The sequence below is a fragment of the Ancylobacter dichloromethanicus genome (assembly GCF_018390645.1).
GTDB classification, from domain to species: domain Bacteria; phylum Pseudomonadota; class Alphaproteobacteria; order Rhizobiales; family Xanthobacteraceae; genus Ancylobacter; species Ancylobacter dichloromethanicus.
This window is the reverse complement of record NZ_JAHBGC010000050.1, coordinates 1-57671: the sequence shown is the minus strand read 5'-3', so window position 1 is coordinate 57671 and position 57671 is coordinate 1. Positions and strand designations below refer to the sequence as shown.

Sequence of the window (57671 nt, the reverse complement as noted above, 5' to 3'; positions counted from 1 at the left end):
CGCGAGATGGGTGAGAAGGTGATCGATGAGCTTGCGGTATGCGCCGATCGTTTCGCGATGGCGCAGGTCGCTTCTGATCCGTTCGGAATAGACGATCTCGTCGCGCCGGAGCAGCACCTCCATCATGTTGGTTGGAAGCGGACTTGTGCCCGAGAACAGGTCGACGATGAAAACGCGCTTCCCGTCCGGACCGCAGCGATCGATGACAAGATCGATCGGCGAGTTGCTGACGATGCCGCCGTCCCAATAGGCCTTGCCGTCGACGACCGTCCAGGGGAACCCCGGCGGCAGGCTGCCGCTCGCCAGCACATGCTCGGGAGTGAGATCGTCGACATAGCTGTCAAAGACTTCAAGCTCCGCCGTGGTGACATTGACAGCGCTGAGAAGCAGTCGCACCGGGCTAGTCTTGAGAGCCGCGAAATCCACGTATCTCGCAAGAAGCTCCCTCACCGGCGCGGTGTCGTAATAGCTCGTCCAGTTTATCGGGAATTCGGTGAGTGAATGGAACGGCTGCATCCAGCGGGGTCGGAAAAAGCGCGGCACCCCGAATGTCAGGATCTGCAATGCCGCGGCCATTCCCTCACCGCAGGCGAACGGCAAGTCCGCGGTCGCGACGGCCAGTTCGGCCCAGAATGCTTCAAGCGCCGGCGCCGCGTGGCGAGGGTGGCTGGCGATGATCGCGCCGTTGAACGCACCGATCGAAACGCCGGCGACGACGTCCGGGAAAATCTGCTCCTCCTCGAGCGCCTTGACGACGCCGCACTCGAAGGCGCCGCGCGCACCCCCGCCCTGAAGAACCAGCGCCGTCTGCGCGGGAACTCGGTCGAGGGGAAAGGCGGGGTCATTCAGCCGGTCCTTGATCGCGCCCAGGTTCATCCGATAGCGGATCCAGCTTTCGGCGAGCCGGGTTTCGTCGACAGGCCTGTCTATCGAGAACAGCGCACGCGGCACGTCGCCCCTGAGATAGAACAGCGCGAAGGATCGGTCCTCGATCGCGCCGCGACCGATCCGTTCTTCCGCCTCCGCCGGCCAGCCGAGCATGTTGAAAGCAATCTCGCCGATCTGGCAGAAGAAATAGGAGACCTCGTCATAGGGCAGCCGGCGCCCCATCATGTTCCTGGCGGCGAGACGGCCCTGCTTCACCGCATTGTCCCAATGTTCGATGTGGCGGCGCCGCGCGAAGACGGGATCATAGAACGTGGTGACATCGCCGGCCGCGAAGACATCCGGCACGTTCGTCCTGAGCAGCGCGTCCACCACGACGCGTCCATCCTCGAGGGCGATGTTGCTGCCGCGCAGAAACTCCGTGGCCGGCACGACGCCGATGCTGACGATGGCGAGCTCGCAGGATATCCGATGCCCCGATGTCGTTTCGAGTTCCCGAAGATGGTCCTGGCCGCGGAACGCCGCTGCTGTGTCGTTCAGCAGCACCGAGACTCCACGACTTTCGACATAGCGTTGGAAGTGAGCGGAGAGGTCGGCGGATTCGAGATGGGGAAGAAGCCGTGCGCCGAATTCGATGATGGTGACGTCGAGGCCGCGCTCGACGAGCGACATGGCGATTTCCATCCCCAGAAAGCTGCCGCCGAGCACCACGGCACGCCTGGCCTGGACGGCCGCCCGACGAACCGTCTCGGCGTCGCCTTTCTGCCGCAGGGTATGGATTCCGGCGAGGTCCGCGCCGGGAACGGGAAGAGGCTTCGGTGTCGCGCCGGTGGCGATCAGGAGCCGACCATAGTGAATCCGTTCGCCCGTTGCGGTCGTTATCGTGTGGCTTTCCGGATCGACGGATGCCACCCGGACACTGAGTTCCAGATCGATCGCCTTCTGGCGATAGAAGCTTTCGGGGTGAACGAAGATCTGCCGCTCGCTGCCGGCATCGAGCAGCATCTGCTTGGACAGAGGCGGCCGGTGATAGGGCGGCAGATCTTCCTGCGACAGGATCAGAATCGAACCGGCCGCTCCTTCCGCTCGCAGCGTCTCGGCCGCGACGGCGCTGGCGACGCCGCCTCCGACCAGCAGGAAATCGATATGTCGCGGCGGGGAGTGCGCGTTGCTGCCGGACGGAGCCGCGTCCGTCGCCACCCCTTGGCCGGGCTCGAACCCGGGCATTATGACGTGGGTCCTGTACGCAATATAGGGCTGGGCCGCGCCTGAGCGAGATAAGCGCCGGGAGCGGCCCTCCCGGGCCGGAAGGCATATTTCTCCCCGGGCGGCGGGACCGGAATCCCGCGCAGGATACGTGCGGCCGAAGGGCTCAATTTCCATTCTCCCGAATGAAGCGGCTGATATGCGGAAGAACCTCCTGCCGCCAGCGGGAGCCGAAGAACAGCCCGACATGACCAGTGTGCGGGCAGAGCAAATGGCCACGCCGTTCGGCGGGTATCCCCTCACAGAGATCATGGGCTATCCGCGTTTGGCCTGGACCTGAAATATCGTCAGCCTCGCCTTCGATGGTCAGCAGCGCGGTCCCGGTGATGCGTTCAGGGGTGATTGTCGTGCCCTGCCACGCCAGGTGGCCTTCTGCCAAGGCAGACTGCTGGAACACCAGGGCGACCGTGTCGAGGAAGAATTCCGCCGGCACATCGTAGGTCTGGCAGAAAAGCCTGAGGAAAGGGTGGCCCACGGCATCGCTGCCGTCGTCCTGAAAGATCTTGGCGAGAAGTTCGCCACCGCTCGCGCAATGACGGAACAGATAGGTCGAAAGCATCATCAACTCGGTGCTACCCGGATAGACACGCCGGCCGTGCCCTCGCCGGGAGGCGGGAACGGTGGAGATGGCACAATTCTCGAACCACGCCGGAGGCAGGCTGCGTGTCAGGAGATCGACCCGGGTCGGGTTGATGCGCGTGTCGAGCTTGCCGCCCAGGAGCGTCAGCGTCGCGGGCCGCCCCAGATCCTCCGAGAGGATCGCCGCCGCCGCCAGCGCGGGCAAGGCGGACTGGCAAAGTCCGATCACATGGGTTCCAGCCCCGAGATACCGGATCGTCTCGACGACATAGGTGATGTTGTCTTCGAGGCGGAACGGACCGTCTCCGGCGGGAACGTCAGCGGCGTCTTTCCAGGCGAGACAATAGACGTCGTGCCAGGGCAGTAGTCCAAGGATCATGTCGTAGAGAATTTCTGCCCTCATGCCGGAGAGAGGCGCCACGAGGAGAATCGGGGGCCTTTGTCCGGTCAGATCGGCCTCGAAATGCAGAAGGCGGCCAAATGATTTTTCGACTACGCTTAGTTCTCGAACGCTCACCAACCTCCCGTCGATCACTATATGTTCGATACCAATCCTTGGACCGAGCGGTAAGTCGTTTTGTGTTGTGAGACCACTGATGTGCGCTCGAGGGCGACCCGAGCGTGGGGCTTGTTCCTCTTCCGCAGAGTGCTTTTTATGCGGCACTGGAAGCTGCCCCGTAAAGATCAATCTCACATCCTTTCACAGTTGCCTGAATACGTGATGCACCAGCTTCACGTCCCCCGAGGCTGCGGCGAACAAGTCGACGTCGTTGCGTGCGGCGATCAGCACCAGAGAGGCTGTGCCTCCGGGGCTGCAGCGCATTGAAGGCGTGATTGGTGAGGAAATCCCAGGTCATCACACCCTCATCGCTGCAAAACGTAGGTGCCCGGCGCGTCCTCGATCGGCGGATAGCCTTTGTCCGGAGCGCCCATGCCGGGGTGCGGTATGGGTTCCGATGAGGAACGGGCACCGAGCCACTGCGTCCACTCGATCCACCAGGAGCCGTCCTTCTGTTTCGCCGCGAGGAGCCATTCCTCCGGACCGAGATCGAGGTCGGCAACGTGCTTCGTGGCCACACGGAAGCGGCGCCGGGGATGGCCGGGCTCGCTGACGATGCCGGCATTGTGGCCGCCGCTCGTCAGGACGAAGGTGACGTCGGTGTCCGTGAGCTGGTGGACCTTGTAGACGGACCGCCACGGCGCGACATGGTCGCGCTCGGTACCGACGACGAACATGGGGACGCGAATATTCTGCGGCGCCACAGGGCGGCCGTCGACCATGAAGCGGCCGGCCGCCAGCTCGTTGTCGAGATAGAGGCGGCGCAGATATTCGGAGTGCATCCGGTAGGGCATGCGGGTGGAATCCGCGTTCCATGCCATGAGGTCGATCATGGGCGGGCGCTCGCCCATGAGATATTCGCGGACATGACGCGACCAGACGAGATCGTTGGTGCGAAGAAGCTGGAAGGCGCCGGCCATCTGGTCGGAGGAGAGATAGCCCCGGTTCCACATCACGCTATCGAGGAAATGCATCTCGCTGTGGTCGATGAAGAGGGCGAGTTCGCCGGGCTCGGTGAAATCGATCTGGGCGGCGAACAGGGTGACGGAAGCGAGCCGGTCGTCGCCGGCCCGTCCCATGGCCGCGGCGGCGATCGCCAGCAGCGTGCCGCCGAGGCAGTAACCGGTGGCGTGGATCTTCCGATCGGGAACGATCTCGCCGACTGCGTCGAGGGCGGCCATCACGCCCATGCGCCGGTAGTCGTCCATGGTGAGGTCGCGATCGGCGGCGTCCGGATTGCGCCAGGAGACGCAGAAGACCGTGTGTCCCTGCTCGACCAGATAGCGAACGAGCGAATTCTCCGGGGACAGATCGAGAATGTAGTACTTCATGATCCAGGCCGGGATGATCAGGACCGGCTCCGCCCGAGCCTTGTCGGTCGTCGGGGCGTATTGGATCAGCTCGATCAGGTGATTGCGGTAGACCACTTTGCCGGGCGTGACGGCAACATCCTTGCCGGGAATGAAGCCGTCGGTTCCGACCGGCGGCTGATTGGTGGCGGTACGCGTGGCATCCTCGACGAAGTTGCGCCAGCCCTGGATGAAGTTCGCACCGCCGGTCTCGACGGCCTTGGTTACGACCTCGGGATTGGTGAGCGGATTGTTCGAGGGTGAGAACATGTCGAGCAGCTGGCGGGCGAGGAAGGAGATGACGTGCTCGTGGTGCGGTGTGACGCCGGGCACCTCATGGGTCACGTTGTGCCACCATTGCTGATTGAGCAGGAACGCCTGGGCGAAGGCGGCGTAGGGCTGTTTCTTCCAGCCCTCCGCCGCAAACCGATAGTCCCCGGGCAGCGGCTCGATGCACGGCGGCGTATCGGAATGGGTGCTGGCCGCGGCGAGGTAGCCCAGAAGGCGGCTTGTCTTGCGCTCCGCCTTGTTGACGAGCTCAGCGCGCTTGCCCGGGGCCGCCGCCAGATGAATTGACCAGTCAAAAAAGGCGAGCGCGAGGGAGGCCGGGGAAAAGCCAGCCGTGGCCTGGGCGACGAACACGTCACTCATGCGGTCGATGGCACGAAACCCTTCGGTGCCGACGCTCTCTTCGCCTGCCGCGACAACCGCCGTCGAAGGCTTGGCGGCGGAGGCTGCTGCCGTCATCGGTCGTCTCCTTCAGCCGCGCGCGCGGCCACATCATAGGGACGGTCGCCGATCAGAACGTTGAGGAGTTGGACGGTGAGCTGCTGGACCTCTCCGTCCTCGGTATCAAGCAGCGGCTCGATCGTGAGGACCTCCCTGACGGCACCGATTCCCAGGAGCACGGCGGCGATCAACGCGGCGCGCCGCGCGGAGGACGGATAGGTCATCTTTGAAATCGGCTCGATGAAATCGGCCAGAGCGCTGTCGTGCAGGATCCTGGAGGCTTCACGGCTGCTCAGCGAGCGCATGACGATATCGAACGCCCCCACCTCGTCGTCGTCGCGTGGTGCCTTGTGCGAGAGGAGCTCGGTCGAGAGCGTGGCGGCAAGGAGGCCCGGCGAGATCCCAAGGAAACGTTCCGGGCGTGTCGTTGCCCGGATAGCCTCGGCGAAGAGCAGTTCCTTCGAGCCGAAGGACCTGTGCACGTGCGCGACGTCGACACCGACATCGGCGGCGATCGCCCTGAGCGATGTGTCCTCATAGGACTGCCGCGCGAACCGCAGGATCGCCGCCTCGAGGATTTGCTCGCGCTTGGCTGCTGCGGCGCGGGCGGTGGATCGGGCCATAGGGAACTCCAGATTTCGTTTGCGTTTATGAAATGCCTACCGGTATCATAATTTTGGTCAACGCGCGTTGCGCTAAATCAATGACGACCGGCGCCTTGATAATAGAATAATGGTGTCAACCACTTTTCTTGAAAGGATTACCTTGTCATGGCGACCGAAACGACAGTGCCGAAAAGCCAAACGGCCGCATCCAATCCCCTATTCGCGTCTCTGGGCAATACAGACTGGGCAAAACTCTGGAGCGACGCGCCAGCAAGGATTTACGCCGACGGATGGGGGAAGGTTCTGGGCCTTGCCGCAGACAGGCTGCAGGATCAGGCAACTTACCTGAGACAGGTCTCCCAGTGCACTGATCCCGCTGAAGCGTTGAAGCTGAATGCCGCGTTTGCGCAACAGTCGGTGTCGCATCTGCTGGAGGACGGAACGAAGATATTCGACGGCATCCGCACCAGCATCGCAGCGGGTGTGCCGGGCAAATAATATCTGAGCCGCCTCGTCCGCTGCCCTGGCGGCGGACGAACCCGATTTTCCAGTAAGACCTTCGTTGCGGATAGCTCTCGTGCGCGCGGCAACCCATGTGCGCGATGAATACTTGCGGGCTCAATCCGGGGAGAATTCGAGACATGAAGGAAAGCCGGAGGCGCTGGTTGGTCGTTCTTCTTGCTGTCGTCGTGCTGGGCGCCGGCTATTACGCTTGGAGGACCTTCGCCAATCCTAGCCTTCCGGCCGGCATCGCCAGCGGCAACGGCCGGATCGAGGCGACCGAGATCGATATCTCGGCCAAGACGGCCGGACGCATCAAGGAAATCCTCGCCAACGAAGGGGATTTCGTCACGGCCGGCCAGATCCTCGCCCGCATGGACACCGAGCAGCTGGAGGCGCAACGCCGTCAGGCGGAAGCGCAATTGCGCAGGGCGACCATCAGCATCGACACTGCCAGGAGCCTCGTCGTCCAGCGCGAAGCGGAAAAGGAGGCGGCTGTTGCAGTGATCGAGCAACGTGACGCGCAGCTCGACGCGGCCCAGCGGAAGTTCGCCCGCTCGGCGCAGCTCGTGAAGACCAATGCTGTCTCGCAGCAAACCTATGACGACGATTTCGCCAACGAAAAAGCGGCAACGGCGAACGTCAACGCGGCCCGCGCGCAGCGCGCCGCCGCCGAGGCGGCGATCAGCGCGGCGAAGGCCCAGGTGGTGGATGCGGAAGCGGCGGTTGATGCGGCGCATGCGGCCATCGAGAGCATCACCGCCGATATCAACGACAGCGTGCTGATCTCACCGCGTGATGGGCGGATCCAATATCGTGTGGCGCAGATCGGCGAGGTGCTGTCCGCCGGCGGCCGGGTTCTCAACCTCGTCGATCTCGGCGACGTCTACATGACGTTCTTCCTGCCGACCGCGCAAGCCGGGCGCGTGGCGATCGGTACGGATGTGCGCCTCGTACTCGACGCGGCCCCACAATATGTGATTCCCGCCAGGGTGACCTATGTCGCCGATGTCGCCCAGTTCACGCCCAAGACCGTCGAGACGGAAGAGGAGCGTCAGAAGCTAACGTTTCGCGTCAAGGCGCAGATCCCGCCCGAGCTCCTGCGCAAATACATTCAGCAGGTGAAAACCGGCCTGCCGGGCATGGCCTATGTACGGCTCGATCCTGAGACCGAATGGCCCGCGGACCTGAACAGGGCGCCGGTCGAATGAAGCCGGGGCCGGAGACCATCGCGGCGCCTGCCGTGTCAGGAAAGCCGGTCGTCCGGCTCGCGGCCGTCGGGCTGTCCTACGGCAAGACCCGTGCCCTCGACGCCGTCAGCCTCGACATGCCGTCGGGCTGCATGGTCGGGCTGATCGGCCCGGACGGGGTTGGAAAATCGAGCCTCCTGTCCCTGGTCGCCGGCGCTCGCGCGATCCAGGACGGCCGGATCGAGGTGCTTGAGGGCGACATGGCCGATCGCGTCCATCGCCGGCAGGTCTGCCCGCGCATCGCCTATATGCCGCAAGGGCTCGGCAAGAACCTCTACCCGACCCTTTCGGTGTTCGAGAATGTCGATTTCTTCGGCCGCCTGTTCGGACAGGACCGGGCCGAGCGGGAGCGCCGGATCGGCGCGTTGCTGGAGAGCACCGGCCTCGCCCCCTTCGCCGATCGCCCGGCGGGCAAGCTGTCGGGGGGCATGAAGCAGAAGCTCGGCCTGTGCTGCGCCCTGATCCATGATCCCGACCTGCTCATCCTCGACGAGCCGACCACCGGCGTCGATCCCCTGTCGCGCCGCCAGTTCTGGGAGCTGATCGAGTCCATCCGCGCCGGCCGGCCGGGCATGAGCGTCATCGTCGCCACCGCCTATATGGAGGAAGCCGCGCGTTTCGACTGGCTGATCGCCATGGATGCCGGCCGGGTACTCGCCACCGGGACGCCTGCGGATTTGCTCGCGAAGACCGGTGCTTCCAATCTCGATGCCGCCTTCATCGCTTTGCTGCCGGAAGAGGACCGCGCCGGGCACCGGGAGGTGGTCATCCCGCCCCGCGCTTCCGGGGCTGACGGGGAGATCGCGATCGAGGCCGAGCACCTTTCGATGCGGTTCGGCGATTTCACCGCCGTGGACGATGTGAGCTTCCGCATCGGGCGCGGCGAGATCTTCGGCTTCCTCGGTTCCAACGGCTGCGGCAAGACCACCACCATGAAGATGCTCACCGGGCTCCTCGCCGCGAGCGAGGGCACGGCGCGGCTGTTCGGGCAGGAGGTCGATCCCGACGACATGGAGGTGCGCCGCCGCGTCGGCTATATGAGCCAGGCCTTCTCGCTCTATACCGAGCTGACGGTGCGGCAGAACCTCGACCTGCATGCCCGCCTGTTCGCCATGCCGGCCGCGGCCATTCCGAGCCGGATCGAGGAGATGGCGCAACGCTTCGATCTCGCCGAGGTGATGGACGCGCTTCCCGACGCGCTGCCGCTCGGCATCCGCCAGCGCCTGTCGCTGGCCGTGGCGATGATCCACGCGCCGGATATGCTGATCCTCGACGAGCCGACCTCCGGCGTCGATCCGGTGGCGCGCGACGGCTTCTGGCAGATCCTCTCCGACCTGTCCCGCAAGGACCAGGTCACGATCTTCGTCTCCACCCATTTCATGAACGAGGCGGAGCTGTGCGACCGCATCTCGCTCATGCATGCCGGCAAGGTGCTCGTCAGCGACACCCCGGCCGCGATCATCGCCAAGCGCGCGGCGGCGACGCTCGAAGAGTCCTTCATCGGCTATCTCGAGGACGCCATCGGCGCGGGACGCGAGATGCCTGTGCCCACCCCGGTGCAGAGCATGGCGGTGGATGGGACGGCACCACCGCCCCCCGCTGTTCCATCCACCGATCGTTTCTTCAACCTGCGGCGCATGCTCGCCTACACACGGCGCGAGGCGCTCGAACTGCAGCGCGACCCAATCCGCGCCACGCTCGCGATTCTCGGCACGGTCATGCTGATGTTCGTCGTCGGCTACGGCATCAACATAGACATCGAAGACCTTTCCTTCGCTGTGCTCGATCGTGACGACACGGCAATCAGCCGCGACTACGCGCTGCAGATCGCCGGCTCGCGTTACTTCACCGAGAAGGCGCCGATCACGGATTATGCCGACCTGGACCGGCGTATGATCAACGGAGAGCTGAGTCTCGCCATCGAGATTCCCCCCGGCTTCGGCCGTGAGGTGGCGCGCGGCCGGAACGTGGAGATCGGCGCCTGGATCGATGGCGCCATGCCGACCCGCGCCGAAACCGTGCGCGGCTATGTGCAGGGCATGCACCAGAGCTGGCTAACGCAGAAGGCGCGGGAGCTGTACGGCGACGCGGCGACCGTCGGCGATTTCCAGCTCGCCATCCGCTACCGCTACAATCCCGGCGTCGAGAGCCTCGTGGCGATGGCGCCGGCGGTCATTCCGCTGCTGCTCCTGATGATCCCGGCGATGCTCGCCGTGCTCAGCGTCGTGCGCGAGAAGGAGCTCGGATCGATCATCAATTTCTACGTCACGCCTGTGACGCGCCTCGAATTCCTCATTGGCAAGCAGCTTCCCTACGTCGCGCTCGCCATGCTGAACTTCTTCATGCTGACGGCTGTCGCGGTCTTCATTTTCCGCGTGCCGTTCACCGGCAGCTTCCTCGCCTTCACCTGCGCGGCACTGCTCTACGTCATCGTCACGACGGGGATGGGCCTGTTCATCTCGACCTTCATGAACAGCCAGATCGCGGCCATATTCGGGACCGCGCTCATCACCCTCATTCCGGCCGTCCAATATTCCGGCATGATCGACCCGGTTTCGTCGCTGCAGGGCGTCGGTGCCCTGATCGGGCGGATTTATCCGACCACTTATTTCGTGACGATCTCGCGCGGCACCTTCTCCAAGGCACTTGACTTCAGCGATCTGTGGGGCTCGTTCGTGCCATTGCTCATCGCCGTTCCCGTGCTGCTCGGCCTCAGTGCCATTCTCCTCAAGAAGCAGGCGGGCTGAGCATGCACACTGCCAACATCCTGCAGCTCGGCATCAAGGAACTGCGCGGCCTCGCCCGCGATCCCATGCTGCTGGTGCTGATCGCCTATGCCTTCACCGTCTCGATCTATACCGCCTCGAAGGCGATGCCGGAGACGCTCAATCGGGCGGCGATCGCGATCGTCGACGAGGATCAGTCCCCCGCTTCGTCGCGCATCGTCACGGCGTTTTTTCCGCCCTATTTCTCGATCCCGAAACTCATCACCCAGTACGAAATGGACAGCCGGATGGATTCCGGCCTCGATACCTTCGCGCTCGACATTCCACCGAACTTCCAGCGCGACCTCCTCGCCGGTAAATCGCCGACTATCCAGCTCAATGTCGACGCCACAAGGATGTCGCAGGCGTTTAGCGGCGGCGGATACGTTCAATCGATCGTGTCCAGCGAGGTCAGCGAGTTCCTGAACCGCTACCGGAGCGTGGCAAGCGTGCCGGTCGACCTGACGCTGCGCGCCCGCTTCAATCAGGAACTGAACAAAGGCTGGTTCGGCGCCATTACCAATGTCATCTCGTCCATCACCATGTTGTCGATCGTCCTGACCGGTGCCGCGCTCATCCGCGAGCGCGAGCACGGCACCATCGAGCATCTGCTCGTCATGCCCGTCACGCCCACCGAGATCATGGTGAGCAAGATCTGGTCGATGGGGCTCGTGGTCCTTCTCGCTTCCGCCTTTTCGCTCGTCGTCGTCGTGCAGGGCTTGCTTGCCGTGCCCATCGAAGGCTCGCTCGCCCTCTTCCTGTTCGGCGCCGCCCTGCAACTCTTCGCCACCACCTGCATGGGCATCTTCCTCGCCACCATCGCCGGCACCATGCCGCAGTTCGGCCTGTTGCTGATGATGGTGCTCCTGCCGCTTCAGGTTCTCTCCGGCGGCGTGACCCCGCGCGAAAGCATGCCCGAGATCATCCAGATCATCATGCTGGCGGCGCCCAACACGCACTTCGTCATTCTGGCGCAGTCCATCTTGTTCCGCGGCGCCGGACTTGACGTCGTCTGGCCGCAGCTCGCCGCTCTGTTGGCGATCGGGGCGATTCTGTTCTTCTTTTCGCTGCGGCGGTTCAGACAATTCCTGAAGTAGAACGTGATCGAGGGATTCGCGCTCTTCCAGCAAGTCGGCTCCACAAGACCGGCGACGTCTGCGACCAGGTAATCACCGAGCCGCGCAGGCCGAATGTCCGCGCAGGCGGTTTCAAACCAAAGGAGTTCCTTGAATGAGTCGTATTGCTCTCATCACCGGAGGCGTCACAGGGATCGGGGCCGCCACTTGCCTCGCCCTCAAGGCGGCCGGCTACCAGGTCATCGCCAACTATTTCGGCAACGATGCCGAGGCGAAGGAATTCGCCAATGCGAGCGGCCTTCCCGTCTATGCCTGGGACGTGGCCGATCTCGATGCCTGCACCAAAGGAGTGGCAGACATCACCGCCCAACACGGGCCGATCGAAGTGCTGGTCAACAATGCCGGCATCACCAGCGACGCGATGCTCCACAAGATGACCGGCGAGCAATGGCGCTCGGTCATCGACATAGATCTCGGCGGCTGCTTCAACATGTGCCGCTCGGTGATCGAGGGCATGCGCGAACGCCGCTTCGGCCGCATCGTCAACATCTCCTCCGTGAACGGCCTGTCGGGTCAGGCGGGCCAGACCAATTACGCCGCCGCCAAGGCCGGCGTGATCGGTTTCACCAAAGCGCTGGCGCTCGAGGGCGCCTCGCGCGACATAACCGTGAACGCCATCGCCCCTGGCTACACACAGACCGCAATGGTGGCAGCGGTGCGACCCGACATTCTGGAGAAGATCGTCGAGGGGGTGCCGGTGAAGCGGCTCGCCACCCCGGAGGAGATCGCCCGCGGGGTCGTCTTCTTGGTCGCCGACGACGCCGGCTTCATCACCGGCCAGACGCTGTCGATCAATGGCGGCAAATACATGACCTGACGGTCGTCATCGAAGAGCATGGATAAGATGGGGCGGCCGGCCTACTGCTGGCGGACTAGGCCAGTTCCTTTTTCCCCCTGCGGCAGCTGCTTGGGTAGGTCGGCCGTGGCGCGCCGGCATGTCGCGGGACAGGTGGGGATCCGCCATGGGGCGGGGCCTGCGTCGCGCGCTTTCCCGATCGATCAGGCCGTCCGCGATCATGCCGATCGTTCGGAGACGCCAGCGGATATCGTGTCCCCGCCAATCCTTCGCGTCGCGATCTTGCTCAACTCGCGCAGCCACAGCACCGAACTCGACACCGCCGCGCAGAACAGCCAGTCTCCGGTGTTCAAGCTGACGGTCGAGAACGCGTCCTGCAGGAAAGGCGTGTAAACGACGCAAGCGTGCAGCAGCAGCGAGAGCACGACCGCACTCCAGAGCCAGCGGTTGGTGAAGAGGCCATGGAATACGCTGCGCTCGTCGGAGCGTGCATTGAAGACGTTGAAGAGCTGGAACATTACGAGCGTCGTAAAGGCCATCGTCTGGCCATAGGCGAGAGTGCCCGAGCCTTCGATCATTCCTCCAGGCAGCGCGGCGTCGAAGACGAATAGCGTGCCGACCGTCATGATCGCTCCCACGAAGAAGATCCCCACCCACATGCGCCCCGTGATCACGCCCTCACCCCGCGGACGGGGCGGCTGGCGCATCACGTCCTTGTCCGCCGGGTCGACGCCGAGCGCCAGCGCCGGCGCACCATCGGTGACGAGATTGATCCAGAGGATCTGCGTCGCCAGGAGCGGAAGCACGACGCCGCCGGTCGCCGCGCCGGTCAGTCCGATCACGTCGGCGAGGAGAATGCCGAAGAACATCGTCATGACCTCCCCGATATTCGACGACAGCAGGTAGCGCAGAAACTTCCTGATGTTGGAGAAGATCGCCCGCCCCTCCGCGACGGCGGCGACGATGGTGGCGAAATTGTCGTCCGCCAACACCATGTCGGCTGCTTCCTTGGAAACGTCGGTGCCGGTGATCCCCATGGCGACGCCGATATCGGCGGCCTTCAGCGCGGGGGCATCGTTGACGCCGTCGCCCGTCATGGCCACCGTCTCCCCCGCGCGCTGCAGCGCTTTGACGATCCGCAGCTTGTGCTCGGGATTGACGCGCGCATAAACGCAGACCTCCTGAACGGCTCGGTCCAGCTCCGCCTCGGTCATGGCCGCGAGCTCCACGCCGGTGATGGCGCGCCCTCCCGAGGTGATGCCAAGCTCGGCGGCGATGATCGCCGCGGTCACTGGATGATCGCCGGTGATCATGATGGAGCGGATGCCCGCGGCCTGCGCCCGCGCCACCGCCGCGCGCGCTTCCTGGCGCGGCGGATCGATCATGCCGATCAGGCCGAGGAAGACGAGATCGTGCTCCACATCCTCCTCGAAAGCGTCATGGTCCGGACGATCGGTCGGCAGCGAGCGGAAGGCGACGCCAAGCGTCCTCAGCGCCTCCTGCGCGAGTGCATCGTTGCTCGCCATGATCTCGGCCCTGCGCGCCTCGGTGAGCGCGACGGCGTCCCGACCGACAAGCTCATGGGTGCAGCGCGCGAGCAGAATATCAGGCGCCCCCTTGGTCACCGCGACCAGACGCTCGGGCTGCTCCGCGTCGGTATGGACCGTGCTCATCAGCTTGCGTTCGGAAGAAAACGGCACCTCGCCGACCCTCGCGAAGCGCGCATCGAGGACTTCCGGAAGCAGGCCTGCCTTGCGCGCCGCAACGATCAAGGCGCCCTCCGTCGGGTCCCCTTGGACGGACCAATTGCCGTCGCGCTCCTGCAGCACCGCGTTATTGGCCCGCTCGGCGGCCGTCAGCGCGCGCGTAAGCTCGAACTGCAACGGCTCGCCGCGCGATTGCGGTCCGACGAGCTGTATGTCGCCGTGCAGCGCATATCCGGTCCCCGACAGATTCGCTCCGCCGCTCGCCGTTATGAGCCGGCGCACCGTCATCTCGTTCCTGGTCAGCGTGCCGGTCTTGTCGGAGGCGATGACGGTCGCCGAGCCAAGCGTCTCCACGGCGGCGAGGCGGCGAATGATCGCCTTGTTCTTCGCCATGCGCTGCATGCCGAGCGACAGCACGGCGGTCACCACCGCCGGCAGTCCTTCCGGCACCGCGGCGACGGCGAGCGCGACGCCGAGAATCAGCACGTCGAATATCTCGGAGAAGCCGCTGATATCGCTGACAAGGAAGATGGTGCCGATCATCACGAGTGCGATAACGACAACGGTGACCGCCAGTGCCTTGCCGACGCGGTCGAGCTCTCGCTGCAGCGGCGTGATCTCGTCCGGGGCCTTTTCCAGCATGCCGGCGATGCGCCCCATGGCGGTCCGCATTCTGGTCGCGGTAACGACCGCGCTGCCATGTCCATAGACCGCCGTGGTCCCACTGAAGACCATATTGTGCTGGTCGCCGAGCTCCGGCGTGCCGGTGATGGGCGCGACGTGCTTCGAAACCGGCAGGCTCTCGCCGGTGAGCGCGGCCTCCACCGTCTGCAGGGAGGTGGATTCGATCAGCCGCGCATCGGCGGGAATGGTGTCGCCTTCCGCAATGAAAACGATGTCTCCGGGCACGAGTTCCGCCGCCGGAATGCTCCGCCTGTCGCCGTCGCGGATGACGCTCGAATGGGTGGCGGACATCTGCCGCAGGGCCGCAGCGGCCCGCTCCGCCCGGGCTTCCTGGATATAGCCCATCAGAGCGTTGAGAATCACGATGGCGAAGATCGCCAGCGCTTCGTAGGGCAGCGTCGTGTCGCGCTCCTGCAGCCAGATCACGGCGGAGATCATCGCCGCGGCGAGCAGCAGAAGCACCAGCACGTCGGTGAACTGGTCGAGGAACTTCAGCCACTGCGGACGCGGAGGCACCGCGTCCAGCTCGTTGCGGCCATAGTGCTCCAGGCGCCGCGCCGCCTCTGTCAAGCTGAGGCCGGACTGCGGCTGCGTCTTCAAGGCGGCGACGACCTCTTCGGCAGTCTGCCGGTACGGCTCATCGATGATCGGGTCGGCGGATGTGACGGGCATGCCGCAACGATACGCATCCGCGATGGATTGCAATACGGGACTTCTCTTGGCGCCGCGATCTATGCCAAGCCGGCCATACCGCTTCAATCACGAAGGTGCTCTTCGACGAGATGGACAAAGCCGGCTACAGTCGCGACGGGGACGAAGAACGCGAGGCCGTTGCCGGGCGTGGCCAGTTCCGTGGCAATTTCCAGAAGGATTGCATCCTTCATATCCATTGGCACGTCGGATTCAGGAATGCAGCTGCTCCTCGGTGAACAGCGACCAGACGGCAACAAACAACGCCGCGATCAGGGGACCGATGACGAAGCCATTCATGCCGATCAACGAGAGGCCGCCAACCGTCGATATGAGGACGACGTAGTCTGGCAAACGCGTTCCTCTTCCGACCAGGGCCGGCCGTAGGATATTGTCGATCGTGCTGATAACCAGCACACCGACCGCCAACAGGATCGCGCCTTTCAAATAGTTGGCCGTAACCAGATAATATATGCCTGCGGGGGCCCACACGAGCGCGGCGCCGATTGCAGGAAGCAGCGACAGGAACGCCATAAGCACTCCCCACAGGAGCGCCGCCTCGATGCCAAGCATCCAGAATGCAATCCCGCCAATCCCGCCCTGAATCGCCGCTATGATGACGTTGCCTTTGACCGTCGCTGTAACGACGGACGTGAATTTTCCGAAAATATAATCCGTGTAGCGGCCGCTGAGCGGGCTCGCGTTCCGCATCATGCCCGCCAATTGCCTCCCGTCGCGAAACAGGAAGAAGAGCAGGTACAGCATCACGCCGAGGCTGACGAAAAACTGTGCCGTGTTCTGCCCGATGCTGAATGCTCGTGTGGCGACCTCCTGGCTCAGCTGCATAAGAAAGGAAGTCAGCCTCGTCCGAATTTCTACGAAATCGCCTAAGTTTAATGTGGAGAGCGCTCTCTCGATAAGGGGCGGAAGCGCGCTTTGGATTTGCCCGAATAACGTCGCGAGATCGAACTCACGTGTGCTGATTCTATTGTAGAGGCTGGCCGCCTCCTGGGCCAGAGAGGCCAATATCGCTGCACCGGGAATGACGACGATGCAGATGCAGGCCAGGACGCTGACCGCCGCCGCAAGATTTCGGTGCCCGCCCAGCCAAGTCTCAAGTCTCCTGTGCAGCGGATTGAACAGGATCGCCAGGATGACAGCCCAGAGGATGGCGCCATAATAGGGAAGCAGAAGCCAGACGAAGGCCGCCGTCACCGCAGTGACGACTGCGAGAAAGCTGAGCCCCTGGATCGTCGCCTTGGGCACTAGGCAGTGCTCCCGTCTGCGGTTTCAGGCGCTCCGATTCAGAGCGCTATAACGTAGATATAGCGCTCATCACCGTCGGTTGTGTTGTGGCCCATCGCAGGTGGGCGGGCTTGCGCGGCACCGGTGGCGTCGTTCCGGCCGGGTGGCCTATGATGATTGGCGCGACCGGCACGAACCCCTCGGGCACGTCGATGGCGCGTCGGCCCTCGGTGGTCTCCAGCCAGCGCTGAGCGAAGCCGATCCAGCATGAGCCGAGGCCTTCAGCATAAGCCGCCAGCATCAGGTTCTCTGCGGCCAGAGCCGCATGCTCCGCAGCCCAGCCTCCGGCACTCACGGAAATGACGATCAGCGCCGGCGCGTGATAAAAGATGTGAAAGTCAGGATTTTCCATGCTTTCACGAAGCCAATGCGGATAGGTGCCGCTGTCCATGGCTTCGAGCATATGCGCCTTGGCCGCGACCGAGATGCGGTCGAGCAGAAGCGCGTTCTGAATGACGACAAAGTCCCAAGGCTGTTCATTGACTGCACTGGGTGCCTGAATTGCCGCGTCGACCAGGCGCTCCAGCACCGGCCTCGTCACGGTTTCACCCGTAAAGGCCCGGGTGGCGCGACGCCCATAGATCGCCTCTGTCAGTTCCATCGCGATTATCCTTGCTGTGTCGCCTACGGATCGCAAGCCGTGCGCGCGACGTGATGCGAATGACTGCCTGCCGCACGCCCGGATCGCTGGGGGAGCCGCCACCTTGATCCGAACGGCGATGGCGAGAGGTCCGTCCGCTTTTCTGTCGATCGCTACGAAGATCGCCGTCGCACCCTGCACCCGTAGCCGCTCGACTTCGACGGCCAAGGCCGACAGCTCGACTTCCGCTTCCGCCATGATGCGATGACTGCCAGTGGCGAGCTTCCTGCCTTCGACCGACCCGCCGACGCCCTTGCCGACCGAACTGCCGAAATCCCGCGCTTCGCCGAACCGGTTGCCGCGTTCCTTTGGCGCATCCACGATCGCGGAGGCAAGTGGATGGTTTGTCGCCGAGGTCGGTTGTTCTCGGATACCCGTCGTGGAGGGCAGATGATTGGCATGTTGCTGCATGACACTCTCCCCATTCACGCGTCGTAACTGACGAACGACATCATGCCGGTCGCCATGTGGTAGAGATGGTGGCAGTGGAGCGGCCAGCGGCCGGGGTTGTCCGCGTCGAATGCCACGGTCACGCGCGCCATCGGCGGCAGCAGGACGGTGTCGCGCAGCGCGCCGCCAACCGTCTTGCCGTTGATGCCGACCACCTGGAATGCGTGCCCGTGCAGGTGCATCGGGTGGGCCATCATGGACATGTTCGCCAATGCGACCTCAACGCGCTCTCCCCGCTTGATCTGCAGCGCGTCGCCCCCTCCGATACCCCAGCTATAGTCCGCCATGTTGCCGGTGAGGGTGAGCGCGAAGCGGCGGTCGGCGGCGCGCTGCGCCAGCGGTTCGATTGCGCGCAGCCTCTGCTCGAGGTCGAGCCCGAGCACCGGTCCCTTGGCCTGTCCGAGCACGGGAATCTTGGCGATGGCTGCGCCGGCGGATGCGAGGATGATCCCCGCTCGTTCTGCGCTGCCCTCGCGAAGGGCGAGGATTGGGTACGAACCGCCCGCCATCGGCAGGGCCAGCCGGATATCCAGTCGCTGGCCCATGGAAATCGGGAAGGACCGGCCGGCGATCGGCTGGACCGCTTGACCGTCGACTGCGATCAGTTCCCCATCCAGCCTTCCAGTATCGATGGTGAAGGCGGTCGCCGTTGCGCCGTTGATGATGCGCAGGCGCACCCGGCCGCCCTTGTCGACCGTCACGACCTCAGGGTCACCCAGCGTGCGGTCATTGGCGAGATAGGCGTCATAGTCGATGTCGTTGAGGTCCATCGCCATGCCCGGCATGCCTTGCATCTGGCCCGTCGCGCCGGAGGCCGTCATGCCGGCCATGCCCTTCATCGCATCGCTCCGGCCCATCGCGCCGTGATCCATCGGCATGCCGCCGGCGGCAGGGCTTCCTTTGAGCTTCGCGAGCAGTTCTTCCGCAGGCGTGAACGAAAAGTCGTGCAGCAGGATCACCACCTCCTGCTCGTCCCGCTGCCGGTCGGCGGCGGTCCGGACGATCAGCGGCGCCGCCAGCAGGTTCTGCTCCTGCAGCGTATGGGCGTGCATCCAGTGTGTGCCTCCGGCGCCGGCCGGGAACGTGTAGCGGCGAGTTTCGGAGGGTCCCAGGAGCGCGGCGGGATTGTCCGGCACGCCGTCCATCGGCCAAGGCGGTGTCAGGCCGTGCCAATGGATCAGCGTCGGCTCGCCGATCCGGTTGGAGAGGGCGACGTCGAAGCTGCTCCCGGCATCCAGCGTCAGGCCCGGCGTGCCATCGGGTTGGGCAAGCCCGAACACGCGCGCGGCCTTGCCATTGACCTCGATGGTCCGACTGACCACGCCAAGCGGGCGCGGCGTAGCGTTTGACGCGGGCGGCGGAGCATCGGGCACGGCCTGCGCCCAGGCGTTGATTGGATGGAAGGCGGCTGATGTGCCGAATGCGGCCGCTCCGGCCATCATCCGGTTCAGAAAGTGACGACGATTCATGGTGTGGGTCCTTGTTCCCTTGCCGGTAGCAGGCCGGCTGACTGATCATGCGAATGCGCATAGAGCGACCCGATGCCAGTGCAGCATCGGGTCAGGTCTGATCAGGCACGGGTTCGAGGAGGACCGAGGGTGGGTGGAAAAGCTAGGCCGCGGACGATCTCATCACGCTGTGCGTAACGCGCAGTGAGCACGATGCGCTGCGGGACTGTCGTACCCGGTGCAGCGAGCGCTACGACACAGGATGCGCAGGCACTGCTGCAACAGAGCGTATGGTCGACAGCGTGAGAATGACCTTGGAGCCCATCGCCGCTGATGGCAGCCTGAAACTCGCCGCTTACCATCATGGTTGCTTGCTCGTGGCGGACAAGGTCGTGACACGGCATAGCCTGCGCGCTGACGACAGGCGCAACCAGCAGCGCGATCGCGACCAGAAAGGCCAGCAACGCTCTCATCTGTCCTATCGTTTGCAACCTGACGCTCATGCCCGACCCCTGCCTCCTCAAGAAGGCACCCTCCGCACAATTCCACCTTGACCCACATCAATGGCCTCTCTGAGGCGTTCTCTCGTCACGAGAACTTGTCCCTTTGCGAGGCCCTTGGGCCGGGACAGCCGATCCGGCCTTGGCTCACGTCTCATTCGGCGGCGAGCCGGCCGGCGACGGACTTCGAGCTCGCGGAGTCGGACGCCGCAGCAGTCGACGACAGCCCCCACCCCTTGACCAGGCCATAGATGGCCGGGATCACGATCAGTGTCAGCAGGGTCGAGGAGACCATACCGCCAATCATCGGGACGGCGATCCGCTGCATGATTTCCGAACCCGCTCCCGTGCTCCAAAGGATCGGGATCAGTCCGGCCATGATGGCGACCACGGTCATCATCTTGGGCCGCACGCGCTCGACGGCCCCTTCCATGATGGCATGCTGGAGATCGGCCCGCGTCAGACTTCGGCGCGCCGCCTCAGCGACCGCACGCTGTTCGCTCCAAGCGTGGTCGAGGTAGATCAGCATGATCACACCCGTTTCCGCGGCCACGCCGGCGAGCGCGATGAAGCCGACAGCGACCGCAACCGACATGTTGAAGCCGAGCCACCACATCAGCCAGAGGCCGCCGACCAGCGCGAACGGCAGCGACAGCATCACGATCAGCGTCTCGGTAATCCGGCGGAAGTTCAGATAGAGCAGCAGGAAGATGATCAGCAGCGTGACCGGGACGACGATCTTCAGCCGGGCCTCCGCGCGCTCCAGATATTCGAACTGACCGCTCCACGAGACATAGGTCCCGGCCGGGAACGCGATCTGCGTCGCGACGGCGCGCTGCGCTTCGGCGACATATCCGCCGAGATCGCGGCCGGCGATGTCGACATAGATGTAGATGGCGAGCTGGCCGTTCTCCGTGCGGATCGAGGTCGCCCCGCGGGTGAGCTGCACCTTGGCGACCTCGCCGAGCGGCACGGTCCCGCCGTTCGGCAACGGCACCAGCACATTGCCGGCGATCGAGGACGGGTCGCTGCGGAAGTCGCGCGGATAGCGGATGTTGACGCTGTAGCGCTCGCGCCCCTCGACCGCTGTAGTGACCGCATCGCCGCCGAGCGCCGTTGCGATCACATCCTGCACGTCGCCGATCATGAGCCCGTAGCGCGCGAGTGAACTCCGATCCGGGACGATATCGAGATAATAGCCGCCGATCACCCGCTCGGCATAAGCGCTCGACGTGCCGGGAACCTTCTTGACCACGGTCTCGATCTGCCGCGCCGCGGTCTCCATCTGCGTCAGGTCCGTGCCGAATACCTTGATGCCGACGGGCGTGCGGATCCCTGTCGAGAGCATGTCGATACGGGCCCGGATCGGCATGGTCCAGGCATTGGAGACACCGGGGAACTGGAGCGCGGCGTCCATCTCGGCCTTCAGGCTGTCGATGGTGACGCCCGGCCGCCATTGATCCTTCGGCTTCAGGTTGATGATGGTCTCGAACATCTCGGTCGGCGCCGGATCGGTCGCCGTCAGTGCGCGTCCCGCCTTGCCGTAGACCGTTTCGACCTCGGGGAAGGACTTGATGATGCGGTCCTGGGTCTGGAGAAGCTCCGCGGCCTTGGTGACCGAGATGCCCGGCAATGTCGTGGGCATGTACATTAGCGTGCCCTCGTTCAGATTCGGCATGAACTCGGAGCCGAGCTGCGTGGCGGGCCACCAGGAGGCGCCGAGTGCCGCGAGCGCGACGAGGATCGTCAGCGTCTTGGCCTTGAGCACGCCGCGAATGACCGGCCGGTAGATAAAGATCAGGAAGCGGTTGATCGGATTCTTGTGCTCCGGGACGATCCGCCCCCGGACGAAGATCACCATCAGCGCCGGCACCAGCGTCAACGAGAGCAGCGCGGCCGCCGCCATCGAGAAGGTCTTGGTGAAGGCGAGCGGCCCGAACAGGCGGCCCTCCTGCGATTCCAGCGTGAAGATCGGCAGGAACGAGACGGTGATGATCAAAAGGCTGAAAAACAGCGCCGGGCCGACTTCCCTGGCCGCTTCTATCAGAACCTCGACGCGGGGCTTGTCGGGCGGCGCCCGCTCAAGATGCTTGTGAGCGTTTTCGATCATCACGATGGCGGCGTCGATCATAGCGCCGACGGCGATGGCGATGCCGCCAAGGCTCATGATGTTGGAACCGAGGCCGAGCAGTTTCATCGCCACGAAGGCCATCAGCACGCCGACCGGCAACATCAGAATGGCGACCAGCGCGCTTCGGACATGCAGGAGGAACACGATCGACACCAGCGCGACGATGACGCTCTCCTCAATGAGCGTTCCCTTCAGTGTTTCGATGGCCGCGTCGATGAGTTGCGAGCGGTCATAGACCGGGACGATCTCCGTGCCCTTGGGCAGGCTCGGCATGATCTCCGCAAGGCGCGTCTTGACGTTGTCGATGACGTCGAGCGCGTTCGCCCCGAACCGCTGCAGGACGATGCCGCTCGCGACCTCGCCTTCGCCGTTGAGCTCGGTGATGCCGCGCCGCTCGTCGGGGCCGAGCTCGACATAAGCGACGTCGCGCAGGAGGACAGGCGTGCCGCCGTCATTCTTGAGGACGATCTGCTCGAGATCGCCGACGCCCCTGAGGTAGCCGCGGCCGCGGACCATGAACTCGAACTCGGACAATTCGACGGATCTGCCGCCGGTGTCCATATTGCTCGCCCGGACGGCCTCGCGGATCTTCTGGAGCGGGATGCCGAAGGCGCGCAGGCGCTGCGGGTCGACCACGATATTGTACTGCTTGACGAAGCCGCCGACGCTGGCGACCTCGGCGACGCCTTCCGCCTTGGCGACCCCGTAGCGGATGGTCCAGTCCTGAAGCGAGCGCAGTTCGGCCAGCGTGCGCTCCTTGGCGATGACGGCATATTGGTAGACCCAGCCGACGCCCGTCGCATCCGGGCCGAGGCTGGGCGTCACGCCCTGCGGCAGGCGTTGTGCCGCGGCATTCAAGAATTCCAGGACACGACTGCGCGCCCAATAGGGATCGGTGCCGTCCTGGAAGATCACATAGACGAAGGAGACGCCGAAGAAGGAGAAGCCGCGCACGACTTTCGACTTCGGGACCGTCAGCATCGCCGTCGTCAGCGGATAGGTGACCTGGTCCTCGACGACCTGCGGCCCCTGGCCAGGATATTCGGTATAGACGATGACCTGCACGTCGGAGAGGTCGGGAATGGCGTCGAGCGGCGAGGTCCGAATGGCGTAGACGCCGGCCGAGACGGCGAAGACCGTACCGATCAGGACAAGCATCACATTGCGCGCCGACCAGGCGATGAGGCGACCGATCATTTGGGAACCCCGCCGTTGAGGCCGCTCAGTGCCGCCTTGAGGTTGCTTTCGGCATCGATGAGGAAGTTCGCCGCGACGACGACCTTGTCGCCCGCCGTGACGCCGTCCCGGATCTCGACGTAGTCCGCGTCCCGGCGGCCGAGCTTGACCGGGCGAGGCTCGAAGCGGCCCTCGCCCTTGTCGATGATCACGACTTGGCGCATGCCGCTGTCGATCACGGCGCTCGCTGGCACGGTGACGACCGAGGCCGCGGCGCCGGTGGCGATGTCGGCATCGACATACATGTCGGGGCGCAGGATCCCGTCGGGATTGGCGAGTTCGACGCGCACGCGGGTGGTGCGCGTCTCCTTGTTGACCTGCGGATAGATCATCGCGACCTTGCCCGCGAACACCCGGTCGACGAAGCCGCGAGCGCGCACCGAGACGGGCTGCCCGAGCGCGATCATCGGCAGATCGCGCTCGGCGACATCGACCAGCGCCCAGACGATGGAGACATCCGCAAGCCGGAACAGGACGTCTCCGGGAGCGGCCTTCATGCCCTCGACGGCATTGCGCTCAAGCACGACACCGTCGCGCGGAGCAGTCCATGTGACCAAGCGGGGAACCTTGCGCTGGCGTTCTATCTCGGCGATCGCGTCCGCCGGAACACCGAGGTTCTCAAGGCGCAGGCGCGCGCCGCCGGCGAGGGCGTCGCGCCCGGCGCCGTTGAGATCGGTCAGATAGAGCGCACCGGCGGCGGTGACCTCCGGCGAATAGAGGCGCAGGAGGGCCTGGCCTTTTTTCACCCGGTCGCCCGTCGTCACTTCGGACACGTTCTCCACGAAGGCGTCGGAGCGCACAGCGACGACGACGATCCGCCGTTCATCGAGCTGGATCGTTCCGGAACCGCGGATGGGGACCGAAAGGACGCGCTGCTGCGCGGGTTCCGAGCGCACGCCGGTGCGTTGCAGACGACCTGGACTGACCCTGACGGTGCTCCCGTCATCGTCCTCGCCCGCATAGACCGGGATGTAGTCCATCCCCATGGAATCTTTCTTCGGCACCGGCGAGGTGTCGGGCAGGCCCATCGGGTTGCGGTAATAGAGGACGCGCTTGGTTCCTGCCGCTCCCGAGACTGCGGACACGTCTTCCAGCGCATCCTCGAAGCTGACATCCTCGCTGGCATGGACCGGCCGAAAGGCACGCCCATCCGCCGTCTTGCGGGGCTCGGCGGCGTAGAACGGTCTGCCATCGGGGTCGCGATAATAGATCACTGGTCCCGACACCACCTGCGCGGCTCGGGCGGATGGAAGCGGAAACGCCCCGAGTTCCGGCAATCGGAGCTCATGGCGGCCGGCGTAGTATCCCCCGGCCCCCGCCGCCATCAGGGCGGCGAGGGTGAGGACCACCGAAGCGATCCGGGGTCTCATGGGATTGCCTTGAGAACCAGCTTGCTCTCGACCGTATCGGCCTCGCCCTGCACCTTGGCGCCGAGCGAGAGCTGCCAGCCGCCGGCCATGCTGAGATTGGCCTTGAACTGGTAGACCCCCGGTTCCGCGCCGGACACTGGCTCCAGTTTCGTCGCCATGCTTTGCATGCCCTCGGGTGCCATATCGAGCCGGGTGGCGAAGATGACGGCGTCCGGCACGGGCTTGCCGGTCTTCTTGTTGATCAGGCGGACCGCAATGAGGGCGTCGCCTTTCTTGATATCCGTCTGGACGAGCTGGAATTCGTAGTCGCTCGCGGCAGCGAAGGTGGACGTCAGAGGCACGGCCAATGACAGGGCGAGGATCGCCGCGCCAAAGGCGCGCGCGGAATTGAACGTGGTCATGTGTCGTTCCTGGAGTCTCAGTGTGTCAGATCCACCGGAAAGGCGGAGTGGCGCGCGGCAGCACATGGCGGCGCGCAAGACCGCCGCGCAGCGCCCAGGCTGCCCGACGATCCGCCAGCCCTAAGGCCGGCGCTGAGACCTAGATTCGCGGAGGTCGCATCAGTGGCGGGGGCGCCAGGCTGGCGAGCCGGGTATCGGCCTTCAGGCCGAACAGTTTGCCCGCGTGTATCGGCAACGACCGGACGACGGCTGCCGGTGGTCCGCTTGAGAAGCACTTGGCAAAGCAGAGCGCCATCGACGGGCAGGTCGCCTTGCCGCAATCGGGTGTCTGTTGCTGCTGTTGGGAGGGGCAGCACGGCATGTCGTCGGACATCGCCGCATCCGACATGTCCATGTCCGACATCGCCATATCCGACGGCTCGGCCATCGACACAGCCGCCACCATGCCGGCACCCGCAGGTGCAACGACGGGAACAGCGACCATGCCCACGATCGCCAGGATCGAGAGAAGTCGAAAGAGCTGGGACCGGATCATCGCATCCTAAATCTCACAATGGCTTGACCGGCGGAAGAGCATTGCGTTCACGTTCTCGGCAGATACCGCAGCAATGACGGCCATCGTCACGTCAAAGTCGCGTGGATAATTGTTTCGTCATCCTGAGCCGTCTAACACGTCGTACTCACGGGTTGGCGTTCAACAGCGGAAGCCTTGCAAGGAATTTTCGTGTGACTGCCGAGCACCAGCGTCGGAGCTTTTTCACATGACGCCAAAATGGTCCTTGCCATTCACGGCGTCGCCCGTATTTTGCGATGCGATATGATGCACTCGCTTCGTTCCTTTGTGATTCTTCTGACCGTGCTCGCCTTTTCGGTGACAAGCACGGGTTGGGGCATTGCGAGCAGCTTGATGGTATCGAGCGGCGGGAAAGGGCACCACGCGCCGATCGAAGCCAGCCATTCCAGCGGATCGCATGAGCACGGCGACAGCGACCTCGCCCAGAACTCCGCTTGTCTGGAAGCAGACGGCTCGGCCTGCGCGGCCAAACATCAGCGCGGCGATGCATCCAACTCCTGCTGCGCCATGGCCTGCCACACTGCGATTCCCGCCAGCGCATGCGCTATGGCGATCATTGCTTTTGTGCGGACCATCGATCATCCGTCGCTCGAGGCGGGTGTAAAGGGATCGTCCGCGACGCGCCTCGAGCGCCCGCCGAGGTCCGCCGACGTCTGATCGTCGGCCGACTCCCTTCACGACCTCTGATCGCTGACGGACAAGATCCGTCTCCGTTTCCGTCTTCGGGTTTCTGCCGACGGCCTTCGCCGCTGCGTCTCCGCAGCCGCTGAAGATCGCTGTTCGATGCCGCGCGGCCATGCCGCTCAGGCCGACTGGGCCGATTCCGAGGATCTCCATGAAACCTGTCTTGATGACGGCCTTCGCCGTCGTTCTGTCCGCATGTTCCGGACCGCCCGCGATCGAGGTGGGGCCGAGCCCATCCGATGCGAGTTCGAGCGTGAAGCCCTTGCGCTACGCGCCCGTCACCGCGGGAACGGTTGATTACCGTCCGGTCGATCCGAAACCCTGGATCGAGCGCAATGAGCGCGTCGCTCCCAAGACGGGGGGCGAATAATGGCGCTCACAATCGATAGCCAGGCGAAGCCTCTTCCTGCGCCGCCTTGGAAGCGGCTTGTCGCGATCGGCGCCGTCGCCACGACACTGGGTGGCTGCGTAACCTTCACGCCGGACGGCGGCATGAGCCCGGTGTCGGCGGAGGTCTCGGCCGCGATCGGCAAGGACACCGTGAAGATCGCGTCCTCCGCCGAGGCGTCCGCGGTCCAGAGCCGCGTCAAGGCGCTCCTGGCCAAACCCCTGACCGCAGACGGCGCTGTCCAGCTTGCGCTCATCAACAATCGCGGTCTTCAGGCCGAGTACAATGCGCTCGGCATTTCCGAGGCCGCCTTCGTCGAGGCCAGCCTGCCGCCAAATCCGGTCATCGGGGTCGAGCGGCTTTCCACCGGTGCTTCGCTGGATATCGAACGTCGCGTGGTCGCCAACATCCTGGCGCTCCTGACACTTCCGGCCCGCAGCGACATCGCCAGGACGCAGTTCGAAGCCGCCCGGCAGAAGGCAATCGAGGCAACCTTCCGCACTGCGGCGGAGACCCGCCGCGCCTACTACCGCGCTGTGGCGTCGCGGCAGACCGCGTCCTTCCTCGAGCAGGCACGGGTCTCGGCTGATGCAGCCGCCGACCTCACGCGCAAGCTCGGAGAGACAGGCGCCGCGAAGAAGCTCGACCAGGCGCGAGCGAGTTCCTTCTACGCAGAGGTGTCCAACGAGCTTGCCCAGGCTCGATTGAAGGTCGGGACGGACCGCGAGGCCCTGACCCGCATCCTGGGCCTGTGGGGGCCCGACGTCGACTACAGATTGCCGGGTCAGCTCCCGGGCATGCCCCGCATCCAGACCGCACAGCAGGTCGAAGTCGATGCCATTCGAAAGCGCGTCGATCTCATCGCGGCGCGCCTCGAGCTCGATGCCATGGCCAAGACCCTCGGGCTGACCGAGGCGACGCGGTTCATCTCCATGCTCGATGGTGGCTGGCGCGGCAACTACGAGCGATCGACCGTGGACGGCGTACGGGAGAGCTCGTCGCCGCGCGGCTTCGAGCTCGAAATCCAGATCCCGATCTTCGACGGCGGCGAAGTCAACGTGCGCCGATCGCGGGAGACTTACATGCAGGCGGTCAACCGCCTGATGGAAAAAGCCGTGAACGTGCGCTCGGAAGCGCGCGCGGCCTATCTCACCTATCGCGGCAGCTACGACATCGCCCGCCAGTATCAGAACAGCATTCTGCCGCTACGCCGGACGATCAACGAGCAGGCCCTGCTCGAATACAACGGCATGCTGATCGACGTCTTCGAGCTTCTGACGACGGCGCGGGAAAGCATCGCCACCAACGTCGCGGCGATCTCCGCCAAGCGCGACTTCTTCATCGCCACCGTGGACTTCGAGACCGCGATCATCGGCGGAGGCAGTTCAGCCGGCTCGGCTGGCGAAGGCTCCGTCATGGCAGCGGCCGCCGAAGGCGGCGTGAACTGACCCGAGAAAGGAGACCATCATGACGATCTCACGTCGAAATTTCCTCGGCGCCTCCGGTGGCATGGCACTGATCAGCGCAAGCGCCGTCTCAGGCCGCGCCCAGGCGGCCGCGATCCCCGAAGCCGCCACCATGAAAGAGGCGGTCATGCAGCCACCGCTCGTTCCGACGAGCGGTCCGGACTACCAGCCCGTCGTCACGCTCAATGGCTGGACCCTGCCCTGGAGGATGAACGGCGACTGGAAGGAGTTCCATCTCGTCGCCGAACCGGTCGTGCGCGAGTTCTCGCCGGGCATGGTCGGCCATCTGTGGGGCTATAACGGCCAGTCGCCCGGACCGACGATCGAGGCGGTCGAGGGCGACAAGGTCCGCATCTTCGTCACCAACAAGCTGCCGGAACACACCACCATCCACTGGCATGGCCAGTTGCTGCCGAGCGGCATGGATGGGGTCGGTGGGCTGACCCAACCGCATATCAAGCCGGGCAAGACCTTCGTCTACGAGTTTCAGCTCCAGAAGAGCGGCACCTTCATGTACCACCCTCATGCCGACGAGATGGTCCAGATGGCCATGGGCATGATGGGCTTCTTCGTGGTGCATCCGAAGGATCCCGCATTTCGCCGCGTTGACCGGGACTTCGTGTTCCTGATGGCGGCCTACGACATCGATCCCGGCACCTATGTGCCGAAGGTCGCCGAGATGACCAACTTCAATATGTGGACCTGGAACAGCCGGGTCTTCCCCGGCATCGACCACATCGTTGCCGGCAAGGGCGATAAGGTCCGCATCCGGTTCGGCAATCTCACCATGACGAACCACCCCATCCACATGCACGGCTACGACTTCAAGGTGTCGTGCACTGATGGCGGCTGGGTTCCCGAGGGCGCTGCTTGGCCCGAGGTCACCATCGACTGCGCGGTCGGGCAGATGCGGGCCTTCGATTTCGTCGCCGACAAGTCCGGCGATTGGGCGATCCACTGCCACAAGTCCCATCACACCATGAACGCCATGGGCCACGACGTGCGCAACTTCATCGGCGTCGACAAGAAGGAGTTCGCCAAGAAGGTCCGCAAGCTCGTCCCCGACTACATGCCGATGGGCACGGCCGGCATGGCGGACATGGGCGAGATGGAGATGCCGCTGCCCGACAACACCCTGCCGATGATGACGGGCTTCGCCCAGTTCGGGGCGGTCGAGATGGGCGGCATGTTCTCGGTCGTCAAGGTGCGCGAGGGGCTCGCATCCGGCGATTACAAGGATCCGGGATGGTTCAAGCACCCGGAAGGTACGGTCGCCTTTGAGTGGAAGGGCGAACCGAAAAGAGCCGAACGCGAGCCTCCTGCCGCGCTCGACAAGTCGAGGACCGCCGAGTTCAACGTCGTGAAACCCGGCAAAAAATCCCCCCATGGCAATCATTGAGAAGGATTCCTACGTGCAACCACGATTCCTGATCGCCGCGCTTGCGGCCCTTACCCTGTCGACCGCAGCGCTGGCCGACGCTGGCCATTCCCATGGGGATGACCGCGCGTATGGCGAGCCTGGAGATCCCAAGAAACCGGCACGCACCGTCCAGATCACCATGCGCGAATCGGACGGGAAGATGGTGTTCATCCCGAACCGGATCGACATCCGCAAGGGAGAGCAGGTCAAGTTCGCCATCCGTAACAATGGTGAGCTCGATCACGAGATCGTCGTCGGCACGCTCGACGGAAACCTCAAGCACATGGCCGAGATGATGAAGAACCCGGACATGGAGCATGACGATCCCAACGCCAAGCGCCTGGCACCGAAGAAGACCGGCGAAATTGTCTGGAAGTTCACCAAGGTCGGGGAGTTCGACTTCTCTTGCCTCATCCCCGGTCACCGGGAATCCGGCATGACCGGCACCATCATCGTCAAGTAGTTGCACTCAACAAAGGAGCATAATTATGCGTAAGCTTATAATGGCAGCGGCGATCTCCGCGTTTTCGACCGCCGCCTTGGCGCAGGCGGCTCCGGTCGATGGACAGATCACCAAGATCGACCAGGCCCAGGGCAAGGTCACGCTCAAGCATGGGCCGATCAAGAATCTCGACATGGACGGCATGACCATGGTGTTCGCCGTCGCCGACCCGGCCATGCTGAAAGCGGTCAAGGTCGGCGACAAGGTGAAGTTCGAGGCCGATCGAGTGAGCGGCCGTCTGACGGTCACCAAGATCGCCAAGGCGAACTAACATCTCGCTATCCCGGGGAGCGCTGCGGCGCTCCCCCTCCCCCGGAGGACCACCCGATGAACATGGATCGCAGACGCGTGCTCCTGCTCGCAGGCGCGACGCTGCTCGCGCCAGTCCCTGCCAGGGCCGCCGGCCAACCTCTCGTCACGGTTTACAAGGATCCGTCCTGCGCCTGTTGCGGCGCTTGGGCCGACCACGTCGCGAAGGCCGGCTTTCCCACGACGATCGTCGAGGAGCCCAGGATGAACGCAATCAAAGTTCGCTTTGGGATTCCCTCGGCCCTCTGGTCCTGCCACACGGCCGAGGTCGAAAGCTACCTTCTCGAAGGCCATGTTCCAGCCACGGCATTGATCCGGCTCCTGGCCGCGCGTCCGTCCGTACGCGGCATCGCCGTTGCCGGCATGCCGGTGGGATCGCCGGGCATGGACGTCGCGGGGATGGAACCCGAGACCTACGACGTGATGGCTTTCGGTTCCGAAACGCCGAACCTGTTCATGCGCTTCCGCGGCGCCAGCCCGATTCCGAGCTGAGCGCACAGCCATGGACGAACAATCGGGGAGCATTCGGAAGGCAAGCCGGCTAACCAGCGCGCTCTTGGTTGCACGCCCTGCAGCAGGCTATTCCGTGGTCCAGCGGCTCTTGCATTGGGGCGTGGTCCTGCTGTGCCTGACCCAGATTCCCACGTCATGGGCCATTGCCCGCACCCACATGACGCATGCCTTCATGCAGCCGGCTCCATTCGACCTCTTCCTGCACCGCGTCCACGCCTGGGGCGGCTGGCTTGTTCTGGCCTTCGCAGTAGTCCGTATCGGCCTCAGATATCTTCATGGTGTCCCGCCGCTGCCAGCGGCCTCCTCGCAGATCACGCGTTGGGGGGCAGCGATTAGTCACGCGCTGCTGTACGGCCTGCTCTTCGCGCTGCCCATTACTGGCACCGCCGCGATGTACGTGGACAGCGCTGCCTTTGCCCCAATCCATCGGGTTCTCACATGGTCGCTGCTCGCCGTCGTGGTCGTTCACGTGAGCGCAGCCCTCCGGCACCATCTCATCCGGCGCGACGAGGTTCTTCGTCGAATGATCACGGGGGTTCGAACCGCGAAATGACCACGAATGGGTCAGGTGCGGTCCTGACTGGCGTCCTCTAAATCAGGACGGCTCAATACAGAGGCCAGCCCCCAGGGACTCGACAATGAAACGCGAGTGGAAAATCGGAACAGGCGCAATTCTACTTTCCGCTTGTTTGCCACCAGCGTTCGCCGCCGATGATGACAGTCTCGTGCGAATTCTTGCGAAAGCAGATATTGCTCACAATCTTGTAGTATATTGCGCTCAATACGATCCATCGATCATAGAAAGGACAAGAGGCAGTGTCGGCGATGCGCAACAGCTCATGCTGCACGTTCGAAGCGAGGTAATCTCCGGTTTGCCCCAAGCTGAGGCGACGGAAGTTGTGGTCCGTTCGGCGAATGCAGCGCGCATCGGTGCGTTGCTCGCTATCAGAGAGCGCTACGGACCAAAGCAAAGCGAAGAACGCGCGCGACTTGCTAACTGGTGTGAAAGATCGGCAGCGTCTTCGGTCAAAGAGTTCGTCAGTAGCCACGGCGATCATCATGATGCGTTCGATGCGGAAATTGCGAGGGCCAACGAGGACCTGCAGCTCCCTAACAAACATCCTTCCTTCAAGTGAGCTAAACGAATGTTGTGGATAGAATCTGACGCTTGGTACCCGCGCAGAAACCTCCGTCCCGGTCGTGGAAGGGCGTTCTGACCCTGCCCCGAAGCAGAAATTCCGAATGTCGCAGGAAGGGTGGGGAACGGTCGTTCGACTTCGCACAGATACCAGACACGGTTGAACACTTATTGCTAATGCCTCTCAATTCTAAACAATTGAAAAGATTGCATTATTGACATTAAAGAGACCTTCCATTAGATCGCAGGCATCGGGGAGTAGCGGCACGCTTTGGCGTGCGGTCGTATCAACACGCTCGCGGCGAGAACTGCGTGGTGCGACCAGCCGGATCAGTTCGGCCAAGCGAGACCGTGACGGCGTGTCCTCGCGGATATGGCTCGAAATCCGTCCGTTCCTCGGTCCGCGCAAGAGAATGTCATGTCACCTGTTTCTATCGCAGTGCTCGCCGTGGGCATGTCCGTCGACGCCCTATTGGCTTCGATTGGTCGGGGAGCTGCGGTGCAGCGACCTCGCTTCGCTGAGGCACTCCGCACCGGTGCCGTCTTCGGCACCGTCGAGGCGATCACGCCGCTCATCGGCTGGGCCGCTGGCCTAGCCGCAAGCCAGTATGTCGCGGCCGTCGATCATTGGATCGCATTCGTGCTGCTCGGCATCGTCGGCGGACGCATGTTCCTGCACTCGTTGAAGCCTGCGGCAGAACGCGCAGAGGCATCCCAGGGCAACACGCTGTGGGCTCTGATGGCGACCGCAGTTGGCACCAGCATCGATGCGATGGCCGTCGGCGTGTCGCTCGCCTTTCTAGACGTGAACATCATCGTCGTCGCGCTCGCGATCGGTTTCGCGACGTTCCTAATGTCGACCGGGGGCATGATGGCAGGCAACCTGATCGGGGCGAAGTTCGGTCGATGGGCCGAGCGTGTTGGCGGCATGGCGCTCGTCGGCCTCGGCATCTCGATCCTACACAGCCACCTGATGGCAGGCTGACGAGGCGACAAGCAGGCGTTCCAACTACTATGGGTGCACGTTAGCGGAAATGCCGTGCAGCCCCGAAGCCCACTGCTGCCAGGCCCAACACCCAGACGAAAACAATAACCGCAGCCGCTACAACGCTTCGCGGACGATCTGCGCGCTCGTCGGCCTTCCTCCGGAAGTCGGCCATGATTGCCGAAGGGATCAGGTGGACGGCCAGTGCAATACCAGCCGGTACGATCAGCAAGTCGTCCAGATAGCCAAGTATCGGAATGAAGTCAGGAATCAGGTCGATCGGGCTCAGGGCGTAGGCTGCCACTGCTGCTGCAACCACCGTCGCCACCCAAGGTGTACGCGGATCACGGGCAGCAATCCATAGCGCGACGACATCACGCTTTAGCCGGCGTGCCCAGTGCTTCATTCGTTCCAACATGCGGGCTCTACTCTCGCACTGGACCAAAGAGTCAGCAACGGGTAGGGAAGCCGCCATTGCCCACAAGGCCTCCGGCCTGATCAACCGAGCTTCCATGGCAGCAGCGGGCATGCCGTGTTGCGCGGCGAGAAGGCTTCCTACACGCGCAGGCGCGCGAGCTGAGCGCGAAGAGGTTGCTCTGGATTAGCGGGCGCGCCGGTAATGCATGGCGACGGCGCCGCTGCGGAGCGGCATGGCCGAGATCAGCTCGAGCCGTCGCGTGCTGGGCAGACCGCTCTGGTAGAGGGTTGGGCCGTGGCCGGCGATCCGGGGGTGGACGAGGAGATTGTACTCGTCGATCAGATCCAGCCGGTCCAGCTCGGTCGCGAGCTTGCCGCTACCCAGGAGCACGCCGGCCGGGGTCGCGTCCTTGAGCCTCTGCACGCCCGTGCGCAGGTCGCCGGCGATGTGGTGGCTGTTGGTCCACGGGAAGGCCTTTCGCGTCGACGACACCACGTACTTCGGCTTGGCCTCCAGCTTGACCGCCCACTCGCGTATCGCCGGCGGCGCCTTCTCCTCGCCGCGAGCGACCGCCGGCCAGTAGCTCTCCATCATCTCGTAGGTGATGCGGCCCCACAGCATCGCCCCGCCCTCGTCCATAAGGCGGGTGAAGAACGCGTGCGTCTCGTCGTCGGCAATTCCCTCCTGGTGGTCGACGCAGCCGTCCAGGGTGACGTTGATGCTGAAGGTCAATAGTCCCATGCGGCGAGTCTAAGCCATACAATGGAGAACAGGTAGGCCAATTGCTCGTGGTTGATGTTGAACTTCCGCAATGGAGTCGAACTTCCCCTTTGGTCGCTAGCCGAAGATCGGACATCCGGTGCGACGATAGGATTAGCGCGCTGACATGCCCAAGGGCTATCGGACGGAAGTTAGCACTTGGTGGCCGCGGGCAGCGGCGGCGGTGATTTTGTCAGGATCGGCGGTCCAAACGAAGGGCTTTGGCTGCTGGTTATGATCGACGACGAAGCAGTTGATGGCGGCCTGGAGATCGACGACGCCCTTGAAAACCCCGCGCGTGAGGCGGCACTTGGTGAGGATGTCGAAGAAGCCCTCGACGGCATTGAGCCGGCTCGCCGAGGTGGGCGTGAAATGGAACGTCCAGCGCGGGTGTCGGCCCAGCCATTCGATCACCTTGGAATGCTTGTGGGTGAGGAAGATCCTGTTCGGTGGCATGGTGGCGCTGCTGTCTGCGGCACCTGCTTTCGCTGACTATTATCCGTCTACGCGTCCCCAAAAGGAGCGTGAACGTCACGAGTTTCTCGACGTCCAGAAGGAGGATTTCCCAAGCGGACAGGCGCCCGCGTATATGTCATCCATGCCGCCGGGCGATCCGCAAATGCCGACGATGACGGGTGGGGCCACGATCCCCTCAAAGCCGAGGCTCTAGCAGGCCCTGCATCGCACCACTCGGAGATCGAGCCGCGCCCTTTGTTGGCGCGGCTCAGCACTCCCGCAAAACCTATGAGTGTCGTCCTGAAGCGACGCCGCGGTCGTGTTGCGGCACCTTTGTGCGCTTATCGAAGGTTCCTCACGTTACTCTGAATCTCGCTTCCAGCAGATCGACTTCCCTGACCAGCTTGCGCGCCGCCTCGTCTGTGAGGCTCCGGCTGCGAACAATGCGATAGATCTCGTCGCGTTCGGCACGCAAGCCGGCCAGGCGCAGCCTGCGTTCGATCTCGTCGATCTTCCGGGCGAGATCGCGCTCCTCGCCAGTCTTGGAACGGCCATCGATGCGCTGGCGGTAAAGCTCCATGATCCGCGCTCCGGCATCCACGTAAAGATCGGCGTCGCTGCGTCCCTCGCCCATATCATGCTGGGCCCGCTCGACGGCCCGGATCGCCGCCTCGGACGCGGCGATCCGGGCGCGGTCTTCGTCTTCCTGATGCGAAGGCTCCGGCGGCAGTTCCAGCCCCTTGAGAAGATGTGGCAGGCCGATGCTGGCGGCGACGAGCGACAGGATGATCACGCCGGCGGCCAGGAAGATGGCGAGGTCACGCGCCGGAAACGCTGTCCCGTCGGCCATCACCAGCGGCAAGGTCAAAACGCCGGCGAGCGTGATCGTTCCGCGCACGCCTGCAAGCGACATGGCGGCGATCAGACGCCAACTCGGCGTGACGAGAGCTTCACCCCGGCGCGCAGCCCGGAACAAGGTGAAACGCAGCGAGGTCCAAACCCAAAGAAGCCGCAATGCCGCAAGCGCCAGGTTGATGGAGACGACGTAGACGAGGAGCCAGGCCGGCTCGTGATGCCCGGTCTCGTGCACGACCTGCGCCGCCCCGGCCAGGATCTGAGGGAGCTGCTCGCCCAGCAGAACGAAAATGATTCCGTTGGCGGTGAACTGGACCGTGTCCCAGACGGCGCTGCGACGGACACGGGTGACGGCGAGCGCTTGTCCGGTCTGCTCCACATAACTCATGGTGATGCCGGCCGCGACCGCGGCGAGAATCCCCGAACAATGAAGACGCTCGGCCAGAAGATAGGCGGCGAAGGGGATCAGCAGACTGATCAGGATCTGCGAGCCGGTTTCTTCCCCGAATTTGCGCGAGATCCAGTTCTTCGCCTTGGTCGCCGACCAGGTCACTCCCGTGCCGATCGCGATGCCGCCGATCGCAACCCAGAGGAATGTGCCGGCGGCCTCGGCGAGGGAGAATGTACCGGTCAGGGTCGCGGCAACCGCGAAGCGCATGCAGACCAGGCCCGACGCATCGTTGAGCAGCGACTCGCCTTCGAGGATGTGCATCAGCCGCTTGGGAATGGGCACTCTGGCAGCAATGGCCGACACCGCGATCGGATCGGTGGGCGAGACGATGGCCGCCAGCGCGAAAGCAACCGCCAGCGGCATGGCCGGGATCATCCAGTTCACCAGGAAGCCGACGCCGACCACGGTGAACACGACCAGGCCGAAGGCAAGCTCCAGGATCGTGCCCTTGTCCCGGAACACACCCTCCTTGGGGATGCGCCAGCCGTCCAGGAACAGGAGCGGCGGCAGGAACAGCAGGAAGAAAATCTCCGGTTCCAGTTCGACGCCGAGATTGGCCACCGACGCGATGACCACGCCGAGCGCGATCTGAAAAAGGGGAAGCGGTAGGGCGATCGGCGACATGCGCGCGAGCGCACCGCTGATCACAACGGCTAGCAGAAGGATCAAGGCAACTGAGATCGTCTCCACGTCTGCTCCAGTCCCGGTTGCATGGGCGCGGCCTGTCGATAGCCGGCTTCATCCCGCGCTCGGGACCGGACCCATCTCGCCTCCCACGTCGATCGGCCGCGTATGCAGGAGCCCTATGGTGAAGGTTCATGGCGGCCGTAGTGCGGATTCCGGTCGAGCGAACTCAGCCAGGGGAGGATGAAGCGCAGGTTTGTCGCACAAATGATGGTAGCGTGTCGGCGACATTTTTTCCGGCACTGGAGTTTTGGAACGGCGGCAAATGCAAGCGGTTCTGAGGTCCGGCATGTTCAAGCTGGCGCACGCCGGGTAGTTCGGCGACTCTCCGTCCGTGGGTCGGGGTTACCGTCTCGACAATCGTCTGCCGCCCGAGCCTCGCACGATCCGACACGGCAGGCCGCTACCGCTCGACCGTCGGAGTACGGCACCGAGATTGAGCTTCACCTATGACCTTTTGGCCCATCGGCGAACTTAACCTCGATCAAAGACGTGCCGTGGGGAACCGGCGACCAAGCAGGCTCGGCACGAAATGGCGCTCACGTCGCTGGCGCGCGGGCCGAACCTCGTCGAGCATTCCATAAGCACCATGGTCTCCCAAAGGCCGTAGCAAACAGCAGGATCTCGTAGAATGACCTCTGACCGGCCACATGCCCACGATCACAACGGTCATGCCGATCACGCTGGCGGCCGGCGCCAAGACGATCGTCACACCGATCCCAAGATCGTGGCAGCGGCCGGTTCCAGTCATTCTGAGCATGCCGGGCACGATCATGGTGCGATGGTCGCCGACTTCCGCCGAAGGTTCTGGGTCACACTCCTTCTCACGCCGCCGGTCCTGCTTCTGTCGCCGATGATCCAGCACTGGCTTGGCGTTGCCGAGACGCTGGCCTTTGCGGGAGATGGACTGGTTCTCTTCGCTCTTTCAACGATCGTCTATGTTTATGGGGGTTGGCCGTTTCTCAGCGGCTTCCTGTCCGAGCTGCGCAAGGGACAGCCCGGAATGATGACCCTGATCGCGCTGGCGATCTCGGCCGCCTACTTCTTCTCGGCCGCCACCACCTTTGGCTTTCCGGGAGAGCCATTCTATTGGGAGCTCGTGACTTTGGTCGCGATCATGCTTCTCGGCCACTGGGTCGAGATGCGCTCCGTGATGGGTGCATCGCGCGCGCTCGAGGAACTGGTCCGGCTGCTGCCTGACAGCGCTACGAAGATCGGCGCCGACGGCTCGATGCAAGAGGTCTCCATCTCCGCATTGCAGCCGGGCGATCGGGTTCTCGTCCGCCCGGGCGCCAAGGTGCCCGTCGACGGGAAGATCATCGAGGGGTCGTCCGGCTTCAACGAGGCGATGCTGACCGGCGAATCCCGCCCGGTTTCCAAGACCGTCGGTGCCACCGCCATCGGCGGCGCGATCAACGGCGCCAACGCCGTGACCATCGAGGTGACCGCCACGGGCGATGCCACCTATCTCGCACAGGTCATCGATCTCGTGAAGAAGGCGCAGGCGACGCGCTCCAGGACGCAGGACATCGCCAACCGTGCTGCCTCGTGGCTCACTTACATCGCCCTTACCGTAGGCTTCGGGACGCTCTTCGTCTGGTGGCTCGTTCTCGGCGCGTCGCTTGAATTCGCGCTCGAGCGCATGGTGACGGTGATGGTCGTCGCCTGCCCGCATGCGCTCGGGCTTGCCGTTCCGCTCGTCGTCGCCGTCAGCACCTCGCTCAGCGCCGGAAACGGACTTCTGATCCGTGACCGCGCGGCCTTTGAACGCGCGCGCAATCTAAATGCGGTGGTCTTTGACAAGACCGGAACGCTGACCGAGGGCCGGTTTGGCGTGAGCGACATCGTGCTGCTCGCCGGCGGTGACGAGAACGAAGAACTCGCCTTGGCGGCAGCGGCCGAGAGCCAGTCCGAGCATCCGATCGCCCACGGCATCGTCGCCGAGGCCAGGGATCGCAACTTGACCGTCCCGAAGGCAAGCGAGGTCAGCAACATCACCGGAGAGGGCATCGTCGCAAAGGTTGACGGCGACGACATCCGTATCGTCAGCCCCGGCCACCTCGCAAGGCAGGGCAAGGCGATCGGCCACGAGCGGCTCAAGCAATTGGAGGCCCAGGGCAAGACAGTGGTCGTGCTCGTCCGCGACGGCGAGCCGCGCGCGCTGTTCGCGCTGGCCGATATCGTCCGGCAGGAATCGAAGGAGGCCATCGCCGAACTGAAGGCGCTCGGGATCAACTCCGTGATGCTCACTGGCGATGCCAAGGGGGTCGCGCAAGCGGTGTCGGACGAACTGGGCATAGCTGAATATTTCGCCGAGGTGCTGCCGGATCAGAAGTCCGAGAAGATCAAGGAATTGCAGGCGCGCGGACTGCAGGTTGCCATGGTTGGCGACGGCGTGAATGACGCGCCGGCGCTGGTCGTGGCCGATCTCGGGATCGCCATCGGCGCTGGCACTGACGTTGCCGTGGAATCGGCCGACGTCGTCCTGGTCAGAAGCGATCCGCGCGATGTGGCCGCGATCCTCGGCCTGTCACGCGCCACCTACCGCAAGATGGTACAGAACCTGATCTGGGCGACCGGATACAACGCAATTGCCATCCCGATGGCGGCCGGCATCACCTTCGGAACGGGTTTCCTGATGACCCCAGCCGTCGCCGCCGTCTTCATGTCGGCCAGCACCGTCATCGTCGCCATTAACGCGCAGTTTCTGCGGTTCTACCGGAAGAAATGAGGAGCATGATCCATGCGCCTGATCCTTCCCTTGCCCGGAAACGAAATCTTCGCCCGACATCTTGCCGAGTCCGGGGGATGGGAACTGGGTGCGATCGAGACGCGCCGCTTTCCCGACGGCGAGACCTACGTTCGGATTCTCTCCAATATTGCGAACCGTCCCGTCGATCTCGTCTGCACCCTGGCGCCGCCGGATGACGGGTTCCTGCGTCTCGTTTTCGCGGCCGATGCGGCCCGGTCGCTCGGTGCGCGCGAGGTCACGCTCGTTGCGCCCTATCTCGCCTATATGCGGCAAGACCGTCGCTTTCTGCCCGGCGAAGCGGTGACCTCGAAGACCTTTGCCCGCCTCGTGTCCTCGACCTTCGACCGGTTGGTGACCGTCGACCCGCACCTTCATCGCTATGCCGCTCTTTCCGCACTCTACACGATCCCGACAGAGACGCTTCATGCCGCGCCGCTTCTCGCCGACTGGATCGCGGCTGAGGTGCAGAAGCCTCTCATCATCGGGCCGGACGAGGAAAGCGAGCAGTGGGTCTCGGCCATTGCCGCGCGCATCGGCGCACCCCATGCAGTTCTAAGCAAAACCAGGCACGGCGACCGCAGCGTCGACGTCGAGCTCCCCGACCTCTCGCAATGGAGCGGCCTCCGGCCGGTCCTCGTCGACGACATCGCGTCGTCCGGCGACACGCTCTTTGAAGCCGCATGCAAGCTTCCGCTCCAGGGGTTCGCGCGGCCCGTCTGCGCCGTCATCCATGGCCTCTTCGCCGAGGATTCCTACCAGCGCTTATTGGCCGTCGCCGACAGAATCGTTTCGAGCGATTCTGTCCTGCATGCGAGCAACGCCATCCGTCTCGCACCCCTGATAGCCGCCGCCATCTCGGCCGCCCGGAATGTCCCGCGGGATATTGTCCGCCACAGGCGGCCGGCCGAACCGCTCGATGAAGTCGAACGCGCCGGCATCGACTCCTTTCCGGCCAGCGATCCTCCGCCATGGACAAGCGGCGTCAGTCGAACGCGGACGCCGGTCCCACAACAAGGAAAAGGTGATAGCGCAACATGAGTGAAATGACATCGGACGCATTCGCGATCTGGCAGAAGGGCTACGGGCCCATCGAGCACAGCGCCGAGACGGTCGAGCGTGTTGCAGCACTCGCAGCCTCGGGATACATGGCGCCCGACAGGCTCTACCGGCTGCTCGCCGCTGCCGACCGTCTGGCCTGCGCGGCGATGTGGACCGTCGTCCACATGACCTATGCCAGCCGGGTCAATCTCTCCGGCGCGCCGCTGCCGGCCGCTGCGTTCAAGCCGACGCCTGAAGGCCATACCGGTGGCTCGCTCAACATGGTTCCTGCTTTTGTCGGCTATCTCACCGCCAACGCGATCACCGCCAAGACCCGCTCGTGGCTGATGGGGCAAGGCCATTGCGTCGCAGCGATCGAGGCCGTCAATGCGCTGACTGGCGACGTCTCGCCGACGCAGAAAGGCCGCTACGACCGGACCGAGAAGGGGCTCTCTCAGCTCGCGGCCGACTTCTATTCCTATGCGATCGATGCGGAGGGTCGCGCCGCGGTCCCGCTGGGCAGCCATGCTGGTCCCAACACCGCCGGGGCGATCTCGGAGGGAGGCTATCTTGGTTTCGCGGAGGTGCAATATGTGCACATGCCGCTTCCCGGAGAGAGTCTCATCGCCTTCCTGAGTGACGGTGCCTTCGAGGAGCAGCGCGGCTCCGACTGGACACCCCGCTGGTGGCGCGCCGAGGATTCCGGCCTCGCGATCCCCATCATGATCCTCAACGGACGCCGCATCGAGGAGCGCGCTCAGATTGCCCAGCAGGGCGGGGCCGACTGGCTCGCGGCCCATCTTCGCCATAACGGCTTCGATCCCTTCGCGATCGACGGCCGCGACCCGGCCGCGTTCGCCTGGGCGATCCTCACGGCCGAGGAGCGGCTCGGACGTTTCGCCGCCGATGCCGATCACGTCTATCCCGCGCCCATCCCCTATGTGATCGCCAAGACGATCAAGGGGTTCGGCTTTCCGGGCGCCGGCACCAATGCGGCGCACAACCTTCCGATCGACGGCAACCCGTCGCGCGATGACGCGGCACGAAACGCCTTCAACGAAGCTGCAGCAGCGCTCTTCGTTCCGCTGCAAGAGATTGACCGCGCGGTTGGCGCGCTTGCCATTCACGACCCGCAGAACCGGCCGCTCGAAAGCCGCCATCCCCTCGCACTGCGAAGCCCGCCGTCACCCCAGCTCCCCGAACCCGAATGGATCCGCGTGGGCGATGCTCCGGACTGCGCCATGCATGCGCTAGACCGCTGGTTCGTGCGCGTCGTCGATGCCAATCCGGATTTACGGCCGCGGCTCGGCAATCCCGACGAGTTGCGCTCCAACCATATGGGCGCCGCGCTCGATCGTCTGCGGCATCGCGTCAACGTCGCCGAGCCCGGGGTAGCCGAAGCCGTTGATGGCGCCGTCATCACCGCGCTCAACGAGGAAGCAGTTGCAGGTGCGGCGCTCGCCAACAAAGGCGGGCTCAACCTGATCGTCAGCTATGAGGCCTTCGCCATGAAGATGCTGGGCGGCCTCCGTCAGGAGATCGTCTTCGCCCGGCGTCGTCGCGAGGTCGGTCAGGAGTCCGGCTGGATCTCGGTGCCCCTCGTCGTCACCTCCCACACCTGGGAGAACTCCAAGAATGAGCAATCGCACCAGGACCCGACGATTGGCGAGGCACTGCTCGGCGAGATGTCGGACACAGCCCGGGTGCTCTTTCCAGTCGACGCGAACAGCGCAATGGCCGCGCTGCGATCGGTCTATGACGGACGCGGCCAGGTAGCCTGCCTGATCGTATCGAAGCGCGACATGCCGCACCGGCTCGACGGCGAGGCGGCTGGCCGGTTCGTGTCCGAGGGCGCGGCCCATATCGATGGCAATCCCGGCGAAGCCGACCTGCAACTGGTGGCGGTCGGGGCCTATCAGCTCGAGGAGGCGCTCAAGGCGTCACGACGCCTCTCGGCCCGTGGCCTCAAAGCCGTCGTGACGGCATTGGCGGAACCGGGTCGCTTCCGTGCGCCGCGCGACCCGATCGAGGCCGCCTTCACCGCGAGCGACGAGGATCTCGCCGCACTATTTCCCCCGCAGCTTCCCCGCGTCATCGTCACTCATACGCGGCCCGAGCCGATGCTTGGTCTGTTGAGGCGGCTGGACGGGGGACCGCTGAGAACCGCCGCGCGCGGCTATATCAGCCGGGGCGGCACGCTCGATGTCGACGGCATGCTGTTCGCCAATCGCTGCTCCTGGGCTCACCTGATCGATGCGGCGACCCCGCTTGCCGGTTGGTCACGCGACGATCTGCTCACGCCCGCCGAACGCGCCGCCGTCGACAGTAGGGGTAACCCCGCCGATCTTTTCCAACCCGTGATCTGAAGGCCGCCATGCTTACGCTGACCTCGCTGGGCGGTGCCGGCACCGTCACTGGCTCGAAACATCTCCTGACTCATGATGGAAAGCGCATCCTGATCGACTGTGGCCTGTTCCAGGGCCTCAAGAACTTGCGCGAGCTGAATTGGGAGCCCTTGCCGGTCGAGCCCTCCAGCATCGACGCCGTCGTGTTGACCCATGCCCATCTCGACCATTCCGGCTATCTGCCGAAGCTGGTGCGCGACGGCTTTCGCGGCCGCATCTTCGCAACCGAGGCCACGCGCGATGTGGCCGAGCTGATCCTTCAAGACAGCGGCTATCTGCAGGAGAAGGACGCCGAATACGCCAACCGCAAGGGATTCTCGAAGCACAAGCCGGCCTTGCCGCTCTACGGAGTTCGCGACGCGGAACGCGCGCTCGAGTTCTTCTCAGCCGTTCCCTTTGGAAAGCTCGTTCAGCTTCCTGGCGGTGCGACGCTGATGTTCCGCCATGCTGGGCACATCCTGGGCGCTGCAACCGCGGATATCGGCTGGGCCGGCCGTCGCGTTACCTTCTCCGGCGATCTCGGACGCTACGGCGATCCGGTCATGCCGGATCCCGAGCCAGTCTCGGAAGCCGACTTCATTGTCATCGAATCCACCTACGGCGATCGCATTCATAAACCGGGCGACATCACCGAGGTTCTCGGCGCGGTGATCGAGCGCACAGTCCAACGCGGCGGCACCGTCGTGATCCCGGCCTTCGCGGTCGGCCGCGCACAGTCGCTGCTCTATCATCTGTGGAAGCTGAAGACCGCCAGCAGGCTGTCGAACATTCCGATCTATCTTGACAGCCCTATGGCGATCGACGCGACCGATTTGCTTCATGCGCACCCTGCTGATCATCGCCTCACACCGGAGGTCTGCGGCGCGATCTGCGGAATTGCGACGTATACGAGAGATGTCGAAGGGTCCAAGGCGATCACGGCGAGCCCCTATCCCAAGGTGGTGATCTCGGCGAGCGGCATGGCGACCGGCGGTCGCGTGCTCCATCATCTGAAGGCTTTCGCGCCCGAACAGAAGAACACCATCCTGTTCTCCGGCTTCCAGGCCGTCGGAACGCGCGGACGTGCCATGTTGCAGGGTGCAAGCGAGATCAAGATCCACGGCCAATGGATTCCCGTTCGCGCAGAGGTCGACGATCTGACGATGCTCTCGGCTCACGCCGACGCCAACGACCTGATGCACTGGCTCTCGGGTTTCCGTCACAGCCCCTCGCGTGTCTTCATCGTGCATGGCGAGCCCGAAGCCGCTGAGGCGCTGCGCGTACGCATCGACAGGGATCTCGGATGGAGCGCGAGCGTTCCCCGTCAGGATCAGGTGTTCGATCTATGACCGCAGCCCTCGAACGGACCGACGCCCTTGCACAGCCGATGCTCCGCGCCAAGCGTCTTGGCCTGCACACCCAGCATCAGGCCGTGGTCATCATGCGCACAGACTGCCATGTCTGCCGTTCGGAGGGCCTTGCCGCACGCTCGCAGGTTCTTGTTTCGACAGGCAATCGGGAGGTGCAGGCAACGCTCTTTCAGATAGAGGGCGGCGAATTGATCGCGCTCGACGAGGTCGCTCTTTCTGAGACCGCCTGGACGATCCTCGGCATTGCGGACGGCGAAGCCGTTAAAGTCACACATGCGCCGGCGATCGAATCGTTGGCAAGCGTGCGCCGGCGCATCTACGGCAACCGCCTCGACGCATCCGCCTTCACGGCGATTGTCAAAGACATTGTCGCCGGACGATACACCGACGTGCATCTTGCCGCATTCCTGACGGCGGGCGCCGCCTTGCCTCTGGACGAGCAGGAGACCGCCGATCTGACCGGCGCGATGGTCGAGGTTGGCGAGCGTATGCGCTGGGATGCCCCGATCGTCGTCGACAAGCACTGCATCGGCGGCCTGCCGGGCAATCGCACCACGCCGATCATTGTCGCAATCGTCGCAGCGCAGGGCCTCATCATGCCCAAAACCTCTTCACGCGCGATAACCTCGCCGGCAGGCACGGCCGATACGATGGAGACGCTCGCTCCAGTCGACCTCGACATTGCGACGCTCCGGCGCGTGGTGGAGGCTGAAGGCGGCTGCATCGCCTGGGGTGGCGCGGTGCATCTCAGTCCCGCCGACGACATCTTCGTGCGCGTCGAGCGTGAGCTCGATGTCGATACCGAAGGCCAGCTCATCGCGTCCGTGCTGTCGAAGAAAATTTCCGCGGGCTCGACCCATGTGGTGATCGATATTCCTGTCGGCCCGACCGCCAAGGTCCGCAGCGAGGAACTCGCCGGTCACCTCGCCGAACGCATGGGGGCGGTCGCCGCGCGTTTCGGCCTGACCGCGATATGTCTCCAGACCGATGGTTCACAGCCGGTCGGCCGGGGGATCGGGCCGGCGCTCGAGGCTCTCGATGTCCTGGCTGTCCTTCAAAATGCCGGCGATGCGCCGGACGATCTCAGGAGGCGCGCCGCGACGCTTGCGGGTGCAGCGCTCGAAATCGGCGGAAAAGTGGCAACGGGTGAAGGGACTCGGCTGGCGCTCGAAACGCTCTCCGACGGGCGCGCCTGGGCGAAGTTCGAAGCCATCTGTGAGGCGCAGGGCGGGATGCGGACACCTCCGACTGCGTCCAACGTCCATCCGCTTGTGGCCCCGCATGCAGGACGCATCGTCCATATCGACAATCGAAAGCTCGCCCGGCTTGCAAAACTCGCTGGAGCGCCCGAGGCCAAGGCCGCCGGCGTTCGCATGGACGTGCGGCTGGGCAACGAGATCGACAAGGGCCAGCCAATGCTTCATGTCCATGCCGAGACGCGTGCCGAACTCGCCTATGCCCTGGAATACGCCGCCCGGTCCGGCGATATCGTCAAGGTCGAGGCATGAGGCGGCAATTGGTTCTCGCCGGCGTCGTGGCAGCGCTTTGGGATCAATTCTATCGGTGCGACAAGGTGCTGCTCAGACGAACAGGCGACCGTCATGATCAGCTGCGCTGATGACGTGACTTATCCATCACGGGCCACGCCATGGACTTCTTGATCCTGCAGCTCGGTCTGGCACTTGCCATTGGCTTGCTCGTCGGCCTGGAGCGTGGGTGGCGCGAGCGCGACACGCCGGATGGCGGCCGCGCGGCGGGCATCCGAACATACGGCATCTCCGGACTGCTCGGCGGCGTGGTGGCGGCTCTCAGCGCCAGCCTTGATGCTCCCTCCATTCTGATCGCCGGCTTCCTCGCCTTCACCGCGGTCTTCGCCTGGTACAAGGCACGCGAGTCCCTCCACGATGAGGATTACAGCGTGACCGGCATCATCGCCGCGCTGGGCGTGTTCGCCTTGGGGGCGCTTGCCGTCGTCGGGGATCAGCGCGCCGCCGCCGCCGGTGGGGCCGCGCTCGCCGCGGTTCTCGCCAGTCGCGAGCTTCTGCACGGGCTTCTCAGGCGAATTTCCTGGATCGAGCTTCGTTCGGCTCTGGTGCTCGCGGTGATGACGGCGATCATCCTGCCGCTGCTGCCCGATCGAGCCGTCGATCCCTGGGGCGGCTTCAATCCCCGGCAGGTGTGGCTCTTCACCGTGCTGACGGCGGCGATCTCCTTCCTCGGCTACATCGCGGTCCGGGCTCTCGGCACGACCCGGGGTATTCTGGTCAGCGGTCTTGCCGGAGCCGTCATCTCGTCCACCGCCGTAACTCTGTCGCTGGCGCGGATCGCCAAGACCGGAACGAATCCCTGGCCGCTGGCAGGTGCCGCGATCCTCGCGGCGGGCGTATCCGTGATACGGGTCACGGCAATCGTCGCCATCGTCGCGCCGTCGGTGCTGGGCGTCGCGGGTCTGGCCATCCTGGCCGCAATCGGCGGCTTTGCGACCTGCGGCATTCTCCTCCTGCTGTCGCGCCACACCATTTCGGGCGAAGGTACGCAACCGCCGCGCAACCCCTTCGAGGTGGGGCCGCTGATGTTGTTCGCGGCGCTCTTCGCGGTCGTCTCCACCGTGAGCGCCGCTCTTTCGGTCGGAAGCAGCAGCGGGATGGTGGCGACCTCCGCCATCTCGGGAATATTCGATGTCGACGTGGCAGTGCTCAGCGCGTTGCGGCTGCTCGGACAGCCGGCAACCATGGAGGCGGTCGGACACGCCGTGCTTCTGGCGCTCGCTACGAATGCCATTGGCCGCCTGGCCGTCGCCGCCGTTGCGGGACCGGTTCGCTTCTGGCTCCCGCTGGCGGCCGCTACGGTGGTGGCCATTGCGCTCGGCTACGCTGCCTTTGCGACGCTGCCGCATTTCGAGTGGCCGGGACCGTCAGCCGTGATCGGCTCTTGAATGGACGAGGCGCGGGCATATACCGTCGTCCCGCACCCGGACCGCAGATTTGCCGAGGACGGAGCTCCGTGCCTGAAGTCGCGTCAGAACTCCCACCGTCTGCTCGATCTCATGTTGTTCGGACGGCATGATCTGAGAGCACAGTTCGGTGATCTCGGCGTCGTTGATCTCGGCTTCACGGCGCATCGGGATGGCTCCGGAATGGTGGACGGCTCCCAGCGTTTCCGCACCGAACAACGCACTACAGCGCCGGTCCGCTCCAGGCCAGCGGACCAGCGCCTGTCCTTGCCCCGAGAGAAAGGCGCGTCAGCCGGGCTGAACCTCTGCGGGATAGCCTGCCGACTTGAGCACCGCGCTGATTTGTTCGACGTCTGCCTTGCTCTCCAGCTTTACGGTCTTCAGCGCCGTGTCGACGTCAATCCTGGCGTCGACGTCGATGCTCTTGAGAGCTTTGGTGACGGTCGCAGCACAACCGCCGCAGTTCATGTTGGGGATTTTCAGATAGACCATGGCCTTTTTTCTCAATTTGGCACTCCGTGAGTGAAGGTGGTGCTTCCAACAATGGGAAGGTCAATAGGTCTGCCCGCCGAAAAAATGCACCAGTCGGCGTTGACCTTCCCATTGTTGGAAGCACCATGTTCGCGGTCAGCTGTGATTCAAGGAGCTGACGACATGCTGACCTCAACCGCATTCGCCTCTCCATCCGCAACGTTGCGGCTACGCATCGAAGGCATGACCTGCGCTTCGTGCGTGGGGAGGGTCGAGAAGGCCTTGAAGGCACTGCCAGGGGTGACGCGCGTGTCGGTCAATCTCGCGACGGAGCGCGCCGAGGTCGATTTTTCCGCACAACCCGACCCGGTTGCCGTGGTCGGCGCGGTCGAGACCGCCGGCTACGAGGTCGGTAGCGAGACGGCGGAACTCGTCGTCGAAGGAATGAGCTGTGCGTCCTGTGTCGGACGCGTTGAGAAGGTCTTGAAGGCGCTTCCCGGCGTTCTTGATGCATCGGTCAACCTCGCCACGGAGAAGGCGCGGATCCGGTATCTCGACAATTCTGTTTCCGCCTCGGATATGATTGCTGCGGTAGTAAGCGCCGGCTACGGCTCGCGTCTGGTGACGAATGGGGCGGTTGCCGAGGATCGGGAGGCCGCTCGGCGCGAGCGGGACATGCGGTCGCTGCGCAATGCGCTGCTGCTCGCGGCGGTCCTTACCGTGCCGGTCGTGGTTCTCGAAATGGGCAGCCACTTGGTTCCGGCAATCCATATTTGGGTGATGGAGACCATCGGGCAGCAGGGGAACTGGTATCTGCAGTTCGCTCTGACGACGCTGGTATTGTTCGTCCCCGGTCTGCGTTTCTTCATCAAGGGCGTCCCGGCGCTGCTGCGCGGCCGCCCTGACATGAACACGCTGGTCAGCCTCGGCACCGGAGCGGCCTGGGCCTATTCCGTGGTCGCGACCTTCGCGCCTCACCTGCTGCCGGAAGGCACCCACAACGTCTATTACGAAGCGGCGGCTGTGATCGTCGCGCTGATCCTGCTCGGCCGTTGGCTCGAGGCGCGCGCAAAAGGGCGCACGAGCGAAGCGATCAGACAGCTGATGGACCTGCAGGCAAAGACGGCGCAGGTCCTTCGCGACGGGAAAGCGGTACAGGTTGCCCTGTCCGAGGTCGTTGCCGGCGACATTGTGCAGGTGCGTCCCGGCGAGCGGGTGCCGGTCGATGGCGACGTGCTCGATGGTTCTTCCTTCGTGGACGAGTCCATGATCACGGGCGAGCCGATCCCGGTTCAGAAGGGCGCGGGCGCGGCAGTCGTCGGCGGCACGATCAACAAGACGGGCAGCATCACCTTCCGCGCCACTAAGGTCGGCGGCGACACCGTGCTGGCGCAGATCATCCGCATGGTCGAAGCCGCGCAGGGCTCCAAGCTACCTATCCAGGCGCTGGTCGACCGCGTGACCGGCGTCTTCGTGCCAATCGTCATAGGAATCGCGGCACTGACCTTCGCAATCTGGCTGGTGTTCGGTCCCGATCCGGCGCTCGCCTTCGCGCTGGTCAACGGCGTCGCTGTCCTGATCATCGCCTGCCCCTGCGCCATGGGTCTCGCTACGCCGACGTCGATCATGGTTGGCACGGGACGCGCCGCGAGGATGGGCATCCTGTTCCGCAAGGGCGAAGCGCTCCAGACGCTGAGGAGCGCGAAGGCCATCGCGCTCGACAAGACGGGCACGCTGACGAAGGGGCGGCCGGAGCTGACCGACCTTTCGCTGATTAACGGGTTCGGGGAGTCCGACGTCCTGTCTCTCGTCGCCGCCGTCGAGGAACGCTCCGAGCATCCGATTGCCGAGGCCATCGTCGCCGCCGCGAAGCTGCGCGCTCTCACCTTTGGGACCGTCCAGAACTTCGAGGCGGTTCCGGGCTTCGGCGTCGCTGCGACCGTCGATGGCCGTCAAGTCGAGATTGGCGCGGATCGCTACATGAAGAAGCTCGGTTACGACCTCGCGGAGGTCGAGCCGGTCGGCCAGAGTCTGGCGAGCCAGGGCAAGAGCCCGCTCTATGCCGCGATCGACGGCCGGCTCGCGGCAGCGATTGCCGTCGCCGATCCGATCAAGCCGACGACACGCGATTCCATCGCAGCGCTGCATCGGCTGGGGATCAAGGTAGCGATGATCACCGGCGACAACGCCAGAACCGCCACCGCCATCGCCAGGCAACTCGGTATCGACGAGGTGATGGCGGAGGTTCTGCCGGACGGCAAGGTCAAGGCGATCAAGGCGCTGCGCCAGCGCTTCGGAACCGTGGCCTTTGTCGGCGACGGCATCAACGACGCTCCGGCGCTCGCCGAGGCCGATGTGGGCGTCGCGATCGGGACCGGCACGGATGTGGCGATCGAAGCGGCCGATGTTGTGCTGATGTCAGGCGATCTGCGCGGCGTGGTCAACGCCATCGCGCTCAGCAAGGCGACGATCCGCAACATCAAGCAGAACCTGTTCTGGGCATTCGCCTACAACGCCAGCCTGATCCCGGTGGCGGCCGGCATCCTCTATCCGTTTAGCGGAACGCTGCTCTCGCCGATCTTCGCGGCAGGCGCCATGGCGGCATCGAGCGTCTTCGTGCTCGGCAATGCGCTCCGTCTGAAGCGCTTCCAACCGCCGATGACCGTGGACTCCACTCCCGCGAGGCGGGCGCATCGGCCGGCGCTTGTTCCGGCCGAGTGACCCCAGCCGAGCCGCAGTAGGAGAGTTTGGAACATGCACATCGGTGAGGCAGCGAAGCGTTCGGGCGTCAACTCCAAGATGATCCGATACTATGAATCCATCGGACTTACGGAAACGGCAACCCGACAGGAATCGGGGTATCGTGACTATTCGGACAATGACGTTCATGCGCTCCGCTTTATCCGTCGGGCTCGGGACCTCGGCTTCTCTGTCAAACAGATCGGCGATCTTCTCGCGCTTTGGCGCGACCGGGATCGCAGCAGCGCCGATGTGAAGGCAATCTCCCTCCAGCACGTGCGGGACCTGCAGGACAAAAGGCAGGCCATAGAGGACATGATCGCGACGCTCAGCAACCTCGCTCAGCATTGCCATGGCGACGGACGACCAGACTGCCCGATCATCGCCAATCTCGCCGATGCGGACGTCGAACTGCGTGAGCCACAGGCCGAGAGCCGTCCGAGCAAAGCTCCCATCGCTCCCCTCGAAAGGGGCCACCTCGGACGGACGTCCGCTCGTAGGGCCTGACCTTGGAAAAGCGAAGAATAAGCCTCCCGCCCTGCCGCGGCGGCATCGATGGAACTAGATCGAATCAAGCCTGCCGGCCATGCTGGTGTCTTCGCCAGATCCTTCGACTCAATTCTCCAGCATCTCCGCAGCCGCCCTCCGCGTCGTGGAATCTTCCTGATCGAGCGATGGCGCAAGGTCTCCGCGTCTGACTGGGCAGTGCCCGATTTGGCGGCCCGTCAGGCTGTGCCCATCGCCGACTTGGATCGCGGCTTCCGCAGTATCATCGCGACAAGATAAAGCGACATGAGCGCTCCGCCGAAGCAGAAGACGGAGATATAGGCATAGGCAAAGAATGTGTATGTCACCACAAGAACACCCAGGACCAGCAAGCCAAAGACCTTTACGGCACGGTCACGCGACAACAGGAATGGAACGGTGACGAGCGCAGCGTAGATGCCATAGGTTGTTTCGCGCGTCACCACGAAGTCGAGGAGATTGACATCCCGATAGCGGACTGCCCTTTCGAGGAACGTTGTCGTCAGCCAGCCTTCATGTGCGAAATACGGCACATATTGCAGTGCGCCTAGCATGCCTCCGGCGATAGCAAAGAACAAATAGAGGCTCCGACGCCGCCCGTGCTCGATGAAGTAGGTCGAGACCGGCGCGCCGACCGGCCACGCGAGCCAAGTGAAGAACATGTAGGCTAGCGAATAACGCGTCACGAGGTCCTGATCGCCCCACTGCCCGGCAGTCCATACGAGCCCTTCCGTCGCTTGCTGGAGACCGAACAGGAATGGCAGGGCAGCGATCGCGAGGTATCGCCGATCGGTCTGCCAGGCGCGATAGGTGCTCAAAACTCCGGCAGGCATCAGAATCGCGGCGGCCGTGAAGCTCGCTTCTGCGGACAGGCACATCTCAGATCATAGCCTTACAGGACCTTTTTTCCCGAGATACTGAGATCATCCTTGAATCCTGGTCCGGCAACACCTTCAACGATCATGCGAATCGCATCATGCTCGTATCGGGACCGAATATCGCCTGTGACATGCACGATCCCGCCCTCGACAGCGACAACCGGCTGGGCTGACAGAGCCGAAGCGGTTTCGGCGAGGCGTGCGACAATGGCGCGCCGCACAGCCTCGTCGCCTCGGATCTCGGCATCCGGCTTGCCGGTCGCAATGACCTTCAAGAGATCGGCCCGGCTGACGATGCCAACCAGTCGCTCTTCGCGCATGACCGGCAGGCGCTTGATGTCATGCTGGTCGATCAGCGTGACGATCTCGTGCACATCGGTGGTCTCGTCGATCGTGATGACATTCGTCGTCATGACATCGCCCACCTTCCAGCTCCGGCTCTTCACATAGGCCCTCGCAACCGCATCGGCGTCTTGCGACGGATTGGGGAACGCCTCTGCGGTTCCGAGCTCCGTGCGCCGCAGGAGGTCGCCTTCGGTCACAATGCCGGCAAGCACGCCATCATCGGCAAGTACGGGGACCCCGCTCACATGTTCAGACAGCATAATCTGAGCCGCGTGCCATACACTGTGATCTGGACTCACGGTCGTCGGCACCTCTGTCATCAGATCCTTTGCGTTCATCGTTCAGCCCACGTCCCTCTGCATTGCAGAACCCTGCGTTGATCGTTCTCGGCACCTGGCCCCGCGTTCTCTACCCGGAATCGGTACAAGCAATCGGGGCCTTTTCGCCGCTCGATTCGAACCAGCGTCGGCCGCTGCGGTCAGCGCATATAGGCTTCCGTCGCATAGCGGCGCATCATGCGCTGACTGTTGAAGGTCGCACCGATCTTGCTGATCGACTGCTTCATCATCCAGATCCAGCGCGCCCTGTCATTGTAATAGAGCGGAAGAACGACGGACTGCAGCTTGTCGAGAAGCGCCGAGGCGTCTCCTGCTCCCGGCGGGTGTCCTTCGATCGCCCACCCTGTAACTCCCTCGACCCAACCCTCGATCCACCAACCGTCAAGGACGCTGAAGTTCAACACGCCGTTCAACGCCGCCTTCATGCCGCTGGTGCCAGAAGCCTCCAGAGGTGGAAGTGGCGTATTCAACCATATGTCGCTGCCCGAAACCATCGCAGCGCCAAGTTTCATGTCGTAGCCGGGCAGGAATGCCACGGGCACGACACCGGCAAGCCGCTCGATGTGCCGGTGAAAGCTCTCGATCAACCGGTGCCCGGGTTCATCGCGCGGGTGAGCAAGCCCGGCCAAGACGACCTGGAACGGCTGGTCCTGGGCAATTGTCATCAATCGCTCGAGGTCGCTGAAAAGCAAATCCGGTCGCTTATAGGCCGTCATCCGCCGCGCAAGCCCGATAAGCGGAACATCCGCATGCATCAGCGTGCCAGTTGCATTCCTGACGTGTTCGACAAGTTCCGATTTTGCCACCTGGTGGGCGTTCCACACATCCTCATCAGCCAATTGGTCCGCAAAGGCCAGGAGCTCGGGCTCGTGAGCCCAGTGCGGGAACCGCGCCACATGGAGTTCCGCCAGTGCCCGATGCGTCCACGTGTGGGCATGAACACCATTGGTGATCGAGCGTATTTGATAGCCCGGAAACATCTTCCGGGTGGTCTCTGCATGCCGACGCGCCACGCCGTTGACATAGCCGCTCAGATTCAGGGCGAGTTGCGTCATATTGAGCCGATCCTGGCCGGCCAGCTGTTTCAACTCGTCGACTTCCAGGTAGTCGCCCAGTACGCGGTCGATGAGAGCGTAGTCGAACTTGTCAAACCCTGCCTCGACCGGAGTATGGGTCGTAAATACGCATTTTTCTCGCACCACGCCGCGATCATAGAGACTTCCGCCAGGAGCGAGATCGTCGGTCGGTCGGCGTGTTTCCCGAAGCAACTGCAGCGCAAGAAGCGCCGCATGTCCCTCGTTCAAATGGTAGGTGCGGATCGAGAAGCCGAGCGCGCGCAACGCGAGCAGGCCTCCGATCCCGAGCACGATGTCCTGCTTCAGCCGATAGGCATCGTCGCCGCCGTAGAGGCGGTCGGTTATTTTCCTGTCCTCAGCAGCGTTCTGGTCGAGGTCGGTGTCCAGCAGCAACACCGGAACGGCGTGCCCGATCGGGCATGCCAGGCGGTAGAGCCTCGGCTGGATCCAGACGCTCCGCCCCTCCATGGAAATGGCCACCATGGCGGGAAGCGGATGTGTCGAGTCCGTCGGCGTCCATGGATTCGGCTTATCGATCTGCGCGCCACCGGCGCTCAGCTCCTGGCGGACATAGCCTTCTCGACTGAGTAAGGTCACGAAGACCATCGGGAGGTTCAGATCAGCCGCTGAGCGGGCCGTGTCGCCCGCCAGGACGCCAAGCCCGCCGCTATAGGTGTGAATGTCTGGACGGAGCGCGATCTCCATCGAAAAGTACGCGACAGTCGTGTGATAGAGGAAGGGTTCGAGGGCTTTCATGAAGGTCCCCTATTCCCATTCCAGCCAGACTGGCCGGATATCGCGGCAGCCCGGCATCGCACAAAGGCTCGATCGCGTCCAAACCTGCCGCCTACCATCGCCGGCCAAAGCCAGAGCACACCAAGATCACTTTTCAGTTCGCTCTGCCATGGACGCCCGAAGCAGCCGATGAACACTATGAGGCTTTCTTCGCAGCTGCGGCGCTTTTCAAAGCGAGTTTGCTCTCGGGTTCTGCCGATGTGACCTCGGCTTCGGCTCGCAGCCAATGCTCCAGATCGCAGCCATTCGGACTGCCTTCGCCCACCCAGATTTCATATGCGCGGTGCTCGATCTTCAGCTTGAGAGGGCTGTCGACCGGACTTTCCTGCTCTGTGCTCATTGTCTCGTCTCTCCTTTTCTGCGCGCCATCACGCCCGCCCAATACAGGTCTCCTGCGTTCCGCCGCATGTCATTGATGCAGGTTAAAGATGGCCTCGGGCTCAGCCAGCCCGATGGCCTGCCAAGCCCGACGCCGGACGCGAGGTACAACTTCGATGCCACCCACGCCGGCGCGATCGGTGAGCGGATGCCGACGCCATGGGCTGCGTTCGAGGAACGTCGCCGGATCGGCGAACAGCGATTTCTGTACGCTTTAAATTACTGCATGCCGCTGTCGGATCCCGACACATGGCAGCTTGCCGCCAATATCGCCTGGCCGGCTCCGAAGGCCGCCGATCTCCCCAGATGCTCACGCCGATCCTCTCCTTGAATGTGAAGTCGGAAGCGCAGGCAGCTTGATTGTCACGCACCGAACAAGGTGGCGCAGTGAGACATTCGCCATTCTAGCGTTGGTCGGAAGATCGAAGGGCTCCGGCGAGGCGATATTGACTCAGATCAAGGCTAGGGAGGTCGTCCGCCAATACTTAGATCTGTTCTAATGTGGGGCAACTCGGATCCCGAAGGCACCGCCGTATGCGAAATCTAAAACGTGCATTTTTGGGCGTACTCGCGCTCTTGGCCCTATTGTGGTTGCTTGCAGAGCCAACAGTCTTTCAATCAGCCACATTCTTTAGCCTTCGTGAAGCGATGATGCAGTTCACCGGCATCGTCACGATCGGCTGCATGAGCCTCGCGATGGCTCTGGCGTTGCGGCCGCGTTGGCCGGAATCGTGGTTTGGCGGCCTTGACAAGATGTATCGTCTTCACAAGTGGCTCGGTATCACAGCCCTTGTGGGTGCCATCGTCCATTGGCTCTGGGCCCAAGGTCCGAAATGGGCGGTGGGCTGGGGCTGGCTCGAGCGTCCGGTACGCGGCGAGAGGCCTCCGATTGAGAACCCCGTCGAAGCATTCTTCGCGAACCTTCGCGGTTCCGCGGAAGGCGTCGGCGAATGGGCCTTCTATGCTGCCGTGCTGCTGATCGCGTTAGCGCTCATCCGGTATTTCCCTTACCGGCTTTTCTATAAGACGCACCGCCTCCTTGCCGTCGCCTATCTAGTGCTTGTCTTTCACGCTGTTGTACTGACCAGGTTCAGTTATTGGACATTGCCAGTCGGCTGGTTGACAGCGGTGCTGCTCGCCGCTGGCACATGGGCGGCCGCCATCGTCCTTCTGCGCCGGGTGGGTGCCGACCGGCAGGTGAAGGGCAGGATCGCCTCTCTGCATTATTATCCAGGCGTGCGAGCGCTCGAAACCGAGATCGAGGTGCCGCAGGGATGGCCGGGACATAAGCCCGGCCAATTCGCCTTCGCCACGTCCAACGTCGCGGAGGGCGCCCATCCCTACACCATCGCCTCGGGATGGCATCGCGAAAGCCAAAGAATCTCCTTCATCACCAAGGAGCTGGGCGATCACACTCGCCGCCTGCGCGAAAAGCTCAGTGTCGGGCAAGACGTGAAGATTGAAGGACCCTATGGCTGTTTTACTTTCGATGATGACTGCCCACATCAAATATGGATAGGCGGCGGAATCGGTATCACGCCCTTTGTTGCGCGCATGAAGCATATGGGGTTGCAGAAGGAAGCGCCCGACTGGCCTGAAAGGCAAACCGCGGACCTCTTCCACAGCACCGGCGATGTCGACGAAGAAGCCCTCGGCAAGCTGGCCGCAGATGCAGAGTCCGCCGATGTCCGACTGCATGTGTTGGTCGATGCGCGCGACGGTCGCCTGACGGGAGAGCGCATTCGAGCCGCCGTGCCGAAATGGCGCGAAGCGAGCATCTGGTTTTGTGGGCCGACGGGCTTCGGCGAAGCGCTGAAACGCGACTTCGCTGCGCACGGCTTTCTCGTGGGTCGGCGCTTCCACCAGGAACTCTTCGCGATGCGATAGAGCGGCGCTTACACGTCGCCGAATTTCCAGACCGGGATGTCGAGCTTGCGGGCCTTGTCGGCAAGCTTCTCCTGAATGCCGGTGCCCGGGAAGACTATTATGCCAATCGGCAGAACATCGAGCATCTGATCGTTGCGCTTGAACGGTGCAGCCTTGGCGTGTTTCGTCCTGTCGGGTCTGAACGCGACCTGCGGAACCTTCCGATGGCCGGCCCAGCGGGCGGCGACACGCTCGGCCCCCTTCGACGATCCACTTCTGGCGCACCGCGAGTTCGTCGCGGAAATAGCCGAGATCGGCGATCGGCCCGGCGAAGGAGGTGAGGCCCAGCTTGAGGAAAGCGTGGAACACTTCGGGCGGCGTGCCCCAGTCCCGCCTGTCCGCCTGCGGATGATCATCAGGAATGCTCATCGGTGCCTCCGGCCGGGATTGGCCGCAGCGCCCTGAGCGCGTTTAGGATGACGGCGACGTCGATCAGTTCCTGCGTCAGCGCGCCCTGCACCGGCGGAAGGAACCCGAGGGAGGCAACAGCCATCGCCATGACCGACAGACCGATCCCGGCGATGACGCTCTGCAGCGCGATCCGCTTCGTGCGATGAGCCAGGAAAAGCGCGTCGGCCAGCCGGTCGAGCCGGTCGACAAGGAGAACGATGTCGGCCGCTTCCGAGGACGCTGCCGAACCCCGGGCGCCCATCGCGACGCCGACATCAGCCGCGGCGAGCGCAGGCGCGTCATTGACCCCGTCGCCGACCATCATCACCGCGGCGGCGGCGCGTTCGCGCAGGACGACCTCCACCTTGGCGGCCGGGTCCAGCTCACCCTGCGCGGCGTCCAGTTGCAGCCGGTGTCCGACATCCGCCACGACATCGTCGCGATCGCCGGAGGCAAGGACGATGCGGCGGATGCCGGCCTTGCGGAACGCGGCGAGCACGCCTGCGGCATCGGGGCGGATGGGGTCGGCGAGCGTGATGATGCCCGCCACGGTGCCATCCACGGCCACGGCGACCACCACGGTTCCCTGAGCGAGCCCGGTCCCCAATGCACGCGGATTGCCCGCGGCACTGCGGGAGCGGACGAAGTCGCTGCCGCCGACCACGACACGCCGGCCTGTGAATCGGCGTGGAATAAGGACCCCGTTTTAGGGGTTATCGGCGTCCAAACG

Annotated in this window: 48 protein-coding genes and 3 pseudogenes (1 of these 51 running past the window's edge); 25 read left to right on the top strand and 26 right to left on the bottom strand. The window is 63.9% G+C overall.

What is annotated here, in order from left to right:
- The 4 genes from KHC23_RS21010 to KHC23_RS20995 form a co-directional block, all read right to left on the bottom strand.
- Positions 1–2112 carry the 5' portion of an FAD-dependent oxidoreductase gene (locus KHC23_RS21010; protein WP_213375438.1) on the bottom strand. The gene continues 210 nt to the left of window position 1, outside the view, so only the first 2112 of its 2322 coding nucleotides appear in the window; it begins with the start codon at positions 2110–2112; its stop codon lies beyond the left edge, outside the window.
- A gap of 145 nt (positions 2113–2257) precedes the next feature.
- The gene (gene phaZ / locus KHC23_RS21005) at positions 2258–3394 is read right to left on the bottom strand and encodes a polyhydroxyalkanoate depolymerase (RefSeq protein ID WP_271188701.1); all 1137 of its coding nucleotides are present in this window, start codon (positions 3392–3394) and stop codon (positions 2258–2260) included.
- A gap of 200 nt (positions 3395–3594) precedes the next feature.
- Positions 3595–5385: a PHA/PHB synthase family protein gene (locus tag KHC23_RS21000; RefSeq protein ID WP_213375436.1), complete on the bottom strand. Its 1791-nt coding sequence runs from the start codon at positions 5383–5385 to the stop codon at positions 3595–3597.
- A complete protein-coding gene (locus KHC23_RS20995; RefSeq protein ID WP_213375435.1) occupies positions 5382–5990 on the bottom strand; it encodes a TetR/AcrR family transcriptional regulator in 609 nt (202 codons plus the stop codon). Before KHC23_RS20995 ends, KHC23_RS21000 begins: the two co-directional genes overlap by 4 nt.
- A gap of 147 nt (positions 5991–6137) precedes the next feature.
- Here KHC23_RS20995 and KHC23_RS20990 point away from each other — a divergent pair, with 147 nt between their 5' ends.
- The 5 genes from KHC23_RS20990 to phbB all read left to right on the top strand — a co-directional run bounded on the left by KHC23_RS20990 (position 6138) and on the right by phbB (position 12441).
- Entirely contained in the window at positions 6138–6470 is a 333-nt protein-coding gene (locus KHC23_RS20990) for a phasin family protein (protein WP_213375434.1), read from the top strand.
- 143 nt (positions 6471–6613) lie between these two features.
- Positions 6614–7684, top strand: a complete 1071-nt coding sequence (locus KHC23_RS20985; protein ID WP_213375433.1) for an HlyD family secretion protein — start codon at positions 6614–6616, stop codon at positions 7682–7684.
- Positions 7681–10470, top strand: coding sequence for a ribosome-associated ATPase/putative transporter RbbA (gene rbbA, locus KHC23_RS20980; RefSeq protein WP_213375477.1), 2790 nt, complete (start codon positions 7681–7683; stop codon positions 10468–10470). The genes KHC23_RS20985 and rbbA overlap by 4 nt, the downstream gene beginning before the upstream one ends.
- Before the next feature lie 2 nt (positions 10471–10472).
- Complete coding sequence (locus tag KHC23_RS20975; RefSeq protein WP_213375432.1) at positions 10473–11585, top strand: ABC transporter permease; 1113 nt, start codon at positions 10473–10475, stop codon at positions 11583–11585.
- Positions 11586–11718: 133 nt separating this feature from the next.
- Entirely contained in the window at positions 11719–12441 is a 723-nt protein-coding gene (gene phbB / locus KHC23_RS20970; protein WP_213375431.1) for an acetoacetyl-CoA reductase, read from the top strand.
- A 197-nt stretch (positions 12442–12638) separates the two neighbouring features.
- On the opposite strand, the gene KHC23_RS20965 is transcribed toward phbB, so the two are convergent.
- From KHC23_RS20965 to KHC23_RS20930, 9 genes are all read right to left on the bottom strand, one after another.
- Positions 12639–15482 (bottom strand): cation-translocating P-type ATPase, encoded by a 2844-nt coding sequence (locus tag KHC23_RS20965; protein ID WP_213375475.1) that lies wholly within the window; start codon positions 15480–15482, stop codon positions 12639–12641.
- 83 nt (positions 15483–15565) lie between these two features.
- Positions 15566–15700, bottom strand: a complete 135-nt coding sequence (locus KHC23_RS24710; RefSeq protein ID WP_271188698.1) for a hypothetical protein — start codon at positions 15698–15700, stop codon at positions 15566–15568.
- 13 nt (positions 15701–15713) lie between these two features.
- On the bottom strand, positions 15714–16766 hold the full coding sequence (locus tag KHC23_RS20960; protein ID WP_213375430.1) for an AI-2E family transporter: 1053 nt from the start codon (positions 16764–16766) through the stop codon (positions 15714–15716).
- Between the two features lie 46 nt (positions 16767–16812).
- Positions 16813–17856, bottom strand: a complete 1044-nt coding sequence (locus tag KHC23_RS24575) for a nitroreductase family protein (protein ID WP_246544836.1) — start codon at positions 17854–17856, stop codon at positions 16813–16815.
- Positions 17857–17870: 14 nt separating this feature from the next.
- Positions 17871–19364, bottom strand: coding sequence for a multicopper oxidase family protein (locus KHC23_RS20950; RefSeq protein ID WP_213375429.1), 1494 nt, complete (start codon positions 19362–19364; stop codon positions 17871–17873).
- Positions 19365–19997: 633 nt separating this feature from the next.
- Positions 19998–23171, bottom strand: a complete 3174-nt coding sequence (locus KHC23_RS20945; RefSeq protein ID WP_213375428.1) for an efflux RND transporter permease subunit — start codon at positions 23169–23171, stop codon at positions 19998–20000.
- Complete coding sequence (locus tag KHC23_RS20940) at positions 23168–24580, bottom strand: efflux RND transporter periplasmic adaptor subunit (RefSeq protein ID WP_213375427.1); 1413 nt, start codon at positions 24578–24580, stop codon at positions 23168–23170. Before KHC23_RS20940 ends, KHC23_RS20945 begins: the two co-directional genes overlap by 4 nt.
- Positions 24577–24981 (bottom strand): FixH family protein, encoded by a 405-nt coding sequence (locus tag KHC23_RS20935; protein ID WP_213375426.1) that lies wholly within the window; start codon positions 24979–24981, stop codon positions 24577–24579. Before KHC23_RS20935 ends, KHC23_RS20940 begins: the two co-directional genes overlap by 4 nt.
- A 139-nt stretch (positions 24982–25120) precedes the next feature.
- Entirely contained in the window at positions 25121–25516 is a 396-nt protein-coding gene (locus KHC23_RS20930; RefSeq protein WP_213375425.1) for a hypothetical protein, read from the bottom strand.
- Between the two features lie 237 nt (positions 25517–25753).
- Between KHC23_RS20930 and KHC23_RS20925 the strand changes: the two genes are divergently transcribed.
- The 10 genes from KHC23_RS20925 to KHC23_RS20880 all read left to right on the top strand — a co-directional run bounded on the left by KHC23_RS20925 (position 25754) and on the right by KHC23_RS20880 (position 32960).
- Positions 25754–26212, top strand: a complete 459-nt coding sequence (locus KHC23_RS20925; protein WP_213375424.1) for a hypothetical protein — start codon at positions 25754–25756, stop codon at positions 26210–26212.
- Between the two features lie 178 nt (positions 26213–26390).
- Entirely contained in the window at positions 26391–26609 is a 219-nt protein-coding gene (locus KHC23_RS20920; RefSeq protein ID WP_213375423.1) for a hypothetical protein, read from the top strand.
- Complete coding sequence (locus KHC23_RS20915; RefSeq protein ID WP_213375421.1) at positions 26609–28075, top strand: TolC family protein; 1467 nt, start codon at positions 26609–26611, stop codon at positions 28073–28075. The genes KHC23_RS20920 and KHC23_RS20915 overlap by 1 nt, the downstream gene beginning before the upstream one ends.
- Positions 28076–28094: 19 nt before the next feature.
- The gene (locus KHC23_RS20910; RefSeq protein ID WP_213375419.1) at positions 28095–29492 is read left to right on the top strand and encodes a multicopper oxidase family protein; all 1398 of its coding nucleotides are present in this window, start codon (positions 28095–28097) and stop codon (positions 29490–29492) included.
- Positions 29479–29976: a cupredoxin domain-containing protein gene (locus tag KHC23_RS20905; protein WP_246544835.1), complete on the top strand. Its 498-nt coding sequence runs from the start codon at positions 29479–29481 to the stop codon at positions 29974–29976. The genes KHC23_RS20910 and KHC23_RS20905 overlap by 14 nt, the downstream gene beginning before the upstream one ends.
- A 25-nt stretch (positions 29977–30001) precedes the next feature.
- A complete protein-coding gene (locus KHC23_RS20900; protein WP_213375418.1) occupies positions 30002–30286 on the top strand; it encodes a copper-binding protein in 285 nt (94 codons plus the stop codon).
- A gap of 56 nt (positions 30287–30342) precedes the next feature.
- Positions 30343–30816, top strand: coding sequence for a DUF411 domain-containing protein (locus tag KHC23_RS20895; RefSeq protein WP_213375416.1), 474 nt, complete (start codon positions 30343–30345; stop codon positions 30814–30816).
- Between the two features lie 10 nt (positions 30817–30826).
- Positions 30827–31390, top strand: coding sequence for a cytochrome b (locus tag KHC23_RS20890; protein WP_213375414.1), 564 nt, complete (start codon positions 30827–30829; stop codon positions 31388–31390).
- Positions 31391–31475: 85 nt separating this feature from the next.
- Positions 31476–31973 (top strand): hypothetical protein, encoded by a 498-nt coding sequence (locus KHC23_RS20885; RefSeq protein ID WP_213375413.1) that lies wholly within the window; start codon positions 31476–31478, stop codon positions 31971–31973.
- A gap of 420 nt (positions 31974–32393) precedes the next feature.
- Positions 32394–32960, top strand: a complete 567-nt coding sequence (locus KHC23_RS20880; RefSeq protein WP_213375411.1) for a manganese efflux pump MntP — start codon at positions 32394–32396, stop codon at positions 32958–32960.
- 40 nt (positions 32961–33000) lie between these two features.
- Here the strand turns inward: KHC23_RS20880 and KHC23_RS20875 are convergent, their stop codons facing one another.
- The 3 genes and pseudogenes from KHC23_RS20875 to KHC23_RS20865 form a co-directional block, all read right to left on the bottom strand.
- On the bottom strand, positions 33001–33378 hold the full coding sequence (locus tag KHC23_RS20875; RefSeq protein WP_213375409.1) for a YkvA family protein: 378 nt from the start codon (positions 33376–33378) through the stop codon (positions 33001–33003).
- Between the two features lie 183 nt (positions 33379–33561).
- Positions 33562–34119 carry a dihydrofolate reductase family protein gene (locus tag KHC23_RS20870; RefSeq protein ID WP_213375408.1) on the bottom strand — a complete coding sequence of 186 codons (558 nt, stop codon included), beginning with the start codon at positions 34117–34119 and terminating at the stop codon, positions 33562–33564.
- Between the two features lie 156 nt (positions 34120–34275).
- Positions 34276–34575 (bottom strand): annotated as a pseudogene (locus KHC23_RS20865) (IS630 family transposase); the annotation flags it as partial.
- Between KHC23_RS20865 and KHC23_RS20860 the strand changes: the two are divergent.
- Complete coding sequence (locus KHC23_RS20860) at positions 34568–34807, top strand: hypothetical protein (protein WP_213375482.1); 240 nt, start codon at positions 34568–34570, stop codon at positions 34805–34807. The pseudogene KHC23_RS20865 and the gene KHC23_RS20860 sit on opposite strands and share 8 nt — an antisense overlap.
- 141 nt (positions 34808–34948) lie before the next feature.
- Here the strand turns inward: KHC23_RS20860 and KHC23_RS20855 are convergent, their stop codons facing one another.
- Complete coding sequence (locus KHC23_RS20855) at positions 34949–36589, bottom strand: Na+/H+ antiporter (RefSeq protein WP_213375407.1); 1641 nt, start codon at positions 36587–36589, stop codon at positions 34949–34951.
- Between the two features lie 625 nt (positions 36590–37214).
- On the opposite strand from KHC23_RS20855, the gene KHC23_RS20850 reads away from it, so the two are divergent.
- From KHC23_RS20850 to KHC23_RS20825, 6 genes are all read left to right on the top strand, one after another.
- Positions 37215–39314, top strand: coding sequence for a heavy metal translocating P-type ATPase (locus KHC23_RS20850; protein WP_246544834.1), 2100 nt, complete (start codon positions 37215–37217; stop codon positions 39312–39314).
- 12 nt (positions 39315–39326) lie between these two features.
- A complete protein-coding gene (locus tag KHC23_RS20845; protein WP_213375406.1) occupies positions 39327–40373 on the top strand; it encodes a ribose-phosphate pyrophosphokinase in 1047 nt (348 codons plus the stop codon).
- Positions 40370–42739: a phosphoketolase family protein gene (locus KHC23_RS20840; protein WP_373878527.1), complete on the top strand. Its 2370-nt coding sequence runs from the start codon at positions 40370–40372 to the stop codon at positions 42737–42739. The genes KHC23_RS20845 and KHC23_RS20840 overlap by 4 nt, the downstream gene beginning before the upstream one ends.
- A gap of 8 nt (positions 42740–42747) precedes the next feature.
- Entirely contained in the window at positions 42748–44106 is a 1359-nt protein-coding gene (locus KHC23_RS20835; protein ID WP_213375405.1) for an MBL fold metallo-hydrolase RNA specificity domain-containing protein, read from the top strand.
- Entirely contained in the window at positions 44103–45635 is a 1533-nt protein-coding gene (locus KHC23_RS20830; RefSeq protein ID WP_213375404.1) for a thymidine phosphorylase family protein, read from the top strand. The genes KHC23_RS20835 and KHC23_RS20830 overlap by 4 nt, the downstream gene beginning before the upstream one ends.
- A gap of 140 nt (positions 45636–45775) precedes the next feature.
- Positions 45776–47062: an MgtC/SapB family protein gene (locus KHC23_RS20825; RefSeq protein WP_213375403.1), complete on the top strand. Its 1287-nt coding sequence runs from the start codon at positions 45776–45778 to the stop codon at positions 47060–47062.
- Here KHC23_RS20825 and KHC23_RS20820 read toward each other — a convergent pair.
- Together KHC23_RS20820 and KHC23_RS20815 are read right to left on the bottom strand one after the other, a co-directional pair.
- Positions 47042–47248 (bottom strand): hypothetical protein, encoded by a 207-nt coding sequence (locus KHC23_RS20820; RefSeq protein WP_213375401.1) that lies wholly within the window; start codon positions 47246–47248, stop codon positions 47042–47044. The two genes, KHC23_RS20825 and KHC23_RS20820, sit on opposite strands and share 21 nt — an antisense overlap.
- A gap of 120 nt (positions 47249–47368) precedes the next feature.
- On the bottom strand, positions 47369–47572 hold the full coding sequence (locus KHC23_RS20815; RefSeq protein ID WP_213375400.1) for a heavy-metal-associated domain-containing protein: 204 nt from the start codon (positions 47570–47572) through the stop codon (positions 47369–47371).
- 162 nt (positions 47573–47734) lie between these two features.
- Between KHC23_RS20815 and KHC23_RS20810 the strand changes: the two genes are divergently transcribed.
- Together KHC23_RS20810 and cueR are read left to right on the top strand one after the other, a co-directional pair.
- A complete protein-coding gene (locus tag KHC23_RS20810; RefSeq protein ID WP_246544833.1) occupies positions 47735–50272 on the top strand; it encodes a heavy metal translocating P-type ATPase in 2538 nt (845 codons plus the stop codon).
- Between the two features lie 33 nt (positions 50273–50305).
- Positions 50306–50797: a Cu(I)-responsive transcriptional regulator gene (gene cueR / locus KHC23_RS20805; RefSeq protein ID WP_213375398.1), complete on the top strand. Its 492-nt coding sequence runs from the start codon at positions 50306–50308 to the stop codon at positions 50795–50797.
- Positions 50798–51015: 218 nt separating this feature from the next.
- Here cueR and KHC23_RS20800 read toward each other — a convergent pair whose 3' ends face one another.
- From KHC23_RS20800 to KHC23_RS24925, 4 genes are all read right to left on the bottom strand, one after another.
- Positions 51016–51693, bottom strand: a complete 678-nt coding sequence (locus KHC23_RS20800; RefSeq protein ID WP_213375396.1) for a DUF6629 family protein — start codon at positions 51691–51693, stop codon at positions 51016–51018.
- A 14-nt stretch (positions 51694–51707) separates the two neighbouring features.
- Entirely contained in the window at positions 51708–52376 is a 669-nt protein-coding gene (locus KHC23_RS20795) for a CBS domain-containing protein (protein WP_213375394.1), read from the bottom strand.
- A 140-nt stretch (positions 52377–52516) separates the two neighbouring features.
- On the bottom strand, positions 52517–54208 hold the full coding sequence (glgP, locus tag KHC23_RS20790; RefSeq protein WP_213375392.1) for an alpha-glucan family phosphorylase: 1692 nt from the start codon (positions 54206–54208) through the stop codon (positions 52517–52519).
- Positions 54209–54383: 175 nt separating this feature from the next.
- Complete coding sequence (locus KHC23_RS24925) at positions 54384–54587, bottom strand: DUF2934 domain-containing protein (protein ID WP_213375390.1); 204 nt, start codon at positions 54585–54587, stop codon at positions 54384–54386.
- 686 nt (positions 54588–55273) lie between these two features.
- On the opposite strand from KHC23_RS24925, the gene KHC23_RS20780 reads away from it, so the two are divergent.
- A complete protein-coding gene (locus tag KHC23_RS20780; protein ID WP_425514568.1) occupies positions 55274–56512 on the top strand; it encodes a ferredoxin reductase family protein in 1239 nt (412 codons plus the stop codon).
- An 8-nt stretch (positions 56513–56520) separates the two neighbouring features.
- On the opposite strand, the pseudogene KHC23_RS20775 reads toward KHC23_RS20780, so the two are convergent.
- From KHC23_RS20775 to KHC23_RS20770, 3 genes and pseudogenes are all read right to left on the bottom strand, one after another.
- Positions 56521–56763 (bottom strand): annotated as a pseudogene (locus KHC23_RS20775) (SLOG family protein); the annotation flags it as partial.
- Positions 56741–56920: pseudogene (locus KHC23_RS24565) on the bottom strand (chromate transporter); the annotation flags it as partial. The pseudogenes KHC23_RS24565 and KHC23_RS20775, both read right to left, overlap by 23 nt.
- Complete coding sequence (locus KHC23_RS20770; RefSeq protein ID WP_309299195.1) at positions 56907–57605, bottom strand: HAD-IC family P-type ATPase; 699 nt, start codon at positions 57603–57605, stop codon at positions 56907–56909. The gene KHC23_RS20770 and the pseudogene KHC23_RS24565, both read right to left, overlap by 14 nt.
- Between the last annotated feature and the right edge of the window lie 66 nt (positions 57606–57671).

Excerpts from the sequence above, each read along its gene's own strand:
- KHC23_RS21000 (WP_213375436.1), bottom strand. The coding sequence starts at position 5,385 with ATGACGGCAGCAGCCTCCGCCGCCAAGCCTTCGACGGCGGTTGTCGCG.
- KHC23_RS20995 (WP_213375435.1), bottom strand. The coding sequence starts at position 5,990 with ATGGCCCGATCCACCGCCCGCGCCGCAGCAGCCAAGCGCGAGCAAATC.
- KHC23_RS20990 (WP_213375434.1), top strand. The coding sequence starts at position 6,138 with ATGGCGACCGAAACGACAGTGCCGAAAAGCCAAACGGCCGCATCCAAT.
- KHC23_RS20985 (WP_213375433.1), top strand. The coding sequence starts at position 6,614 with ATGAAGGAAAGCCGGAGGCGCTGGTTGGTCGTTCTTCTTGCTGTCGTC.
- rbbA (WP_213375477.1), top strand. The coding sequence starts at position 7,681 with ATGAAGCCGGGGCCGGAGACCATCGCGGCGCCTGCCGTGTCAGGAAAG.
- KHC23_RS20975 (WP_213375432.1), top strand. The coding sequence starts at position 10,473 with ATGCACACTGCCAACATCCTGCAGCTCGGCATCAAGGAACTGCGCGGC.
- phbB (WP_213375431.1), top strand. The coding sequence starts at position 11,719 with ATGAGTCGTATTGCTCTCATCACCGGAGGCGTCACAGGGATCGGGGCC.
- KHC23_RS20965 (WP_213375475.1), bottom strand. The coding sequence starts at position 15,482 with ATGCCCGTCACATCCGCCGACCCGATCATCGATGAGCCGTACCGGCAG.
- KHC23_RS24710 (WP_271188698.1), bottom strand. The coding sequence starts at position 15,700 with ATGGATATGAAGGATGCAATCCTTCTGGAAATTGCCACGGAACTGGCC.
- KHC23_RS24575 (WP_246544836.1), bottom strand. The coding sequence starts at position 17,856 with ATGCAGCAACATGCCAATCATCTGCCCTCCACGACGGGTATCCGAGAA.
- KHC23_RS20950 (WP_213375429.1), bottom strand. The coding sequence starts at position 19,364 with ATGAATCGTCGTCACTTTCTGAACCGGATGATGGCCGGAGCGGCCGCA.
- KHC23_RS20945 (WP_213375428.1), bottom strand. The coding sequence starts at position 23,171 with ATGATCGGTCGCCTCATCGCCTGGTCGGCGCGCAATGTGATGCTTGTC.
- KHC23_RS20940 (WP_213375427.1), bottom strand. The coding sequence starts at position 24,580 with ATGAGACCCCGGATCGCTTCGGTGGTCCTCACCCTCGCCGCCCTGATG.
- KHC23_RS20935 (WP_213375426.1), bottom strand. The coding sequence starts at position 24,981 with ATGACCACGTTCAATTCCGCGCGCGCCTTTGGCGCGGCGATCCTCGCC.
- KHC23_RS20930 (WP_213375425.1), bottom strand. The coding sequence starts at position 25,516 with ATGATCCGGTCCCAGCTCTTTCGACTTCTCTCGATCCTGGCGATCGTG.
- KHC23_RS20925 (WP_213375424.1), top strand. The coding sequence starts at position 25,754 with ATGGTCCTTGCCATTCACGGCGTCGCCCGTATTTTGCGATGCGATATG.
- KHC23_RS20920 (WP_213375423.1), top strand. The coding sequence starts at position 26,391 with ATGAAACCTGTCTTGATGACGGCCTTCGCCGTCGTTCTGTCCGCATGT.
- KHC23_RS20915 (WP_213375421.1), top strand. The coding sequence starts at position 26,609 with ATGGCGCTCACAATCGATAGCCAGGCGAAGCCTCTTCCTGCGCCGCCT.
- KHC23_RS20910 (WP_213375419.1), top strand. The coding sequence starts at position 28,095 with ATGACGATCTCACGTCGAAATTTCCTCGGCGCCTCCGGTGGCATGGCA.
- KHC23_RS20905 (WP_246544835.1), top strand. The coding sequence starts at position 29,479 with ATGGCAATCATTGAGAAGGATTCCTACGTGCAACCACGATTCCTGATC.
- KHC23_RS20900 (WP_213375418.1), top strand. The coding sequence starts at position 30,002 with ATGCGTAAGCTTATAATGGCAGCGGCGATCTCCGCGTTTTCGACCGCC.
- KHC23_RS20895 (WP_213375416.1), top strand. The coding sequence starts at position 30,343 with ATGAACATGGATCGCAGACGCGTGCTCCTGCTCGCAGGCGCGACGCTG.
- KHC23_RS20890 (WP_213375414.1), top strand. The coding sequence starts at position 30,827 with ATGGACGAACAATCGGGGAGCATTCGGAAGGCAAGCCGGCTAACCAGC.
- KHC23_RS20885 (WP_213375413.1), top strand. The coding sequence starts at position 31,476 with ATGAAACGCGAGTGGAAAATCGGAACAGGCGCAATTCTACTTTCCGCT.
- KHC23_RS20880 (WP_213375411.1), top strand. The coding sequence starts at position 32,394 with ATGTCACCTGTTTCTATCGCAGTGCTCGCCGTGGGCATGTCCGTCGAC.
- KHC23_RS20875 (WP_213375409.1), bottom strand. The coding sequence starts at position 33,378 with ATGTTGGAACGAATGAAGCACTGGGCACGCCGGCTAAAGCGTGATGTC.
- KHC23_RS20870 (WP_213375408.1), bottom strand. The coding sequence starts at position 34,119 with ATGGGACTATTGACCTTCAGCATCAACGTCACCCTGGACGGCTGCGTC.
- KHC23_RS20850 (WP_246544834.1), top strand. The coding sequence starts at position 37,215 with ATGACCTCTGACCGGCCACATGCCCACGATCACAACGGTCATGCCGAT.
- KHC23_RS20845 (WP_213375406.1), top strand. The coding sequence starts at position 39,327 with ATGCGCCTGATCCTTCCCTTGCCCGGAAACGAAATCTTCGCCCGACAT.
- KHC23_RS20840 (WP_373878527.1), top strand. The coding sequence starts at position 40,370 with ATGAGTGAAATGACATCGGACGCATTCGCGATCTGGCAGAAGGGCTAC.
- KHC23_RS20835 (WP_213375405.1), top strand. The coding sequence starts at position 42,748 with ATGCTTACGCTGACCTCGCTGGGCGGTGCCGGCACCGTCACTGGCTCG.
- KHC23_RS20830 (WP_213375404.1), top strand. The coding sequence starts at position 44,103 with ATGACCGCAGCCCTCGAACGGACCGACGCCCTTGCACAGCCGATGCTC.
- KHC23_RS20825 (WP_213375403.1), top strand. The coding sequence starts at position 45,776 with ATGGACTTCTTGATCCTGCAGCTCGGTCTGGCACTTGCCATTGGCTTG.
- KHC23_RS20820 (WP_213375401.1), bottom strand. The coding sequence starts at position 47,248 with ATGCGCCGTGAAGCCGAGATCAACGACGCCGAGATCACCGAACTGTGC.
- KHC23_RS20815 (WP_213375400.1), bottom strand. The coding sequence starts at position 47,572 with ATGGTCTATCTGAAAATCCCCAACATGAACTGCGGCGGTTGTGCTGCG.
- KHC23_RS20810 (WP_246544833.1), top strand. The coding sequence starts at position 47,735 with ATGCTGACCTCAACCGCATTCGCCTCTCCATCCGCAACGTTGCGGCTA.
- cueR (WP_213375398.1), top strand. The coding sequence starts at position 50,306 with ATGCACATCGGTGAGGCAGCGAAGCGTTCGGGCGTCAACTCCAAGATG.
- KHC23_RS20800 (WP_213375396.1), bottom strand. The coding sequence starts at position 51,693 with ATGTGCCTGTCCGCAGAAGCGAGCTTCACGGCCGCCGCGATTCTGATG.
- KHC23_RS20795 (WP_213375394.1), bottom strand. The coding sequence starts at position 52,376 with ATGAACGCAAAGGATCTGATGACAGAGGTGCCGACGACCGTGAGTCCA.
- glgP (WP_213375392.1), bottom strand. The coding sequence starts at position 54,208 with ATGAAAGCCCTCGAACCCTTCCTCTATCACACGACTGTCGCGTACTTT.
- KHC23_RS24925 (WP_213375390.1), bottom strand. The coding sequence starts at position 54,587 with ATGAGCACAGAGCAGGAAAGTCCGGTCGACAGCCCTCTCAAGCTGAAG.
- KHC23_RS20780 (WP_425514568.1), top strand. The coding sequence starts at position 55,274 with ATGATGCAGTTCACCGGCATCGTCACGATCGGCTGCATGAGCCTCGCG.